Here is a 57671-nt window from a genome sequence, read left to right as displayed (position 1 = left end):
TGCGTTTGCAAAAGCACCCTCTCACGAAAGAGCAGGTTAGTGCCGTGCTTAAACAGTTTCCGGCTATGACGTTAAGTATTTTTAAAGGTATTTACCTTCATGCTTTGAAGTTGTTTTGCAAACGTGTGCCATTTATTGGCCACTCGGGCAAACAAGAGAATTCAACTAGGTGATGTGATGGAAAAAGTATCAAATTTAACACAAGCCCAAACGACCGGCTGGATGACAAAGCTTTATAAAAAACTGGTAATAGGTGCATTCAACAGTATCAATGTCGGTTGCATTACCCTAAAAGAGGGTAATCAAAAAGAGCAATTCGGTGACATTACAAGTGATTTACATGCAACCGTCACGGTAAATGATGCTGCTATGTATAAGTCATTTGCGTTATCTGGCAGTGTGGGTGCCGGAGAGGCTTATATTCTCGGCTATTGGGATTGTGACAACCTCACTAAACTTATTGAAATATTTGCCCTTAATCAAGATCAGCTAGATGCATTCGAGAAAAAATTCGCTTTCTTAAGTGGCATTGCGCACCGAGTTAATCACATTAAAAATAAAAACTCAGCAAGCGGTTCAAAAAAGAACATTGCGGCGCACTACGATTTAGGCAACGATTTATACAGTGCATTTTTAAGTGACGAAATGTTGTATTCATGTGCTGTTTACCCGTCAAAACAAGCTAGCCTTGAACAGGCCCAAGAGCACAAACTAGCATTGATTTGTGAGCAGGTTGATTTACAACCAGGTGATTCGGTGATTGAGATTGGCACAGGGTGGGGCGCATTTGCGATTTATGCAGCAACACATTTTGATTGCCATGTAACGACGACCACAATTTCTGATGAGCAACATGCCTATGTTGAACAAAAGGTTAAAGAGCTTAACCTTGAGCATAAAATCACGTTATTAAAGCAGGATTACCGCCTCTTAGAGGGCAAGTACGATAAGCTTGTATCAATTGAAATGATTGAAGCTGTCGGTCATGAGTATTTGCCTGGCTTTTTTGCAAAATGTCAGTCTTTATTAAAAGACAGTGGTGCAATGCTTATTCAAGCAATCACCATAGCTGATCAGCGTTACAGCCATTACCTTAAAAATTCCGATTTCATCCAGCAGTACATCTTCCCAGGTGGCTGTTTGCCTTGTTTAGACGAAATGAATAAGCAAATAAAGCAGCAAACAGACATGGTTGTGCATAGTGTAAAAGATATTGGTGTTCACTATGCAAGAACACTGGCTGATTGGCGCGAGCGCTTTGTCGCTAGCTGGCCTGAAATAGATAAAGTCAAATTTGACCAGCGATTCTATCGTTTATGGTTATTTTATTTAGCTTACTGTGAAGGTGCGTTTAGAACCCGTGCTATCAGTACCGTTCATTTAGTTGCCCGTAAACCTCGTTTTGGCCATTCTGGCGATGATATCGCGCTCGATTATTAATTTCGCTTTGTTTCAAGGGGTATGGTTTATGGCCTTACTCCTTGAGCATAACTCTCTGATACCCGCTTTAGGTGTTGTCGCTTTGATGATTTATCTATCAAAGCAACGCCAGCAAGATAGTTGGCTACTCTTATGTGGCTTGCCTCTCGCACTGGGCTATGAATGGCTTGCCAGCAGCTTAAATTTACTTGCCTTTAAAGTAAGCCCCTTTCCCTTATGGCTTGCTGTACTTTGGGCTGCACTGCTTTTAACCATTAATACTTCGATGCAATTCCTACAAAAGCTGCCTTGGTATATTGCATGGGGTGTTTGTGCGTTATTTGCTCCTGCTAGTTACTACGCTGGAATGCGCTTTGAAGTACTTAATACTGAGCTTGTTCTTTGGCAATTTTGGCTTGTTTATGGCTTAGGTTGGGCAAGTATGTTTATGGCTATAATCGCTATAAATAAGCGATTTTTAGCGGCTGAATGATCAGTTTTAAGTGGTTCACCGTAGTGTTTTATAACACAACTTTAAGGGTTACTTGATGAAACAATCACTTAATTTAAGTTTATTTGCTGCGTTATTGTTCTCTGCGGGCGTGTATGCAAATGGCTTTAAAACGGTGGGCCAAGCGAAAATGGAGTATCTGTTTTGGGATGTTTATAACGCCAAATTAGAGACCCCATCGGGTTCGTATCAGTTTGGCCAACACCCCAGCAAACTTACACTCACCTATTTGCGGGATTTCGATGCGAAAGATATCGTCAAAGCAACCAACGAGCAATGGCAACATTTAAAGCTTAATGACATGGTAGGTGCTTACGATAAACAATTATTAACTCTTTGGCCTGATATCAAAAAAAACGATTCGTTGTCGTTTCAAACCAACGAGCAAGGGATCGGTACTTTTTACTTTAATGATAAAAAGCTAGGTCGGATCGATGATAATAGATTCGCTGACAACTTCTTAGCAATTTGGCTAAGCGCCGACACGTCTGAACCATCACTTCGTAAACAGCTTATTGGAGGGAAACATGATTAAGCTCAAAGCACTCTTTATTTTCGCTATGGTACTGTTAATTACCAGCTGCTCTGCGCCTGATGTTGATTATTATCAAGGAACAGAGCCTAAGTTTGACTTTAAGCAGTTTTTTAGTGGTGAGCTCAAAGCCTACGGCGTTGTGCAAGACCACAAGGGTGAGTTAACACGTAAGCTGGTTGTTGACATGCAAGCATCTTGGAACGGCAATCAGGGAGTGATTGACGAGCAATTTGTTTATGATGATGGCGAAACGCAAACGCGTGTTTGGTACATTACCATTAATGATGATGGCAGTATCACAGGGACAGCATCAGATGTGATTGGCGAAGCAAAGGGTGAGAGCAATGGAAGCGTGTTCCATTGGACATATTCTGTCGAGCTTCCATATGATGGTAGTACTTTAGTGGTAAATTTCGATGATTGGATGTACTTGGTAACACAATCACGCTTGATAAACCGTACCGCTATTGATAAGTTTGGCTTTGAGGTCGGGGAAGTTACCTTGGTTATCGAGAAAATTGAATGATGGTTTAGCTATCATAAAATTTTGTGATGGAAGTTAAATTAAGTCTTTATTAATACTGATATCACTAACCTTGTGATTGATAGTTAAATAGTAGTCATTTTTGAATAAATTACGTAAAAATAGCAATTTGCTGTTGCTAACTTCTCAAAAATGCATAAAGATAGGTTTTGCGAAGGCAAAATAATAACGAATAGGAATCTAACAATGAATAAAGCTCAATTAGTTGAAAAAATTGCTACTGATGCAGAAATCTCAAAAGCGGCAGCAACTCGTGCACTAGATGCATTCACTGGCGCAGTTACTAGCTCTCTTAAAGAAGGTAACTCAGTAGCATTAGTTGGTTTCGGTACTTTCTCAGTAAAAGAGCGCGCAGCGCGTACTGGCCGTAACCCACAAACTGGTGCAGAAATCCAAATCGCAGCAGCAACTATCCCAAGCTTTAAAGCGGGTAAAGGTCTTAAAGACCAAGTTAATCCTTAACAGGGTAACTTACTAATTATTGAAAAAAGGGCTTAGAGCCCTTTTTTTGTATCTGGAGTTTTGTCGCGCTAGCGAAAAAGGCTTATGCCTTTAACGCTTTATCACCACGACCAATACCAACCGCACCTGAACGTACAACTTCAATAATGTCTGATTCATGACGCAGGGTATCAAGGAAGGATTCAATTTTTTCTGTGCTCGCTACAAGCTGTAATGTGTAACTGTGGCGACCCATATCTAAAATAGCACCTTGGAACACATCAGCAACACGCGTTACCGCTGCACGAGTGGTTTCATCTTGGGCGAAAACTTTAACCAATAATAGCTCACGCTCGATGTGCGCCATTTCGGTTAAGTCAATAATCTTTAGAACATCTACCAGTTTGTTAACTTGCTTAGTAATTTGCTCAACGATGCGATCATCACCCATGGTTGTAATGGTAATACGCGAAAGAGAATGATCGTCAGTTGTGCCAACAGTCAGACTATCGATGTTATAAGCGCGTTGTGAAAATAAGCCAACAATGCGCGATAGTGAACCAGGTTCGTTTTCTAATAAGATTGATAAAATACGGCGCATTATGCTTTTACTCCTTTACGTAACCACATATCATCTACAGCCCCTAGCTTAATTTGCATTGGGTAAACATGTTCTTTTTCATCAACACATATATCTAAAAATACCAGTCTGTCGTTAATAGACATGGCTTTTTCAATAGCAGGCTGTAATTCATCAATATGATCAACACGAATACCCACGTGGCCATAGCTTTCTACTAATTTTACAAAATCAGGAAGTGATTCCATGTAAGAAGATGAGTGACGTCCTGAGTACATCATATCCTGCCATTGACGTACCATGCCCAGTGAGCGGTTATTCAACGACACAACCTTTACTGCTAAATTGTATTGTAAGCATGTTGATAGCTCTTGAATGTTCATTTGGATTGAACCATCACCCGTTACACAGATAGACTCTTTTTCAGGGAAGGCAAGCTTAACGCCCATTGCCGCAGGTAAACCAAAGCCCATGGTGCCTAAGCCACCCGAATTAATCCATTGGCGAGGGTGTTTAAACGGATAATACTGAGCAGCAAACATTTGATGCTGACCTACATCAGAGCTAATGTAAGCATCTCCATTGGTTGCTTTGTAAATTGCCTCGATAACCGCTTGAGGTTTGATTTTATCGCCATCAGTGCTGTAGCTTAGGCATTTTTGTTCACGCCAGCTAATGATTTGACGCCACCAATCTTCTTGTGCTGAACGATCAATTGAAATAGGGCTCTTATCAATCGCTGTTTGTAACTGCTCAAGCACTGTTTGCAAGCAGCCAACAACCGGGATGTGCGCTTTAATTGTTTTAGAAATAGAGGTTGGGTCAACATCAACATGAACGATAGTGGCATTAGGGCAGAATTTTTTAACGTTATTTGTTACCCGATCATCGAATCGAGCGCCTAAAGCTAGAATAACATCAGCATTTGCCATGGCTTTATTTGCCTCAAGGCTACCATGCATACCTAACATACCAATAAAGTTGGGGTGAGTACCGCTGATACCACCTAGGCCCATTAACGTGTTAGTGATTGGTGCATTTAATGATTCAACCAAGTGAGTTAGTTGCTCAGAAGTATTTGATAGAATAATGCCGCCACCTGAGTAAATAACCAGTTTTTTAGCTTCTAAAATTGCGCTAACTGCTTTGCGAATTTGTTTTGAGTGGCCTTTAGTGTTCGGGTTATAAGTTCGAAGCTCAGTTGTTTTTGGAAATTCGAATGGGAACTTTAGCTCTGGATTAAGCATATCTTTAGGTAATTCAACCACAACCGGGCCAGGGCGGCCTGTGCTGGCTAAGTAGAATGCTTTAGCTAAGATTGTTGGAATATCTTTTGCGCTACGACAGTTATAGCTGTGCTTTACGATAGGGCGAGAACAACCAACAATATCAGTTTCTTGGAATGCATCATCACCAATTAAACCAGTAGGAACTTGGCCAGATAACACCACCATTGGGATAGAATCCATGTACGCTGTCGCGATACCTGTTACACAGTTTGTAGCGCCAGGGCCAGAAGTTGCTAGCACCACACCGACTTCACCGGTAGCCCGGGCATAACCATCAGCCATATGAGTAGCTGCTTGTTCGTGACGTACTAAGATATGTTCAATATCTTCTTGTTGAAATAACGCGTCATATAAATCAAGAACAGACCCGCCAGGGTAGCCAAAAATATACTTAACATTCAATTCTTTAAGTGCCCGAACAACTAGTTCGGATCCATTGTATTCAGTTGTACTCATCCTCATTCCTCTGTGTGTGCAAGCATAAATGCATAAAAAAACCCCCGCATAGGGCGGGGGTTTTTTAAAAAGCGTGCTTTCACCTTTTAATAGCCTCCCGCTGGGCTTGTAACTAAGACCAGTACGAGAACGTTGACGACTAAAAGGTGACGGCGAATATTCATTATCTTTTATTTTCTTTTAAAAAATGCACAGCCGACTAGATGGCTGCTGTTTAAAAAATGTTAGGAGTATTTTTAAGCGTTTTGGAAACTGATGTCAACCGCAAATGTGGCTTTTTGCATTAATTTTTCTGTATTTTTGTTTTTTGATATTTTCGTTGCATCTACATGCTTTATTATCATTATTTTGGGGTGTAACTATGCATTGAATTGTTCGTGTGGAAAATTATTAACTATACCAATAGATAATGCATTTACGTTACTGCCTTGCATAACTTAGCTACTATCTGAATAGGCTTTATTTTTTAATCAGACACCCACTTTAACACCTCGCTACCATAAGGCTTGGCTAATTTTTGAAAAGACAGCCAACTTAAATATTTAACCAGACACCCATCTTATTTTTAATAAGAATCAGCTAAAGATAGATGTGAATTATTCAGAACAAGTTGAATTGCTATAAGAATGGTGATTTTTTATTGTTATCAATTAAATTTCAGCCTTATGTGCTGAGTTAATTTTTTAGTTTTACACACTGGTCAGCGCTAGTCGCAGTAGTCGTTATGCCTCTAGAATTAAAAGGATTGGATTTGTAAAATTGACTTCTAGTGTCGAATGCGTAACTAAGTAAATAAGGCTAAGCTATTAGTTATAGAGCTTCTTCGTTTTCGTTTCATATGATTAGTATAAGCTGTGATTGCTTGTTCTTTACCTGCAGTATTTTTAAACGAGCGGGTAAAGGAAGTGGTGAGTGTGAGCCAGTTTTCAGTACAAATGTTTAACCTTTCAAGTATTGGTAATGCCTTTTCTGGGATTTTCCCTGGCTTATCTTCTCGTATTGACCGCCCAGTCCAATCAACAAGTTGCAGGTATGTTTTGAGCTCAAATGGTAGTCCCTTAGGCATATGTTTACGAGGTTTACCTGCAAAGCGCATAAGCGATTTCGGTTGCTTATTATTTTGAGCTGCATTAATTCTAGATTTAATACTGGTGTAGTCAGATTGCTCAGGTAAATCAGCCGCTTTTGCTCTAACAGGATTTAAATCTACATAAGCAAGGCATGCAGCAAGTGCTGCTTCATCAAGTAAAGCTTGTGATTTAAAGCGACCTTCCCAAAATCGACCTTTGCACTCATCTTCTTGATTCGCTTTTCGTGCAATACTTTCATTAAGCACGCGCATAAACCAACTAATGCTGCTGAGCCGTTCTCGATATAAATTTACTCTGGTATTAACCGCAGCGTGTTCAGGTTGTGTTAGCAATTCGCCATTTAAGAATCGTTGGCAAAGGAATGTACTTTTGAATAACTTGTGCCATCTAATAAGAATCGCTTTATTATTTAGGCGCTTTGCTTTTGCTATATCAATGTGAAGAACTAGATGTGTGTGATTACTCATAACTGCGTAGGCACAAATATCAATACAAAATATTCGCCCAAGTTGAAGTAGTTTCTTTTCAACCCAATCGCGCCGGTGTTCATACGAACGACCCGTTAGTGGGTCTTGCCCGCACAAATAAGCGCGACGAACGCAGCGTGAAATACAGTGATAGTAAGGTGTATTTGAAACACTAATTAAGTTTCTACGTGGGGTTGCCATGCTCTTCTCCTCCATGAGTTGAACAATTTAAGTTTAGTCATAATTTTGAGAAGTGAGAAATTTAAAGATGGGTGTCTAGCTTTATGTTGAGGTTTTACTAAAAAAATAAAAGTGGATGTCCAATTAAGTATTCAATTTAATAGAGGGTATAAAAAAGCCAGTCTTAGACTGGCTTTTGGAAGGAGGTGTTTAAGGGCTATTAGCTTATCATAAGCCTTAAACAAGAGTTCTCTTATAGACGCTCAATTACAGCTTGAGTGAAGTCTGTAGTACCGTGGCTGCCGCCTAGGTCGCGAGTTGTACGGTCGCCTGATTTGATAACATCAGCAACTGCGCTGCGGATGCGCTCTGCAGTGTCGCCCATACCTAGGTGCTCTAGCATTTGGATAGATGCTAAGATCACTGACGTTGGGTTTGCAAGGTTTTTACCTGCGATGTCTGGTGCGCTACCGTGTACAGCTTCGAAGATTGCTGCATCTTCACTGATGTTTGCGCCAGGAGCCATACCTAAACCACCAACAAGACCAGCACATAGGTCAGATAGGATGTCACCGAATAAGTTTGTAGTAACAATTACATCAAACTCATCAGGAGTCATAACTAGTTTCATACAAGTTGCATCAACAATCATTTCTGTTGATTCGATTTGTGGGTAACGCTCAGCTACTTCACGCGCAACTTTTAAGAATAAACCAGATGTTGATTTAAGGATGTTAGCTTTGTGTACAGCAGTTACTTTTTTACGGCCTTCACGTACCGCTAGTTCGTATGCAAAAGTAACGATTTTTTCTGCACCTTCACGGGTGATTTTTGACATTGCTTCTGCTTCGTTACCATCTTCAGAAACCACTTGGCCAAGACCTGAGTACATGCCTTGCGTGTTCTCACGAATAGTGATGATGTCGATGTCGTCGTAACGAGCTTGTGTACCTGCGAATGATTTAACAGGACGAACGTTAGCGTAAAGGCCAAACTTTTTACGTAAAGTTACGTTGATTGAGGTAAAACCTTCACCAACTGGCGTCGTTAAAGGACCTTTTAAAGTGATCTTGTTACGCGCGATTGTGTCGATTGTTTCTTGCGGAAGTAACTCACCAGTTTTTTCTAGGGCAGCAAGGCCAGCATCAACGAATTCATAATCAAAATCGCAACCTGCAGCTTTAAGGATCTCAAGTGCTGAATCAATAATGCTAGGACCAATGCCGTCGCCTTTGATCACTGTGATGGTTTGTTTAGCCATTTACTTTTCCTATTTATGAGTAGATAAACACGTAAACTTATCGCGAAATAGCATGCGATTTACTTGTTAGAGGGTTTACGTGGATGTGTTTGAAAATTTAAGCGGCTTTTATAGCAATTTATTCAGCTTTTTGCCAGTTTATCCTGTGAATACTGACTATAAACAGACTAAAGTTCATATTTATTTAACGATTTCGCACTTTTTAACAACACAATCTAAAAATTGTCTGCAAATTCACAGTTTTTCAGATATGCATAAAAATCTGCTTTTGATTGCCAACCAGCAGCCGATAAGCTGTCGAAAATAATCTGTTCTTGCCAACTACTAAATAGCGCTTTGGGTTGAAAAACATAATAAGTAAATAGCTTAATCGCGACCCAATGTTTTTCATTGATATCGAGTGTTTGCTTTTTATGTTGCTCACTACCAAGTAAATGCTGTGTCCAACTGTTATCGCCAATCAGTTGATTTAAATACGCCATTAGTGGCTCTTGATTTAAGTGACTAACTCCAAACAAACAGGCAAGCGGTGGACTTATTACTTGCTCTTCGGCCTGCTCAAATACAGTTTTACGAGAAATACTGGTTGCTTGATGTTCGCAAAGATAAAGAACATAGGCATATAAGGGCAAAGTAACTTGCTCAAATTGAATTGAATCGTTGTGCTTAAATAGCGCCTGAATAATGCGCACCATATTCTCAAGGCGCTTAGATATATGCTGAAAAAGCGGGTGTGATGTGGTTGCAACCAAGCGTTGAAATAATACTTTTTGGATAATAGCAGGGGCGTTATCGTATCCGACCATAGACAAACAATGGCGCAAGTCTTTAGCTCTTTGCTGCTCTTTATTGTAGGGTTTAGAAGCAACGGTAAGCTGGGTTATCAATTCAGGGTAGGGGCTTAAAAGCTTATTTAAGCCACGGTAGCTATATTCCTGCGATACTTTTAACGTGCTAATTAACTCTAAATAGTGCTGCCTACGCTGCTGATTTATTGGCTGTGGCTCAGCAAAGTTAATGTTTTCACTAAACCAAACTGTGTATAGCAAACGAGAGTCTTTACAATGCCTTTGTTTGTCAAAAATAGTTAAGCTTGCTTTAAAGCGATGCCAACGAATTTTTTCAGGGCGGCTGGCATCAACCAATATATGGCGGCCATGTTCATCTGTGGCTAAATAAATAAGTACTTGTTCGGCGTACTTTACTTCACTGGCCGGAATGTATGGGCCAATATGCGCAATCAGTGCTTTTATAGCATTTTGGGCAAATTCATTAGGGGTGCGTAAATAAATATCAGCTAAGGCTTTGTGCACACTAATGTGACCACCTGACTCGCGGTAAGTCGTATTCATGGCAATAATATTAGCCAAAGCAACTAAGGTTGTTGCGCCATCGTAAATCATAATTTTTGGCGCGCTTAATAGGGCTTGTTTATATTTATTTAATCGCGCTAATAAATGCTGAATAGAAAGCGTATGTGGGCCTGAGTCTTTTAGTAATTTTGCTGCTAATTGATGGCGACACTGCCAAAGCTTTTTATCTTGAGCCGTCAGGGTCTGTCCTGCCGCTAACTTATTACTTTGGGATTGAACGCAAAGGTAATTGGCTAAACAGCAACTAATAATTTGTTCGCTAATGGCTTGGTTGTAGTTAAGGCTGCGGCACAAAATGCAAGCGACAACACATTGGTTTACAACTAAGTTTGTGGTGTAACCATGGTTCGGTACATACAAGCTTAGTTGTGCTTGCATACCTTTTGGGCAGGCTTGATACAGCAGGTAATAACGCTCAGCTAGATTACTTAACAAAGGGAAAATTTGTGACCATTTTTGCTTTTGATGATAAAGCTTAAGTAGCTGGTGTGTACTATCAAATAAGCGTGCCAATTCCCGTGGCGTCACGTTTTCCATCATAAGCGGTTAAGTTTCTTGTTGATAGCTTTCATAGGCACTTGGCCCCCATAATACCAGCTGACCATTTTTAAATAGTAGGCCTGTGCACTCATCGATGGTGGTTATGCCATCAGATTTAACATGCTGAGTGCGGTAAAAAATAATCTGCCAAACATTGTCTTCGACTCGTTTAGCATAGGTTAGATCGGGGCTACCTAAATAATCAAGCACCGCATTCAGGTTTTCAGGCTTATCAATCGATAGTTTTGCGATATAGCGTTTATTAAAAGCTTCGCGGTCTTGCCAGATCATGGCTTGCGGATCATCTTTATAAAAAGTGATCACTAGGGTTGCTATCAGTGCATAAACACCTAACCCAAGTACCAGATATTGGAAAACCTTTTTGAACATGTGTAACTCTATAAAACTAACGCGAATTTTCAGTATACGCTCAGTTGGCAAACTGTGCTACGAGATTGCGACTAATTGAGCCTTAACTGCTTTAAACTAAAGCCTAAGTTAATATCGGTACGCAGCATAACAAGATTTTTTGATATTACGAACATGTCCATTTCTGAACTCAGCTTACGTTTTAGAGTCGGGTTTAGCTCATCATCGTTCATGGCCGCTTCTATCGACTCATAATCGTTGATTAATTGCTGCGCCGACTTATTACCTATCCCTTTAACGCCCGGAATATCATTGGTTTTATCACCTGCTAATGCCCAAAAATCAGCAAGCCGATGCTTTGGTACACCAAAGCGCTGCTTGATATCTTCAAGCTCAATATACTGTTTTTTAAAGTAATCAAAAATTGTAATTTGCTCAGATAAAAACGGCAAAAACCCTTTATCGGTAGAAACGATGGTAGAAGGCACATTATTAGTTGCGGCCTTGTAAGCAAGAGTAGCAATTATATCGTCGGCTTCATCATTATCAGGTGAAAACACCACAATGCCAGTGTCTTCAATTGCTTGTTTAAAGCGTGATAAGTTTTGCTTGAGGGTGTCAGGCATTGGTGAACGAGTGCTTTTGTAGGCCTCAAAGTAGTGATAACGCCAACTTCTTTCACCATCAAACACGGCAATCGCGTGAGTCGCATTCGTTTGCTGGCGTAACTTTTTACAAGCATGTGCCACTCGGGCACAGCTTGCTTTTATCATATGCTCTTCACTGTGATGACTCTGATTACTATCAACAGCATAGATGCGCCTAATAAGATTTAGCGCATCTATTAAAAGTAATTGGGTTGTCACATAGGCTCCTGTTAGGCTTTTATCTCATAGCAAGGAATATACTTACTGCCAGGCAATTTCATTCGGCCTTGCTCAACAAATGCTGCCAGTAGTTTGTCCATATCAGCCATAAGCGCAGGTTCACCACTTAGCACAAATCGGCCATGTTGTTTGATGGCTTGTAAGCCTTCGTCTTTAACATTACCAGCTACAATGCCTGAAAACGCACGGCGTAAATTAGCTGCGAGTTGCTGAGTTGGTTGATCTAAATGTAAATCTAAGCCCGACATATTAGCATGTGTTGGTGCAAACGGCTGTTGGAAATCATGATCGATTTTTAGCGTCCAGTTAAAGTAGTAAGCATCACCTTGGCTTTTACGGTATTCGCGTACTTCAGCCATCTTCGCTTTAAGCGTTTTACCAACTCGCTCTGGATCATCGATGATCACTTCAAACTTATCTAGCGCCGCTTTACCGAGTGTTTTCTCAACGAATTTACACAGCTCAATAAAGTAGTTTTCACTTTCTTTAGGGCCAGTAAGGATCACTGGTAAACATTGTTTTTCGTTATCTGGGTGTAGCAAAATACCTAAAAGGTATAACAGCTCTTCTGCGGTACCCGCCCCACCTGGGAAGATAATAATGCCATGGGCTGTACGAATAAAAGCCTCTAAACGCTTTTCGATATCAGGCAAAATCACCAGCTCATTTACAATCGGGTTAGGTGGCTCAGCGGCAATAATACTTGGCTCGGTTAAACCTAAGTAACGATTATTAGTAATACGTTGCTTGGCATGGCCAATGGTTGCGCCTTTCATCGGGCCTTTCATTGCACCAGGGCCACAGCCGGTACAAATGTTTAAGCCACGCAGGCCAAGCTCATAACCAACTTGCTTGGTGTATTTGTATTCCACTTCGTTAATGGAGTGGCCGCCCCAACAAACTATCATGCTTGGGTCACTATTTACTCTCAGTGCCCCTGCGTTTCGCAGCATATCGAATACCATATGAGTAATGGCTTTTTGCTCTGTTAAATCTTTTTCGTATTTTTGACAAATAAACAGAATATCGCGAATAACCGAGAAGATATGTTCATGAATACCGGTAATGATTTCGCCATCAACAAAGGCGGATTCGGGTGGGTTTTCAAGTTCGATCTTAATCCCGCGTTCGCGGCTTAATAAGCGAATATCAAAGTCTTCGTATTTATTGTAAATTTCTAAGCTTGAATCGGTGTGGCTGCCCACATTGAGAACAGCGAGCACACAGTTCCTAAATAATTTATAGCGCTCGCTGGTGGATGATTGTTCGAGTAGATCAACTTCTAGTTGCGATAGTAAATCCAGTACACCTGTAGGATTCAGTTGTTTTAACATAAGCACTCTCCCGGCTCGTCTATGAGCCTTTATCATTGTGTGTCAAAGACCTCACATACTAGATGAGGCCTTTATTTGCTAATGCAAACTTTATTTCGTCCCTCGTTCTTGGCTTTGTATAGTGCTTCATCTGCACGGTCAAAGGCAATCAGCGGGGTATCACCTTTTTTCAACTGGGTTGCACCAAGAGAAATGGTGATTTCTACTTGCTTATTTTTAAATTTAAACGGAATGCCTTGAATTGTTTTGCGCATTTTTTCAAGCGGCACAGTGGCATTTTCAATCGACATTCCACTCATTAGTAACACAAACTCTTCGCCGCCGTAACGGGCAATAAAGTCTGATTTACGAATTGATTTTTGTAATGCTTTAGCAATTACTTGCAGTGTTTTATCACCAGCACTGTGGCCATATTGGTCATTGATTGATTTAAAGTGGTCTACATCAATCACTACAAAGGTAATGTCTGATTCTTGCACATTAAATAAGTTAAATTCATGATTAAAGCGTTCATCAAACGCCGCACGGTTTGGCAACTTAGTTAGGCCATCGAGTAAGCTTTTAAAGCGTTGTTCATTTAGGCGCTGCTTATAGGTCGAAAGCTTGGTTTCTAAATGACTAATGCGGCTATTAATATCGTTAAAGCTGGCGAGTAAGTTTTCGCGTTCGGTTTGTTCTAGCTTTTCTTTCGCAATTAAATCATCACTTAATGATTTTAATTCTTCTTCTACTAGCTCTTTAAGCGAAGAAATAGACGTCGCTTGCTGCGTTTGTGTATGCAGGTTTTTAATCTTTGCTTCAATTTGTTTGTTAAGCGTGTCGTATTCAGCGCTCAGAGATTCTGAATGCTTACTAGTAGAAACAATTGAGTGATGTAAATCTTCGATTGTTTGATTTAATGAGATCAAAAAGCTTTGCGCTGATTGGCGCTCTTTGCTCATATTGCGCGTAACGATGCTGATAATATTCAGTGCAGAATCAAGCAGATCGTCAACACTATCATTATGGGTTATTTTACTTTTGATAGTCTTAATTTGCTCGGCACTTTCATCTTCGAGCACTAAGTCATTGGCAAGAGAAAGCAGCTGTGTGGCAAGCTCTGGTCTTATTTGCGCCTCAGCTGTATTTGTTGTTGCAAGCTTGGCTTGTAAGGCTTGATGATAAATTAAAATCAGCTTTGAAAGTAGTGGCACAAAGTCATGATTAGACTGAATATTATTTAATTCGTGATCGAGTAAGTAACGTAGCGAACGACGTGCATCATCAGGCAAGCCTCGTACTTTTTGCAGCTGCTTACCTGCATCTGTAACGCTTTCATTTAGCTCACGTTGCAGTGCCATTTGCTTGGTTTCTTGTTGTTTTAACAGGCCAAGCACATCATCGATAAAAGGGGTGAGTAATTCGAATTTAACCCCTTTTTTAAGGGCATTTCTAAATTTCGCTAAACGATTGTCTAGTTCAATGTCTAGTCCTTTACAGCTTAGCGATAGTTTCGCTGCAAACTGAGAAAGAACTTCAACTTGATGTTTGCGCGCATCTTCGACCACTGTTCGAGCGTCGATCGCTTGCTTTAACTTTTTATTAAGAACATCATGCTGTTGCTGCACCTAGTAATACCGCCATCAAAAATTCAAATTGCTATACGCTAAGTTTACAACAAATTAATACGAAATGTAGGTTCCAAGTCAAAAACTTAGCTATTTTGTCTATCAAACTTGTTGCAATGGCTGTTTATCGGTTTTTAATTCACATTTTTTCTCGCAATTGTTAGGCTATTTCACAATTTTGATAGTAATAAAAAGAGTTGTTATGAAAAAGTTTTTGGCAATGTCTATTTTGGCGGCCTGTTCTAGCAGTGTGTTTGCAGATGTAAACTACTCACTGTCTATCACTCAGCCAGAGCACCATTTAGGTAATGTTAGTGTTGAGTTTCCGCAAACTGCACAAGCACATTTAGATATTAAACTTCCAGCTTGGCGTACTGGCCGTTACGAAATTTTAAATCTTGCCAATGGCGTGCGCTTTTTCGAAGCAAAAGATGATGATGGTAAGGCTTTAAAGTGGGAAAAAATTGACCACAGCACTTGGCGTGTTCATCTAAACGAACCTACTCAAGTCAATGTAGATTACCAAGTTTACGCTAACGAGCTAGGTAAACGTGCTCGTCATATTGATGATAGCCATGCCTTCATTGATGCTTCTGGCTTTTTCATGTTCAGCGAATCATTCCGCCAAGACCCAGTTAAAGTTGAGCTAAATGTACCAAAAGAATGGCGCTCAGTATCGGGTATGGAAAATGCGGGTTCTAAACACAGCTTTAAAGCCGCTGATTACGATATCTTAGTTGATTCACCAATCGAAACAGGTATCAATGAGCTACACAAGTTCACTGTTGATGGTCGTGAATACGAACTCGTTATTTGGGGTGAAGGTAACTACGACGTAGACCAAATGCTAACTGACCTTAAGAAGTTGGTTACAACTGGCAACGTAATTTGGGATAGCTACCCGTATGAGCGTTATGTATTTATGGTACATGCTACGTCAGGAGCAGGCGGTGCAACAGAGCATTTAAACTCAACCATTATCCAGCGCCCACGTGACCGTTTTGGTTCTCGTAAAGATTACCTTGCGTTTATCAGCACCGCAGCTCATGAATTTATTCATACTTGGAACGTAAAAGCATACCGCCCTAAAGGTATTGCGCCGTATGACTACACCAATATTAACTACGCGAAAACATTATGGATTGCAGAGGGCTCAACCAGCTACTTTGAAGATCACTTAATGGTGCGTGCTGGCATTGAAACAACTGATGAGTTCTTCGGTACGTTAACGAAAACCGTTAATCGTCACTTACAAACACCGGGTCGCGAAGTACAAAGTGCAACCGAAACAAGCTTTGATAAGTGGATCAACCAAGGCGGCGACCACGCTCGCAACTACAGCACCAATATCTATTTAGAAGGTTCATTGATTTCAATGGCACTTGATATTGATTTGCTAGAAAAAAGCGATGGCAAAATCAGTTACCGCGACGTTCACCGCGCGCTTTACAACAAGCATCGTTTACCAGATGGTTTTACGCCAGATGATGTTAAAGCAATTTTAAAAGAGCTTACAGGTCGTGATTACAGCGCTTGGTGGCAAGCCAATGTGGATGAGCCTGCTGCTATCGACTTTGATGAGCTACTTGCAAAAGTAGGCTTAGGTTTAATTCGCCCTGAAGGCGCAAAATCAGTACCTAGTATTGATTCGTTTGCAAAAAACAGCGGTGAGTTATTAACCCTAACTCATGTTCGCCGTGGTGGCGCTGCATGGCAAGCGGGCTTAACGACTGATGACAAAATTGTTGCGTTTAACAAAAAGCATGTTGGTAAAGATTTAACAGCCAGCCTCGAAACGTTTAAAGCAGGCGACACAGTGACTGTTGATTTCATTAGACGCGATGCATTACAAAGCACAACGCTAACACTTAGCGAAGACTTTGATAAAGAGAAAAAGGTCAAAGCATTAAAAGATGCAACACCAGCTCAAATGGCATTGTTTAAAGCATGGATGGGTGTTGACCACCCAAATCAAGCTAAATAACAGCTAAGCAAAATAAATCGTTAATGATTTTTTATTGGTAAGAGAGGAGCTGCGGCTCCTTTTTTTTTGTTTGGTACTTGCTGCGCTTTTACAAACTGCTTTGTGTACTTTGTGTTTAGTAGTGCACTGTGAAGTTGCTGTTTTTTACGTCGCCAAAATGACTTTTTAACTTTGGTTGATCTATCCCGAATATCACTTTGTGCATTATCGGGTTGTGATACCGGGTAGGGCAGCAAAGAGTATCCATAAACACCGGTTTCCCACACATGCTGTAAATCGCAGTCAACGGGGCGGCCAAATGTCGCTGTGGCTTTTAACAGCGCTTTTGCACCTTCAAAACTAACAGCAGTTGCACAGCAGCCAGACATAAGCTTTTTATGAATGACTAAGTGTTGCTCATCAGCAAGGGGTTTTGTAAAGGCAATTTCCCGACTTCGGTCTTTATAAGCGGCCAATTTTATTAGCTGCCAAGGCTGTTTTAATGTATTAATGTTTTCAATTGCACTGTGAATAGAGCGGTCGAGAACAAAGTCATCTTCTAAAATAATGGCGTATTCTAATTGCCGATCGACAATGGTTTGCCATGCTTTTCTGTGACTCAGGTAACAGCCAATTTCACCTTTACTCAAGGGCTTATGGTATTTTTTTAGGTTTAAATCAGCACTATAGTGCTTGGTTATCTCTGTATCAGATAGCTCTCTACCATCAATTGCATCAAGGCGTTCAAATGCCAAATTTTGTGTATTTAGCTCATGGCTAACACGGTTTAATCGTTCAGTAGAGCTTGCTAAGTTAATTACAAAAATAGCGGTCATTATCGTTACCTGATGGTCAGTTTGGATCAGGCTAACAAGCTTTAATGACGCTTGGGTGTCAGAACTATTTCGCTTTTATGTCAGGGCGAGGAGTATTTAAAATCGCTTGTTTTTCTTGCTCGGATAAAATGATCCAATCAAAAATCTCATCATTACTGCGACCACAGCCTGTGCAATAACCATTTAGGCGATGACATTGACCGATGCAATCTGTTTTAAATTGGCTGGTTGGTTTTTTTGATTTTGTCATAGTGATGTGAAGGCTAATGTAGCCTTCATAAGTGTATTACTTACCTTCAATTGGCTTACCAATTTCAAGAGTGGTAGACCAAGGCTGTTTGCGTGATAGGGTTTTACCCGAATGAATTGAGATAACAGGGTTGTTTTCGTCAAGCACAAACGTGGTGCGTAATGATTCAGCTGACTCTTTTTGTGTTTGATGCCAATTATTACCCGCTAAACACGCTTGGGTAAAATTAACCGCACGGGTGTGATCAGCGACAGCTTGTTGCTGTTGCTCGTAGTTGCCTACACAGCGGTAGGTAACATTGTCTTTATCAAGCGCCGTGATTTGACAGTTATCGGCAATAAGGTTGTATTTTGCTGTCCATGTTTCCATGTATTTGGTATTTACACGGCTACGTTTTAAGCCTTCAAAGCGGTTGTCGTAAGCACCTAATAGGGCGTTGATTTTCTCGCAAGGGGTTAAGTTATCAATGGCCGTTTGTTGTTCAGTTGTTAGTCCTGTACAACCTGTTAATACAAGGCCAGTTAGTAAGGCGGCGAGTGGCTTTTTCATATCAGGCTATCCTTTTAAATAGCAGTTCCTTAAACGTTTCCTAAAGGATACCTAAGCCCTTGTAAAAATGCTAATAAAGATTGGTAATTAGAATTTAAAATGCCTTCGCAAAGGAAGGCATTTTAGTTGCTAATAACTGTAAACGCATGAGCTTACATCTTGGTTTTGCCTGCAATGTTGGTTACTTTTACTGAGCCAGAGCCATCACTTAGTAACTCAAAGTTTGCTGCAGTATCAACGCGAATGCTGCCTGAGCCGTCTGAAACGACAACATCACCCGAAATATCATTTAAGTCGATACCACCAGAACCATCGTGTACTTCAATATTGCCCTGTGCGTTGGCAACATCAATATTACCTGAGCCGTCATGAATTTTAATATCACGGCTGATATTACGTGCCTCTATGCTACCCGAACCATCATTGATTTCTAATGTGCCTGTAATGTCATTTGCGGTAATTGAACCAGAACCATCGTTGATTACAGTATTCGCAACTTTGCTAATGATAATTTCACCAGAGCCATCGTGTACATCAACATTAAATGAGCGAGGGATCGCAACGGTTAAATCAATGCGAGTTTGCTTATTGGTGTGGTAATCGCACTGGCCTGCACTAAGTGCTGCGTCATTGCCTTTGGCTTCAAGGTTTAAGCAATATTCATCATGAGGCTTTTCTTGATAAATCTCGGCTTTAACGGTTACTTCATCACTGTCACTACCAGTAATGTGTAAAAAACCAGAGCCCGCTTCTACTTTTAAAGCGCTTAATGAGGCTGCATCTAGCGTTAGGTTTTTTGTTTCTTGTAGTGGCATATCACCCCAAGCAAATGTTTGTGCTGATAATAAGCCTGCGGCAATTAGTGAGAGTGTTTTTACTGTACTTAACATGGTTCTTCCCTTTCATATGTGTGGTGTTATTAGCTTAGTCGCAGGTGCTGATAAAAAAGGTTTAAAGGCTTTAAAAACTTTTTTTACACAAATAGGCAAGAAAGCGCGAGCTTCAGGCATTTATGGTTTTTCGCGATGCTTTAGACTGAAATAGTAGACCAAAAACTAAGCAACCCAAGGAGAAACATATGAGTGATTCAGCGCAAACAAGCGATATGCAAGTAATTAAGTCAGGTTCTCAAGATCCAATCGCAGGGCCAGCAGAATGTTTCACAGGTAAAGTGCAAATCAGTACTTTATTTAATGCACCAGCACCTGCTCGCGTTGGTGTTGCTGTGGTGGAGTTTTCAAAAGGAGCTCGTACAAATTGGCATTCTCATCCACTCGGCCAAGTTTTATTAGTTACAGAAGGTCAAGGTTGGACACAGTGCGAGGGTGGTGAGAAAACAGTCATCAATCCAGGTGATTTAATTTGGTGTAACTGCGGAAAGCGTCACTGGCATGGTGCGACTGCTGATAGTGCAATGAAGCATGTAGCAGTTCAAGAAGCACTCGATGGTAAACCTGTTGACTGGTTCGAAGCTGTTTCAGATGAAGATTATTTAGCATAAGGTACATTGAAATGTGTGACAAACATGAAACGCAAGACTTATCACGTCGTAATTTTATTAAAACGAGTTCAGCTTTAGGTGCAGGCCTTTTATTAGGTGGCTTTGCGGCGCCTTCATTTGCAGCATCATCTGAGCAGCTTGCAAATGGCAATATAAAATCTCGTGGCTATGCGGCTTTTGATAATTCAGGCTTACTAAAACCATGGGAGTTCGAAAGACGCCCAGTTGGCGATAACGATATTCTAATCGAAATTAAATTCGCCAGTATTTGCCACTCAGATATTCATCAGATGAAAGGGCATTGGGGCGCACAGCAATACCCTCAAGTACCAGGTCATGAAATTGCAGGTATCGTAACAGCAGTCGGTAAGAATGTGACTAAGTTTAAAGTGGGCGACCGTGCTGGTGTAGGCTGTATGGTTGATAGCTGTCTTGACTGTAATAGCTGTAAAGATCAAGGCGAGCAATATTGCCCAGAAACGAAGTTCACTTATGGCTACCCTGATGAGCGCTCACCGACAGGTATAACACAAGGTGGTTACTCGAATAACATTGTTGTTCGCGATCATTTTGCAGTGCATATTCCTGAAAACATTAGTTTAGAGCATGCTGCTCCTTTATTATGTGCCGGCATTACAACGTATTCTCCGTTGCTTAAATTCAACTTGAAAAAAGGCGATAAAGTAGGTGTTGTTGGTATTGGTGGGCTTGGGCACTTAGCTGTTAAATTGGCTGTGTCGCAAGGTGCTGATGTCTATGCGTTCACTAGTTCTAAAGATAAAGTAGCCGATATTAAAGCCTTTGGCGCTAAAGTGGTTGTTGTTAACGGTGAAGACGCTTACAACGAGCATAAGTCGCAGCTTGATTATTTAATTAATACCTTGCCAGTGAAATATGATATCGCTAAATATGCTTCATTAGTAAAACCATTCGGCACGTACACTCAAGTGGGCATGCCAGAAGAGTTTTCATTAAATATGAATGCATTAGCATTGGCTGCAAGCCGCGTAAACTTTAATGCTTCGTTAATTGGTGATATGCAAGAAACGCAAGAAGTTGTTGATTACTGTGCTAAGAATAATATTCTGCCAGCAACCCAGTTAATCAAAGCCTCTGAAATCAATAATGCATGGCAAAGCGTGGTGGAGAAAAAAGCGCGCTATCGCTATGTAATTGATGCCTCGACATTTTAAATAATTTTTAGATTGAGTAAGCCAAACGCCATACCCAGTATGGCGTTTTTTGTTGTTCCTTTTTTATTCGGTGATTTATCGCTTAAAGAGCGAATACTGCCGTAAAAACATATCATTATTTTTTTCTTTTGCTAACTTAAACTCTTTGGCCCCTCAAGGAGTAATAATGAAAAAAATAACCTTACTAAGTACGTTGTTGTGCTCCAGCTTTTTTGTTTGTAGCGAAGAAACAGATACAACCTTGAACGCTTATGCCGCTGGGTACGTCGCCAATTTTACCTGTAGTGCCACGTTTAACGCTGGCAAAAGCAAAGATCAAATCGATATTGATGAACTTACCGGTATTTATCCTTTAATTGCAGATACTGTAAAAACACTAAAAGCGAACATTGATACTGAGCATAAACGAGTCATTGTTGATTACGATAAAGATAAGCAACGTATATCGGTGTGGCGGCCTCGTTTAGGCTGTGTTGATTTACCCGTAGGGGCAAGCCTTAAAGCTGCAACACTCGTGCAAGCACCGTTTAAAGAAAACTTAGCCTACCAAAAGGATGATGGTAAGCCTTGGCAAACGCTAAATGGTGTTAATAAAGCGACGGGCAATAAGGCGCTTGATGAGGTTATTGCACAAGCTTTTACTCGTCATTATGGTGAAGGCGCACGAACTTCAGCAATTTTAATAGCAAGCCCTGAGGCGATTCTAGCAGAGCAATATAAAGCAGGTTTTACCCCAGAAACCGCACAGCGTACTTGGTCTGTTGCAAAAAGTATTGGCGCGAGCATTATTGGTGTGGCGGTAGCGCAAAAGCGACTTGATGTTACTAAGCCTGCGGGGCTTGAAAGCTGGTCTCACCCGCTTGACCCACGCGGCGAAATTACCCTTGAAAACTTGCTTCATATGGCATCGGGCTTAGACAGTAATAAAGCGGGCAATCGTACGGATCGTGTCTATATGGGCGGAGGTTTAGTGTCTGACACAGCAACGCATACTGCGTTAGAAGTTAAGCCAGGTAGCCGTTGGAAATACGCTAATAACGACACCATGTTAGCGCTACGTACCTTACGAGAAACGTTTAACGATGAAGCGAGCTATTTACGTTATCCATATGACAATTTACTCGATAAAATCGGCATGCAGCACACGTTTTTAGAGTCAGATTGGCAAAGTGACTTTATTTTGTCATCGCAAGTGTGGACTACTTCGCGGGATCTTGCTCGCTTGGGGCTATTACACCTGAATAATGGCCGCTGGCAAGGTGAGCAAATATTACCAAAAGACTGGTTAAGTTATATTAGTAAACCAGCCCCTGCTCAACCCCCTGTAACGGCACCAGGATACGGCGCACAGTGGTGGCTTTATAACGAACGTTTTCCTGAGTTACCAAACGATACCATTGCAGCGCGAGGCAACCGTGGTCAATTTTTAGTGATTATTCCAAGCGAGCAGTTAGTGATTGTTAGGCGAGGGTATGACCTTGCGGGTCTTAAAGGCTTTAGTGAACATGACTTTACCCGTGATGTTTTAAAAGCACTGGGCAGATAAAGTCAGGCAATAAAAAAGCTGCTTTGTGGCGTACAGAAGCAGCTTTGCTAACTGGAGAGTTAGTATCTACTACAAGGGCTCTATAGTGACATCCGCTTGGCCTAAACTTTTAAAGAACTGACTATCGCCCGTTATTTTGCCAAGTTTTATCAGACCATTTGCATAACTTTGCTGCTTATAAAAGAGCGCAAGGTTACCCCAAGGTGCGTAATAAGTGATGTCTCCTGCGTTAGCATCGGTGCCAGCAGGTAAGCCTTGTAGATTTAATTTCTCTGGTAAAGTGGCAATTTTCTCAGCATTGGCAAAGTCTTCTACTTTTAGAGTCAGTGGTAGAAGTTGATAAAAATGCTTAGCGGCATTGTTACTTTCTAGAGTCGCTTGCATAGTTTTGCCGTTACTGGTGAACTTTATTTGCATTTCACTTACCATCTTTACTGCTTTTTTAAATATTGCTTATCTGTTACTGGCTCTAACCAATCAACAACCTTACCGTCTTTTGATTCTTGAATAGCTAAGTGCATCATGGCTGTTTTATCTGTAGCACCGTGCCAATGTTTAACATTAGCAGGAATATGTACAACGTCACCTGGTTTTATAACCTGAGGTTGTCCATGCCACTGATTAACCCAGCCCATACCTGATGTAACAATTAAGGTTTGGCCAACAGGGTGGGTGTGCCAGTTTGTGCGAGCGCCGGGCTCAAACGTTACCATGGCACCAGCGGCTTTCGCTTCGCCATGAGCTTGGAAACTAGGCTCGACGCGTACTTTGCCCGTGAAATACTTGTCGAGCCCAGTCATTGGGTACTGAGTGCCATTTTTTTGCACTGTGATTTGCGGTAATTCTAAACGTTGTGAAGAGGCGTTTTCTGCATGACTAAATGCACTCATCGTTAAGATAAGGGTACCGATAATATACTTCATACTTTTCTCCATGTGTTTGTAACCGAACGAATCTTCATTTTGGCTAAAAACTGTGCCTTTAAAAAGTACAATGCACGCAAGTTATTGCCTATTAGTCCGAGGCGGCAAATTTACCACTGGTCAATATTGTATAACCGAGCGTATAGTTAAGTATCTTGAATTTAATTGGGTTGGTTATGCATTCAGATTATGATGCTATTGCTAAAATGAGCGCTGCTTTAGCAGATAAGATTGCGCCGCTTATTGGCCAGCAAGAAACCGCTGATAGCGTGATTGAGGATTTGTTTTTTTATCGACAAACACAGGCCGCCACCTCTTGTTCAATGTGTGTGGTTGAACCAAGTATTGCACTGGTGCTACAAGGGGCTAAAAGCATGACCTTGGGCGAAGATGTGTTCAAGTATGACCCACACAAGTATTTGATTACTTCAATTGATTTGCCTGCAAAAATGCAAGTTCTTGAAGCAAAAGACGACGCACCTTATTTAGGCTTAGTGTTAAAGCTTGATTTGGCTATGTTAGGTGAACTGATTTCGCAAATACCGCTCGACAAATTAAACAAGCAATCACTCAATAAGGGAATGACCTTAGGTGAGATGACTGAGCCACTACTTAACGCTTTTACACGATTAGTTGATCTGGTTGATGATCCGGAGTCTATGCCAGTGCTTGCGCCATTAATTAAACGCGAAATTTTTTGGCGTGTACTTAACAGTGAGCATGGGGCAGAGCTTCGTCATATAGTGTCAACAGGTAGCCAAGGGCTGAGAATTGCTCGTAGTGTTAAGTGGTTAAAAGAAAACTATGATCAACCCTTGAGTGTAGAGGATTTAGCGGGTCTTGCGAAAATGAGTAAATCGACTTTCCACCATCATTTTCGAGATCTAACTTCAATGAGTCCGTTGCAATATCAAAAGCGTTTAAGGTTAATGGAAGCAAGAAGGTTGATGGTTGGCGAGAGTATGGATGCCTCAGGTGCTGCTTTTAAGGTTGGCTACGAAAGCCCTTCACAATTTTCTCGTGAGTATTCTCGGTTTTTTGGTTTATCACCAAAACGAGATGTAGAGGCGTTTTTAGCAACGGCTAAATAGCCGGCTACATATAATACCAATGGGCAATAATAGTTAATTAAGCGAATTGGTATAAAAAACGAATGGGCATATCCCTATGTCCCATTCGTTACCATGAAACGTTTTAGTTAAAGACTTGCTGTGAAAAATTCAGCAATTTTAGTGAATGGAATTAAACCCACATCATCATATAAATCAACATGACCTGCATTTGGTACAACCAATAATTGTTTAGGTTCAGCAGCTAAATCATAGGCTTGTTGGCTAAACTCAAATGAGTGAGCGTGTTCACCGGCAACAAACAGTAATGGACGTGGTGAAATAGTCTCAATATCGTTAAATGGATAAAAGTTCATAAAACGCACATTGCTGCTTAATGTTGGGTGAGTTGTTAAATCTGCTGATGAACGCTCTGGTGTATATTCACCACGCTCAGTGCGGTAAAAGTCATAAAACTCTTTTGCAATTGGGTGTGAGCTTTCATCAATGTGATGGGGGCAGCCGCCAGTGTATTGTACTTCGCCACCAAGGTACTCAACATTACGTTGCTCTGCAGCCTCATCGAGCATATCTTTACGCATATCAAGATCAATAGAGTTGCCTAAACCATTGCGCGTTGCGCCACCCATGTCATACATACTAACTGTTGCCACAGCTTTGATACGTGGGTCAATTTTTGCGGCACTAATGATGAAACCACCACTACCACATACACCTAAACCACCAATGCTTTCTTTGTTGACGTATGAACGGCTAGCAAGGTAATCGACACCGGCACTGAATGACTCTGCGTATAAATCAGGTAGTACAGTATTACGTGGTTCGCCGTCACTTTCGCCCCAGAAGCTAAGATCAACTGCCAAAGTTACAAAGCCTAGCTCTGCCAGTTTAGTTGCATATAAAGTAGCACTTTGCTCTTTTACCGCACCCATAGGATGACCAATTACAAGTGCTGGAAGATTCGCACCTTTTTCTGCATTTTTAGGTGTAAAAAGATTACCGACTACATTCATTTGTAATTGGTTTTTGAAAATTACTTTTTCAAAGTTAACAGCATCGCTTTGGTAAAAATTATCAGTTGAGGTTGTCATAACACTCTCCTATTTTTTGATTAACAGGGACTGCAATTTGTTTTCACAATGCAGCTTTGATGAGGTTATTGTCGGTTATTTGTGCAGTTTGGCGTTATATTAGAACAGTCGATTTATTGCCTAAAAGTGTCGAATGTATCTTTATTTGCTTAAAATGAACATTAGGTAGCCCAAGTATGAGCACCTAATGATTTTTTAGGGTGTTTTTATAGTGAAATAGCTGGCAATGGCTGCAAAAAATAAGATAGCTGCGCTAACAAAGAAGGTAATAGGGTAGTCATAAACATCGAATAATATGCCGCCGAATGTTGAGCCTAGCGCTATCGAAAATTGAATAATTGCTACCATCAATCCTCCTGCAACTTCAGCATCTTTTGGTAAAGCACGAGCTACCCAGCTCCACCAAGCAACAGGCGCTGCAGTTGCAATTAACCCCCATAATCCAAGTAATACGATGTTGATGTTAAAAAGAGATATTTGATTAGCTAAACAAAATGCTATTAAAGCCATAACCGTAGGGGCAGCTATTAAGGCAAACGCTAAACTGAGTTTTATGACCTTACTGATCAATAAGGTGCCAATAAAGCCTGCAAAACCAATAACAAATAACACCATAGAGACTTGTTGGCTGGTGGCTTGAAACGCTGACTCTAAAAAGGGCCTTACATAGGTAAATAAAGTAAATTGCCCCATAAATAGCAGCGCGACAGCTAGCATACCAAAACGGACGAGTGGCTTTTTAAATAACTTAAATGCAGAAAAAGGTCCTTTTGATTGCTGCTGAGCTGGCATGCTAGGCAAAGCCTGCCATTGCCAAAATACAGCAATAGCGATAAATGGCACTAAACACATAAACGCGCCTCGCCAGCCAAGAACACTGCCTAAATAACTGCCAAGTGGTGCTGCAATTATCATGGCAAGACCATTACCACCATTAAATACTGCCAGTGCTTTAGGCACTTTTTCCTCGGGAACTAAGCGCATTGCAGAAGCAGTTGAAAGTGACCAATAGCCACCAATGACTAAGCCGATTAACGCACGACCAAGCATATAAACAGCGTAACTATCAGCTACAGAGATTGTTAAAGTTGACAGTAGCATTATCAAGGTCAGAGCGACTAGTAAGGTCTTTCGATCACTTTTAGCAAATAAAGGACTCATGAATAGACTTGTGATCACCGCAAAAAAGCCCGATATTGCCAACCCCTGACCAACCATGCCTTGACTAATTGATAAATCTTCAGCCATAGGTGTTAATAAGCTTACAGGCATAAACTCGCAGGCTATTAAGGCGAAAATACATAATGTCATCGCAAAAACCCCACTCCAATTAGCTTGCTGCTCGATAGGGTGATCATCTTGATAGGTTGAGTAGTTTGTCATGCTAGTCCATACAGTTAAATGTGATGGAGTATTTTTTCAGACATAGGTTGAATAGACTAGCTAATGAATACTAATATGCTTTATTAGTAATACTTATTAATAGGCTGGTGGATGATCAAACAAAACCTCAATGAATTGAACTATTTTGTCATTGTGGCAAGAACCGGCAGCTTTACACGTGCTGCGGCCCAATTAGGTGTGACTCAGTCAGCTTTGAGTCAGGCTATTCGTTCTCTAGAAGCAAATTTAGATATTCGTTTGTTAACCAGAACAACTCGAAGCGTATCACCGACACTCGCCGGGGAGCGTTTACTCAATGCAATCGGGCATCGTTTTGATGATATTGAAAATGAGTTAGAAGCGTTAACTGAACTCAGAGACAAACCTGCGGGTACGGTAAAAATTACTTGTGGTGATTTTATCATTCAGAACACATTACTCCCAAAACTGGCCAATGTATTAAAGCAATACCCAGATATTAATATTGAGTTTAATGTTAACTATGGCTACACAGACATTGTTGCTCAGCGTATCGACGCTGGTGTTCGCCTTGGCGAAACTATAGATAAAGATATGATTGCAGTGCCTATTGGTAAAGAGCTCAATATGGCAGCGGTTGCAAGCCCTGAGTATTTTACTAAGCATCCAAAGCCTAACACGCCAAAGGATCTTACTGCACATAATTGTATCAACATTCGCTTTCCGACTCATGGCGGTTTATATGCGTGGGAGTTTGAAAAAGAGGGGGAGGAACTTAATGTGAATGTACGCGGTCAATTAATCTTTAATACCTCTCATCATATTGTTGAGGCTGCGTTAAAGGGGTTAGGTATTGCGTTTCTACCTGAAGAAGAGTTTGGTGAGCATATAAAAAATGGTAATTTAATTAAAGTGTTAGCTGATTGGTGTCCCGCATTTCCCGGTTATTATTTGTATTACCCGAGCCGAAGGCAACCTTCGCCTGCATTTAAAATTGTGTTAGAAGCGTTAAAACAGCAATAGAGTGCGGTATTTAGATACCACACTCTATATTTATTACTTATGGCGGCCTTGTAAACAGTTCACCACATCAGCCAATGATAGGCCTTGGCGCTGCAATAACACAGTTAAATGATACAGTAAGTCTGCCGATTCATTGGTTAATTCATCGTTATCATGTTTCATGGCTGCAAGGGCAACTTCAACACCTTCTTCACCCACTTTTTGGCAACTACGGCTTAAGTCTTTTGCAAACAAAGACGCAGTGTAGCTTTTGCTCGGGTCATCGTCTTTACGCGAAACAATCACTTGTTCAAGCTCAGCTAAAAACGACAAGCTAGGTTTAGCATCATCGCCAAAGCAGCTTTGTGTACCAAGGTGGCATGTTGGCCCAAGTGGGTTTGCCAGGACTAATAGTGAGTCGTAATCGCAGTCGGTGTGCACTGAGACTACTTCAAGGTAGTTTTCTGATGTTTCGCCTTTGGTCCATAAACGCTCTTTAGAGCGCGAGTAAAAGGTTACTTTTTGTTTGTCGAAAGTGGCAGCTAATGCGTCTTGATTCATAAAGCCTTGCATTAAAATCACCCCAGAGCGTGCATCTTGCACGATAGCTGGGATCAACTCGCTTTTGGCAAAGTCGACTTGAGAAAGAGTGTCTTTGGTTAATTGCATAGTCTTGCCGCTACATTATTATCGATTAAAAATTGTTTTAGTTCGCCAATATCAATGACGTTCTTGTGAAATACGCTGGCAGCGAGCGCGCCATCAACTTGGCTTTGTTGAAACACATCAACAAAGTCTTGCATCGTACCTGCGCCGCCCGATGCAATTAGTGGAATATCGCACAGTGCACGCATTTTTGATAGCTGAACATTGTCGTAGCCTTTACGCACGCCGTCTTGGTTCATGCAATTGAGCACGATTTCACCAGCACCTAGGTCTTGCACACGCTTAACCCATTCTTCGGTTTTATAGCGAGTACGGCTTGATGCATTTGGGTCGCCAGTCAGCTGGTACACTAAATACTCGCCAGTGGTTTCATCATAAAAGCTATCAATACCCACAACTACGCATTGTTTACCAAACTCATCGTGTAGTTCTTTGATAAGCTCTGGGCGAGCAATTGCAGGGCTGTTAATACTGATTTTATCTGCACCACGTTCTAAAACACGTGCTGCATCAGCAACAGATTTAATGCCGCCCGCTACACAAAATGGAATATCAATGTGGCGCGCAATGTTCTCTACCCAATTGACATCAAGAAGGCGTTTTTCGACGCTGGCACTGATTTCATAAAACACCAGTTCATCTGCACCGGCATCGCTGTAGGCTTTGGCAAGCGTTAGGATATCACCAACCACTTCATGGCCTTTAAATTTAACACCTTTAACGACTTGGCCGTCTTTAACATCTAAACAAGGGATTATGCGTTTTGATAACATGCTAACGCCTCCTCAACATTAAAGGCACCATCGAGCAATGATTTACCTAAGATAACACCGCCAACACCCAGTTTTTTCAGCTTTGCAATATCATCCAGTGAGCTTACACCGCCTGATGCTTGAACTTTAATCTCGCTGTTGTGGTTGGTTAAATCTTCATAAAGTGCAAACGAAGGGCCGGTCATGGTGCCGTCTTTGCTGATGTCAGTACACAGAAAATCAACCACACCAAGTGCCACGTAAAAATCAACAAGTTCGAACAAGCCAAACTCAGATTCACTTAACCAACCATGTGTTGCTGGTGCCCAGCCGTTGTCAGTTTTATTAACATCTAGTGCGATAACAAAGTGTTCACTGCCAAATTTTTCAATCCACGCCTTTACTTGCTCACGCTTTTCAACGGCCATTGAGCCAATCACGACTTGGTTAGCACCGGTTTCAAGCCAATCAGCAACATCTTGCTCAGAGCGAATACCACCGCCAACTTGATAAGGAACATTTAGCGCTTTGGTTGCAGCTTGAATATGCTGCCACTGTTTTTTATTTGGATCGCGCGCGCCTTCTAAATCAACTAGGTGCAGCTTACCTGCGCCGCTATTTGCGTACTCTTGTAAGCGTGCGCCAAGTTCGTAAGGGTAAAATTGTGCGGTATCATACTTACCTTGGTATAAGCGCACAATTTGGTTTTGTAATACATCGAGTGCTGGAATAATCACGTTTATTTCTCTTATTTTTTGCTGCGCTTACAGCTGCCAATCTAAAAAGTTTTGTAAAAGTCGTGTGCCTACTTTGGCGCTTCGCTCTGGGTGGAACTGCATGCCTGCGTAGTTATCTTTGGCAACAATTGCTGAAAAAGCTTGCCCGTATTCACCGCTAACTAGGGTGGCATCGTTTACTGTGTGCGCAAAGCTATGAACAAAGTACACTTGATCTTGTGCTGATAACCCTTTGGTGAGGGCATGCTCTTTTAATACACTTAGGTCGTTCCAGCCCATGTGCGGTGAAGTTAATGTGCCCACATCTAAGTGCTTAACAATACCTGGAATTTTGCCAAGGCAATCAACATTGCCTTCTTCTGTGCTGTCGCAAAGTAATTGCATGCCTAAACAAATGCCCATCAACGGGCGCTGATATTCATCAATTGCTTGCTGCCAACCACCGTCTTTTAAGCGTTTCATGGCAACAGAGGCATGGCCTACTCCTGGTAAAATAGCACGTTCAAAGCCTTTTAGTTGCTCAGGTGAGGTGATCACCTCAGGCGTTTTCCCTAAGCGTTCAAAGGCAAAACGAACTGAGTTAATGTTGGCGCAACCGGTATTAATTATGGCAATCATAAACACCCCTTAGAACTTGCTGTTTGTTGCGAAGCATCTTTTGCAATCGCAGCGCGAAGTGCTCTTGCAAACGCTTTAAAAAGGCCTTCAACTTGGTGGTGACAATTACCATCGCTAACCGACAAAATAAGGCTCATGGCGGCATTATCACTTAAGCTTTTAAAGAAGTGCTCAACCATTTGTACGTCTAAGTCGCCGACTTTTTCACGGCTAAAATCAGCATTTAATACAAACGAGGCACGGCCCGATAAGTCAATTTGCGCTTCTGCTTTACATTCATCCATAGGGAGTGCAAAACCATAGCGACCAATTTGCGTTTTTGTACCTAGCGCTTGTTTAAGGGCAAGGCCAAGTGCAATGCCGATATCTTCAACTAGGTGGTGCTCATCAATGTGTAAGTCGCCAGTGGCTTGAATATTAAGTCCGATATTGGCGTGTGTACGAATTTGGTCAAGCATGTGGTCGAAAAAGCCAAGGCCAGTGCTAATTTCGCCATTTTTTGTTTGGTCTAAATTAACTTGCACATCGATTTGCGTTTCTTTGGTATTGCGAGTGACACGGCCTTCACGGTTCGCGGTTGTCAGCTTAGTGACAATGGCATCCCAACTGCCATCATACAAAATACCTTCGCAGCATAAGTTATTAGCAAGTCCGATATCTGTTTGGCGGTCGCCAATCACAAATGAGCGTGCTAAATCGACTTTACCTGAGCGCATCAGCTCAGTAAGTAAACCAGTTTTTGGTTTACGGCAGTCACAATTTTGCTCATCAAAGTGAGGGCAGATCAGAACTTCATCAAATTTAATCCCTTGGCTGTTTAAGATATCCATCATCTTGTCTTGGGCAATATCAAAATCAGCTGTCGGGAAGCTATCAGTGCCTAAACCATCTTGGTTTGAAACCATCACAAGGCGGTAACCTGCCGCTTGAAGTTGTAATAGAGCAGGGATCACATTCGGCAAGAACACTAATTTTTCTAGGCTATCAACCTGTTTGTCGGTGATAGGCTCTTCGATAATCGTGCCATCGCGGTCAATAAATAAATACGGGTTGCTCATGATAATTCCTGTTCTACTGTTTTGCTGGTCAGTGATAAACCATCTAACCAAATTTTTACTTGTTCTAGTTCTTGCTCGTTACCGATAGAAATTCGTAACCAATCATTTTCACCATATAAGGTGAAGGCACGCATCACGAGTCCTTGCTCAAGTGCGATATTAAATGATTGTTTGTCTTTTAGTTTTAAGGTGACGAAGTTACCTTCACCGCTCAGTACTTTGATAACGGCAGGTGATTGCTCAAGCCAGCTTTTTAGTTTGCCTTTTAAGCTATTTAGAATAGTCACCTGACGGCGCATTGAAGCGATGTTGTCACTACTTAATGCATCTGCTGCAATGCTCGCCACCACCGTTGATACAGGGTAAGGCGCAATCACTTTACGAATAGGTGCAAGCAGCTCGCTGTTGGCTAGCGTGAAGCCTGTTCTTAAACCCGCAAGTGCAAATGCTTTTGATAAGGTTCTTAGTACCACAAGGTTACTAAACTCGTTGATTAGGCTTGCCGCTGTTTGTTCTGGGCAAAATTCTATATAAGCTTCATCAACCACTACAATCGCTTTACCCGCAAGTTGTTGGGTGATTTTTCTGATTTTGTCTAAGCTTGTCATGCTGCCGGTAGGGTTATTTGGGTTACAAATAAACACCAGCTTTGAATCAGCAACTGCAGTGACAATTTCATCAACCGTGCCTTTTAATAACAGCTCTTGAGTTAAACCGTTAATCGCAATGTTGTGGGTATCAGCAGTGACTTTGTACATGCCGTAAGTTGGCAAAAAGAGTGCGATGCTATCTTTAGCTGGGCTACAAAAAGTACGTACTAATAGCTCAATACCTTCATCAGCGCCACGAGTCATCAGTACTTGCTCTGGCTCTAAATTAGCATAGCAAGCGTAACGATTGATCACTTGCTGAGGCTGCGGATCTGGGTAGCGATTTAAATCAGCTAAATTGATATTTGGCGTACGAGAATAAGGGCTTTCATTGGCATTTAACCAGGTTGTGCCTGTCAGCTTTTCACTTTTCGCCGAACTGTAGGCTGTAAGCGCTGCAATGTTATCTGGCAACAGCGTTGTTATTTTTGAATTATCGCTCATTGTTCATAGCCTCAAGACGAATTGAAACAGCATTAGCGTGAGCATCAAGCCCCTCTGCTGCAGCTAAAGGTAAAATTGCTTTAGATAATTCACGTAAGCCATTTTTACTGATGGTTTGCACTGTGTAAGTTCTAAAGAAGTCCAGTAAGTTTAAGCTCGAATAGGTCGCACTGTAACCATACGTTGGTAGTACGTGGTTCGTACCCGATGCATAGTCTCCGGCAGACTCCGGAGTGTAATCACCTACAAATACTGAGCCGGCATTTTTCACTAAGCTTAAATAAGGCTGCGCATCAGCAAGCTGAAGAATAAGGTGCTCAGGGCCATATTCAGCAGACACTGCAAAGGCTTGCTCAACCGAGTCGACTAATATCAAGCTTGAGTTAGCAAGGGCTTGCTCGGCAGTGTCTTTACGACTCAACTTTGCTAGCTGCTCTGTTAATGCTTGCTGTGTTTTTTCAATAATGCGTTCGCTGTTACACAGTAAAATAACCTGTGAATCCGCACCGTGCTCTGCTTGCGATAATAAATCTGCCGCAATAAACTCTGGGTTTGCACGCTCATCAGCAATCACTAGCACTTCAGAAGGGCCAGCCGGCATATCAATCGCCATGCCCGGAATAGTTTGCGCAACAAGTTGTTTTGCCATGGTGACAAAGCTATTTCCTGGGCCAAAAATCTTGTTCACTTTAGGCACTGATTCTGTACCGTATGCCATTGCTGCAATGGCACCTGCGCCGCCACTTTCTACAATGGTTTTAATACCACATAGCTTTGCCGCATATAAAATGGCAGGGTTGATGGTTTCGTCGGCTTTTACAGGTGTAGTAAGCACAACGGTTTGTGCACCACTTAACTGTGCAAGCACCCCTTGCATAATCACTGACGATGGCAGTGGCGCACTGCCACCTGGCACGTAAATACCCACCGCTTCAATGGCTTGATATTTAAGTTCACACAATACGCCAGGTTGCGTTGTTAACTTAATGTCTTTAGGTAATTGTGCTTGGTGAAAGCGTTTTACATTGGCATAGGCCATTTCGATGGCGGCTTTTAATTCGTTTGATAATAACTGCTCAGCTTGATTAATTTCTTCAATTGGCACTAATAAGCGAGGTGTTTCGCGCTTATCAAACTCTTTTGCCATTTTTAATAACGCTGCGTCACCCTCAGTTTTAACTGCATTTAAGATGTCGATGCAAATTGCTTCAACCTCTTTACTTGCAGTAACAGCAGGGCGGGTAAGAACCGCCTGCTGTGCTTGTTGATTTTCCTCATTCCAGCGAAACATGGATAATTACTCCATCATTTTTTCAATTGGCATAACAAGAATTGAGTTGGCACCTAGTGCCTTTAACTGTTCCATTGTTTCCCAGAAAAGGGTTTCGCTGCTAACCATGTGTAGTGCTACATAATCGTCGCTACCAGCAAGTGATAGTAAAGTCGGTTGGCCTGTGCCAGGTAGTAAGTCGCATACTTCATCAAGCTTTGCTTTTGGTGCGTGTAGCATGATGTATTTACTTTCTTTTGCTTGGCGCACACCACGTAAACGCGGCATTAACGTGTTGATTAAATCAAGTTTACTTTGATCAGTAAGGTCTTTGTTTTGAATTAAACATGCATTTGATTCTAAGATGGTGTCGCCTTGCATTAAGCCATTAGCTTCTAAGGTTGCGCCAGTAGACACTAGGTCACAGATTGCATCAGCTAAACCAGCACGCGGAGCAACTTCAACAGAGCCCGTTAACATGACTGTGCTTGCATTAATGCCTTCACGTTTTAGGTACTGGCTTAAGATTTCTGGGTAGGTAGTGGCAATGCGTTTACCTTCAAACCAGCTTTTATCTTGTGGGCCAAGTTCTTGTGGCCATGCAAGTGCTAGGCGGCAGTAACCAAAATCAAGTTTAGAAAGTTTGTTTACTTCGAATGCCACGCCTTGGCGTTCGCGTTCGGCTTGAACTTCAACAAGTACGTTTTCACCAACGATACCTAGGTCACACACACCGTCCATTACTAGGCCCGGAATATCGTCATCTCGCACGCGTAGTACGTCAATTGGCATGTTGGTAGAGTGTGCGATTAAACGTTGTTCACGAAGATTTAATTTAACACCAAGTTGCTTTAGTAAATCTTGGCAGTCTTTTGATAAGCGGCCGCCTTTTTGGATGGCGATTCGTAAACGGTTGGTATTGCTCATTATTCATTTTCCTTTAATTCAAAAACTAAAACCCCGAGGGAACCTCAGGGCGAAAATAAATAATTTGGTTGATTACTCGCCAGAGGTTCCTTTTAGGAATAACCTCTCAGCGAAAAACCTGACAGGCTATTCCGGTGAATGATGGTGATGATGGATAGTTGTCAGATTGAAGCGCATAATTTTTCCTGTATTGCACTCGTTTGTATAAACCAGTGCGTAAATCTGTTTAAATAAGTTACGTATATAGATAAACATGCTTTGCTAATCTTTGGCAAGCATTTTTTTGCGAAATTAAAGTATATCTTATAACTGCCGATATATAATGGTTATATAGTAGGTACAGCAGGAGGTACAAATGGATATCATGATCCCCTTTTTAGGTCGAATTACGCGCTTGCAATTGGAAAGTAAAGGTGCGTTTCATATTGCGGGCGTAAAAGATGCGAACGTGCAGCGAATTGAGCTTGAAAAGCGCCAAAAACGTGAAATAGAACGCCGCAAAAAAGCCGCAGAAAATGGCGATAAAAACAGTAAAAATGCCATAGAAGAAGATGAAGAGGGTAATAAACACCTAGATACATGGGCTTAATACTCCATATAAGAATTTGTTTTTATGCAACTGAGTGTTTTTTTCTGCTAACGTTAAGAGACACTTGTGTTGTTACTTACAAGGCAATTCAATGGAACGACCTTTATTACCATTAAACGAGCAAGCTAGACTTGAAGAGCTTCGTTCGTTGAATGTTTTAGACTCTCAAAGTGAGCCTGCCTTTGACCGAATAACTCGCCTTGCCCAACAATTTTTCTCTGTACCCATTTGTGTTATTAGCTTAATTGACGAGCATAGACAGTGGTTTAAGTCATGTGTGGGGCTAGATGTGACAGAGACCGCAAGAGATATTTCATTTTGCGCCCATGCAATTTTATACAAAGACCCGCTAGTAGTTGAAAATGCCTTAAACGATAAGCGTTTTGAAGATAACCCACTGGTAATGGGAGATCCGAATATCCGTTTTTATGCGGGCTGCCCAATTACACTTAAATCAGGAAATAGAATTGGTACTTTGTGCCTTATCGATCATCAACCACGCAGTTTTAGCAAACAAGAAACTAAAGCGCTAATAGACTTTGCTGCAATCGTCGAGCGAGAGTTTGCAATTATGCAGTTAGCCACTACCGATGAGCTTACCTTATTGCCTAATCGTCGCGGCTTTATTGGCACTGCAGAGCATTACCTTGATTTATGTATTCGCCAGCACTTAAAAGCAAAATTAGTGTTTATTGATATAGATAATTTTAAAACAATTAACGATAAATTTGGTCATGCCGCTGGCGATAGAGTACTGAAAGATTTTGCAGGATTACTAGAGAACTGTTGTCGCAAAGCGGATTTACTTGCTCGTTTGAGCGGTGATGAGTTTGTGATTTTATTTACAGATTTAAATAGCAGTGAATGCGACACTATAATGCAGCGCTTGTTATTATCATTCAGTCACTTACCTAATAGCTTTAATAATCAAATTGAGCTTAGTTTCTCTTATGGCATTGCTGATTTTTCTGATCAGCAGCCTTGCTCGCTGACTAAATTGCTGTCTGTTGCAGACGCGCGAATGTATGCAGAAAAAGCACAAAAAAAGGCTCGATAAACGAGCCTTTAAAATAAAAAACAGTGCTTAATTTTTCGCTTCTGCTGATTGAATACTACTTTGGATCAGCGGCGAAATTGTTAAACCTTGTACGATAATCGAGAAAATCACTACCACGTAGGTGACAATAACAATTAGGTTGTGAAGATCTGAGCCTGCAATCATCACTTGATCGCGTGGGATAGCAGCTGCCATTGCTAGTGCTAAACCACCCCGTAAGCCACCCCAAGTGAGTATTTTCACCGAGTGCTTATCGTATTGGCGATACTTTTTAAAGAATACAAATGGCGCACCTACACTTATAAATCTCGCTAGCAACACCACAGGTACCATCAGTAAACCTAAGCCAATTTCTTCAAGAGTAATCGGCATAGTGACAATTAGCATACCGATAATCAAAAACAGCAAGGCATTTAAAAAGCTATCGGTGGCATGCCAAAAGTCTTTTACGTAGCGAGTATCTTCAGGCCCCGTACGCTCTGTTGCTTTTGAACGAGTAATATTGCCAAGTAAAATACCACTGGTGACCATAGCAAGCGCACCTGAGATTTCCCAAATATTCGCTGCTGCAAAGCCGGCTGTTGGAATGGTCAAGGTTAGTAGCAAACGAATGTTCACATCGCGGCTATTAATAATTAAAAAATGCCCGACTAACGCAATCACGAGACCAAACACGATACCGCCAATTGCATCAACTAAGAACAATTCAGCAACGTCAGTAAAGGTGGCTTCGGTGCCATAAAAGGCCACTGAAAATATCGTTGTGAAAATCACCAAACCAATACCATCATTAAACAAAGACTCACCTTCAACTTGCACAGAAATACCTTCTGGGGCTCGCATTTGTTTAATAATGGCTAAAACTGCAATCGGGTCAGTTGGGCTGATTAAAGCACCAAACAACAAGCAATAAATAAACGGTACTGGCCAGCCTACAAAAGCAAACAAATAATAGCTTAAGTAACCAACGATAACCGTTGAGGTAATGGTTGAAAATAATACTAATGCGGTAATTTCCCACCGTTGCTTACGAAGGGCTGCTAAGTTGATTTCCAGCGCACCTGCGAATAGCAAAAAGCCGAGCATGCCTTTTAATAGCAACTGATTAAAGTTGATACTAGAAACAATTTGGGTCATTTCGAGGGCGGTAGTATCGCCAAGCATTTTAACGGCAAGAATAAGTAGTAAAGAAATAACAACAGAGCCAGTTGTTATAGCAATCGTGGTTTGCATTTTGAGGATGAATTGGTTAGCAAAAGCAATAAAAATAGCTAATGCTGAAAGAAAACAAATGAGGTACCAAGCATTCATTGTTTGACCTTAAATATTTGTATAACAAGACGCAGAAAGCAGTCACTTTCTGGCCGCATATAGTACGCCTCTAAAATAGGTATGTCACAGTGTTTATGCGATTTTTATGACATTTTAGAGTAAAAATTCAAGGCGCTGATTGCATATGTATAATCGCTGTTAATAATGTCTCAAAAGAGACAAAATAAACCTGATAAAAGCGCAATAGTGATAACCTCAGTTAGGTCAATCAGCCTGTTTAAATTGAGCTGATTCTTGGCTGGTATTAATTGCCCTAATTGGATAAGGGATCACAATTCCTTCTTCTGCGTAACGTTGATGTAATGCTTTGATAAACGCAGATTTCACCCAAAAGCGATTAAAATACTCTTTTACTCTTAACATGACTGTAAAGTTGATACTTGATTGATCAAAGGTATGAAAGACCACAAAGGTCTCGTAATCATCAACGCCCCATTCATGGCTTTTTAATATCTGCCTAGCAACATCCAACGTAACCTGCTCAACTTTTTCAAGGTCTGAGCCATAATGAACACCCACTTCAACGGGGACGCTGAGCTCTTTTTCTGGGTAAAAATAGTTAATGATGCGCGATTTAGACAGCTGACTATTGGGGATCACTATCATGTTATTTGGCAACATTTTTACCCAGGTTGAGCGCCAACCAATTTTCTCAACAAAGCCTTGATCGCCACTTTCAAGCTCTATAAAGTCGCCGACCCGAATAGGTTTATCAATCACCAGCTGAACGCCAGAAAAGAAGTTTTCGAGTGTCGGTTGTAAAGCCAAAGCGACGGCAAGAGAGGTAATGCCCAAAGAGGCAATAATCGGAGTGATTGATATACCCAACGTGCCTAATAACACCAATAAGCCAACACACACAATTGCGCAGCGGATTAATCCTTTAATGATGCTATGACTATTGGAAACTACCACTGAGCGGGCACTGTAATAATCAATGGTACCAAATAAAAAATGATCTAAAAATAACACTAAGGCAAAAATACAAATGGCTTTAGCAGTGGCCGCAATAGGTAAGGGGTGCTCAGCCATAAAGCCGGTGGTGTTTAATAACTGACCAAAAATGATCACAAGCACCATCATTGTGCACAAGGTCAATGGTGTAGACAGTGAGTCAACCAGTAATGAGTCGAAAACAAAGTCGGTTCGTTGGGTCCATTTCTTTAAGCAATAGATGATTACAAACTTTAATAAAAACAAAGCTGTGGCGGCTAATACAGTACCACCAATGACGACCAGCCATGGCTCATTTAGCCATTCGTTTTGTATCAGATCAGTAATCATGCTTAGTCCTTAAATCCTAGATACTTGGCATTGCTGCAAGTTATGTACCCAGACTTTTTCTATGGATATCTAATCCTTTTAGCTGTGAATCACAAATAATAAGGTGAGCAAAATAAAAACAAATAAAAGGTACAAATGTTTAATAAATGTTATTATTTTGTATCAATAAATTTACACGGATAGTTTATCTGTTAACAATTAATAAACTTAAAATTTATTATCCTACTGTTAATTAAGGGCTTTTATTTTAGAGCTAATACTTTGTTTGTAAATTTTTTGTTTCATTTTCAATTTCGCTCCATTCAATCTAGGCTGGTCACTAATCGGGAACAGTGCAGTCCGGTTACTAGGAAAATATTAAATACATAACAATCTAACGGAGCGTAAACGTGAATTTATCTAAAATCACATTAGCAACTCTTGCTGCTTTTGCTTTGACTCAAGCAACAAGTGCAGTAGCTGCGAACAAGAAATACCTAAACGAACAAACAGGGATTAACCAAGCTTTGCAAACCAATGCGTCATCAGTATTGAGTGCAAATCCAAATCAGTTAGTTGGTTTAGGTGCAGGGAATGATTTAGTTGTATTAAAAGAAATCAAAACCAGTAACGGCAACACCACGCGCCGTTATCAGCAGATGTATCAAGGTCTACCAGTTATCGGCGATACGGTTAGCCTCACATTTGATGATAATGGTCAATTAAAACGTGCACATGGTGCAGCGGTGTATGATATCGCCGCCGACATCGACTCAGTGTCTCCGGCACTAAACAAGAAAAAAGCAATGGCGAAAGGCCTTGCGAACTCACCTGCTGCAATTAAATCGGTTGGGTTAAAAAAGCATAATGAACAGTCACGTTTAGCAATTTGGCTTGATGAAGACAGCGTTGCACACCTAGTGTATGAAGTATCTTATGTGACTTATGGTGATAACCCATCTCGTCCGTATCAAATTATTGATGCCAACAGCGGTGAAGTTTTATTTAGCTTCGATAACTTACAACATGCTAGTGCAACAGGCCCTGGTGGTAACTTAAAAACCGGTAAATACATCTACGGTACTGACTTTGATAGTCTAGATGTTACCCAATCTGGCAATACTTGTACGATGAATAACGCCAATGTAAGAACCATTAACTTAAATGGTAGTACAAGTGGTTCAACAGCGTATTCGTTTACATGTCCTGAAAATACCTTTAAAGAAATTAACGGTGCGTACTCGCCTTTAAATGATGCGCATTATTTCGGTAATGTAATTTTTAATATGTATAACGATTGGGTAGGCACTGCACCATTAACTTTCCAATTAAAAATGCGCGTTCATTACGGCAGTAATTACGAAAATGCGTTTTGGGATGGTAGTGCTATGACCTTTGGTGATGGTCAAAATACCTTCTATCCACTGGTAAGTCTTGACGTATCAGCACATGAAGTAAGCCACGGTTTTACCGAGCAAAACTCAGGTCTCGTTTATTCTGGTAAATCAGGTGGTTTGAATGAAGCGTTCTCTGATATGGCAGGTGAAGCGGCCGAGTTTTACATGAAAGGCTCAAATGACTGGTTAGTGGGTCAGGAAATCTTTAAAGGTAACGGTGCATTACGTTACATGAATAACCCAACCCAAGATGGCAGCTCAATTGATCATCAAAACAATTACTACTCTGGTATGGATGTACATTACAGCTCAGGTGTATTCAACAAGGCATTTTATAACCTTGCAACCACACCAGGTTGGGATACGCAAAAGGCGTTTGTTGTGATGGCGCGCGCTAACCAACTTTACTGGACTGCCAGCACAAACTGGGATTTAGCAGGTAACGGCGTGATGGATGCGGCGTGTGATTTAAGCTATGACCCAGCCGATGTTCAAGCAGCGCTTGCGGCGGTTGGTGTGACTTCAAGCTTAAGTGCGGGTAGTAGCTGTGGTACAACTGAGCCACCTCCGGGCGGTGATGAAGAGCTAACCAATGGCGTTGCACGCACTGGGATAAGTGGTGCGGCGAAAGAGCAAATGTTCTTTACTCTTGAAGTACCAGCAGACGCAACGAATTTACAATTCAATACAACAGGTGGAAGTGGTGATGCAGACCTTTACGTTATGTATGGCGCAAAACCAACACTGAGCAACTTTGATTGTAAAAGTACTTCATCTACTAGCACAGAAAGCTGCGCTATCAGTAATGTACAAGCGGGTACTTACTACGTAATGGTAGAAGCGTGGAATCAAATTTCTGGTGTATCACTTACAGGTAGCTTTGATTCGGGCAGCGGTGGTGGTGTAACACCAATAAACCGTACTGAGTCTAACTTAAGTGTTGGCACAAATAGCTGGACTCGTTTCACGCAAGAGCTAGATGCGGGTTATTCGTCACTGGATGTGACTATTTCTGGTGGCTCTGGTGATGCTGACTTGTATGTGAACTTTGGTTCTCAATCGACAACATCGAGCTATGATTGCCGCCCATATAAAAACGGCAATAGCGAAACCTGCACATTTACAAACCCACAAGCGGGTACTTGGTATATCGACCTTCGCGGCTATCGCGCTGCAAGTGGTGTAACACTCACCATTTCGGCTAACTAGCCACCCTTTTAGGGAGCTTCGGCTCCCTTTTTTATTTTCATTAAAATGCAAATCATAAAAGGATTGATTATGACAACCCGCCTAATACAGTGCCTAGTGGGCTTTGCCACACTGTCACTGAGCCAACTAAGTTATGCAGCGCAAGACGAAACAATTTGGGTCACTATTGATGCCCTGGCTGCAGAGCACTTTCAACAAGATACAGTAAGTAAACGTAAACAAAGCAGTAATTTTGCGATGCAAAAATCGGCTTTGAATCAAGTTAATTTTATGCGCGTTAACAAGCAGGATATCGCTGGTTTAAGTGAGTTTATGCACGATAACTATCATCGCTGCGGTGGTTTTGTAGCCCATGACTCATTAGCAGATGCCGAGCTCTATACTCAGCAATTAAATGCTGTATCTCAGACAGCTATGAATGCGAGCCTAGTAAACTACAGTATTGATAATGCCGCGACAGTTAACGCGCTAATATCATCGATTGATAGTAGTGAGCTGAGCGATACAGTTAATAGCATGATGAACTTTCATAACCGATATTATTCAGTGCAAAGTGGTATTGATGCAGCTGATTGGTTAAAGAGCCATTGGCAGCAAATAGCCAGTAGCCGCAGTGATATAAGCGTTGAGTATTTTAACCATAGTTTTTCGCAATCATCAGTTATTGTGACCATTCCTGGTGCAGAAAAAGCAGATGAAATCGTCGTTATTGGTGGTCATTTAGACTCAATCAATCAGTCTAATCCAAGTAATGGTCGTGCTCCTGGTGCAGATGATAATGCCTCTGGTATTGCAGTGCTCACACAAACCCTCAAAGCAATTGTGGAAAATAACTACCAACCTCAGCGAACCATTCAAATTATGGGGTTTGCCGCTGAAGAAGTGGGTCTTAGGGGCTCAAAAGATATTGCTCAGAGTTATAAAACTCAGGGTAAGAATGTTGTAGGTATGGTGCAGTTTGATATGACTGGCAATAACGGCAGCAGCACAGATATTGTGATGATGACCGATTACACAAACTCTTCGCAAAATCAGTATTTATCGCAGTTGCTCGATGCTTACCAGCCCACAGTGAGCTATGGCTTTGATCAATGTGGTTATGGCTGCTCAGATCATGCCTCTTGGTATCAACAAGGGTTTGCCGCCTCAATGCCATTTGAATCAACAATGAGTGATATTAACCCATTGATCCACACATCAAATGATGCCCAATTTGATGCGGCTCACGCGAGTAAATTTGCAAAATTGGCAGTGAGCTATGTTGCTGAAATGGCAAAGAACGCTGGTGATGTGGTAACTGAGCCGACTAATCAGCTTGAAAATGGCGTAGCTAAAACAGGTTTGTCGGGCGCAGCAAAAGAGCAGCTATTCTTTACGCTTGAGGTACCTGCAATGAGCAGTAACCTTGAGTTTGTAACCGAGGGCGGTTCGGGCGATGCCGATTTATACGTTAAATTTGGCAGTAAGCCGACCTTACAGGATTTTGATTGTAAAAGCACAACCTCTACAAGTAATGAAAGCTGTGTGATGTCGTCAGTTCAAACTGGCACGTATCATGTCATGGTTGAAGCGTGGAATGAGATTTCGAATGTGTCACTCACGGGAAGTTATAGCACCTCAGGTGGCGGCGAAAACGTTGACCGAACTGAGACAAACGTGAGTGTGGCTACCGGAAGTTGGCAGCGCTTTACTCAACAAATACCCGCAGGCCTCAGTAATTTAACAGTGACTATTTCTGGCGGTAGTGGCGATGCAGATTTGTATGTTAACTATGGCTCAGCGTCAACAAGTTCAAATTATCTTTGTCGGCCGTACAAAAATGGTAATGAAGAAAGTTGTCAATTTGATAACCCACAAGCTGGTACTTGGTACATAGATTTACAAGGTTATCGAGCTGTATCGGGCGTTACATTAACGATTCAAGGACAATGATTTAAACCCAATCATACTTTTAACCATGAGGAAGCAACGCTTCCTCATTTAGTCTTGCCCTTGGCAAGTCAGTTACGTAAAATCTGCCCATCACTTTTAATCTATTGGCGAAGTTTATCAAACAACTTTTCAGTGCCACTGGCCCCCTTGCACTTTCTCTTGATGGATATACTCCTCGGCAGCCACAAATTGACATGGCTGTTGCAGTTGACGATGCCTTAAAAAAACGTCACCAATTAGTGGTTGAGGCGGGCACAGGCACGGGTAAAACCTATGCTTACTTAGCGCCTGCGTTAAAATCAAAAGGCAAAACCATCATCTCAACGGGTTCAAAAGCACTACAAGAGCAGTTGTTTCACCGTGATTTACCCAACTTAGTCAAAGCACTGAGCGCCACTAAAAAAGTCGCCCTTTTGAAAGGACGCGCGAATTATTTGTGTACGTATCGTTTAAGTCAGCATGTTGCGCATGTTCCAACAGATGATCCTGATGTAATGCATCAACTCGCGATGGTGGCAAAGTTTGCCAGTGAAACCCGTTCAGGCGATTTAGCAGATTGTATTGGCATAGAAGAAGACGCCAAAGTACTGCCTTATGTTAGCTCAACCGCTGATAACTGTTTGGGTAAAGAGTGCCCCGATTTTCAAGATTGCTATATTCGTAAAGCCCGCTTAAATGCCATGGAAGCTGACGTGGTGGTGATCAACCATCATTTATTCTTTGCTGATATGGCTGTAAAAGACACAGGCTTTGCTGAATTAATGCCAACGGCAGACGCCTATATTTTTGATGAGGCTCATCAACTCAGTGAAATTGCCAGTGACTATTTTGGTGAAAGTGTTAGCACCAAAAAGCTGGTGGATTTAATTAATGACTTACGAGCAATTTACCGTGCCGATATCCCCGATATGCTGCAATTAGGTAAAACTCTCAACAAGTTAGAAACTAGCGTGGCAGATTTACGCTTGCAGTTTGGGGTTGATGGTAGCCGTGGTGATTGGCGTGAAAAGCTGGCTGATAAAGATATTTGTGCAGCACTGCACCGGGTCATTAGCGACCTCGACTTTTTATACCAAGTATTAAAGTTATGCTTAGACCGTAGCGAAAAAATAGAGCATCCGTTTGAGCGTACGCTGGCCTTTAAAGGTCAGTTAGAGCGGGTATTTGATACCGCACAAACGGGCTATAGTTATTGGTATGAAACCACTCGCCGATACCTAACGGTAAACATTACACCGCTTAATGTATCGGCTAAATTCGCACAAATGATGAAAGACACAGGAGCAGGCTTTGTGTTTACATCGGCGACTCTATCGGTCGATAACGAATTAGAACACTTTAACGCTAGCCTTGGTTTAAAACCAACGCAAAGCATGATTGTTGAAAGTCCGTTTGATTACCAACAACAAGCGCTACTTTGCTTACCGCGCTACTTACCTGAGTCTCATGCGAATAATATGCCTCATGCTATTATCAAGCTGACCCTTGAGTTGATTAAATCAGCAAAAGGTCGCTGCTTTGTGCTGTTTACTAGCTATCGTATGATGCATTTAGTGGCGGAAGGTTTAACCACACAAATGGATTATCCGGTTTATATGCAAGGGCAAATGTCTAAACGCATTATCCTTGAGAAGTTTACCCGTCACGGTAATGCCGTTTTACTCGGTACAGCCTCATTTTGGGAAGGCGTAGATGTTAGAGGCAGCACATTAAGTTGTGTTATCATTGATAAATTGCCGTTTGCCGCACCAGATGACCCATTATTGCAAGCAAAAATGCAAGATTGCCAGTTACAAGGCAAAGACCCATTTGCGCATATTCAATTACCCCAAGCGGTCATTGCATTAAAGCAGGGGGTAGGGCGACTTATTCGCGATAGTAAAGATAAAGGTGTGTTGGTTATTTGCGATAACCGCCTAGTAACACGCCATTACGGCCAAGTATTTTTAAAAAGTTTGCCACCCATGCGCCGCACGCGCGACTTAGCAATGGCAAACGCGTTTTTAGAACAGATCAATTAGAGTAACTTAGATGATTAAACACAATATTCTTGCCTTAGATGCATCAACTGAAGCTTTATCGCTGGTGCTACATTATCAAGGGCAAACATTTCATCATTTTGAAGAGTGCCCTCAGCAGCACAGCCAAAAGATTTTGCCTTTAATTGATGAGTTACTCGCAAAGGCGCAATGTAAACTAACCGATTTAGATGTAATTGGTTTTGGCCAAGGACCGGGTAGCTTTACGGGCGTGCGTATCAGTGTTGCGATTGCACAAGGTTTAGCTTATGCCGCACGCTTACCTTTGGTTGGCGTATCAACATTGCAGATGATGGCGCAACAAGCGTTTGAACAAGATCAAGCCAGCGATGTGTTTTCTGCCATTGATGCACGTATGGGTGAGATTTATTACGCTCATTATAAAGCTGATGATAATGGCTTAATGACGCTTGTTGATGAAGAGCAAGTCATTAAACCTGAGTTGCTAACGTTACCTGAAACAACGGCGGCAGCGGTGGGGACGGGTTGGCAGACCTATCCTGCACTTGTTACAGATCTGGCAAATGTAAGTTTAAATGAAAACATTTTACTGCCTGATGCGAAGTACATGCTGGCCTCGGTTGCCACTGCATTCGCTAACGGTGAAACGGTGACTGCAGCTAATGCGCAGCCTAAATATGTTCGTGATACAGTGACTTGGAAAAAGCTACCAGGCCGAGAATAACAGAAAGAATAACGGGACTTGCGTGCCCGTCAGTTATGGCACATAATTTAGTCATGTTTGATGTGGAATTACGAGTTTGACTTTACCTATTGGCTCAGGCTTTTATACCGGTGACATTCCCGGTCAATATAGCCGTAAAAATACCGTTACTGATAAGCCTAAAGCGATATCAGACCAAACGGCTGAGCAAAAATCGTCAACAGAGTATGTTAAATCAAGCCCTCAAGCTGTTGCTATTGCTGATGAATTTAAAGCTGAGTCGCAAAGCTATCAGCAAACAATTTATGATAAACCAAGCAACCCAAAAACCAGTCGCGCTATTTCAACCTATACGGAATTTGCTAACTTAGAGCGCCGCGCCGAAGTGCAAAGCCTTATTGGCGTTGATGTATATGCTTAGCTAATTGGTAAAACTGAATTCACAAAAAAAAGCCTAAACAAAATGTTTAGGCTTTTTTTATGCTTGGACTGTATTCAATATAAATTACTGTTTAATAAAATCAATCAGCTTGTCGGCAATCGCAGTATTGTTTTGCGAACCGTAGAAATCTTCAGCACGTTTACCATAGGCAAATACTTGTACATCAATAGCGGTGTGGCCGCCAGTAGTCCAACCTGTGAAGCTGGCATGATTGATGATATCTTTTACTGCAAGTAGCAACGCTTTCTCGCCCATTTTCTTAGCTTGGCTAAGCTTAATGCTGTTTGCATCAGTAAACTCGATATCAGAATACTTTTGCCATACTGCTTTTAAGTCATCGCTTTCAAGTAGATCTTTTGTGATAGTGCCAGCTGTTGCTTTAACACCTTTAACAATGTCAGTTTCCCACTTATATTGACCATGAGCACCGAGTGTTAAGCCTCCTGTTGAGTGATCGGCAGTGATAACAAGCAGGGTATCAGGGTTTTTATCTACATACGCTTTTGCTTGTTCAATCGATTTAGCAAAGTCATCCATTTCGCCCATTGCACATGCAATGTCGTTTGCATGACCACACCAGTCAATTTGGCTACCTTCGATCATCACAAAGAAACCTTTGTCATTTTGACCATTAAGTAAATCAAGTGCTTTAGTTGTCATTTGCGTAAGGCGCGTTGGATTTTCGTCAAGCGCAAACGGTAAACCAACTTCAGCAAATAAACCAAGAGCAGGAACTTGCTTTAAGTCATTCATTGCTGCAAAGTCATCGCTGTATTGATAGCCAGCCGCTTTAAACTCTTCTACAAGGTTACGGTCTTCACGAACGTAATATTTCGTGCCGCCACCTAGCATTAAATCAACCGGTAATTTACCTGCGATTTTGTTATCGATATAGTCGTTAGCAATCTCGTCGTAGTTACGGCGTGATTCGTTGTGTGAAGCAAAGCTTGCTGGTGTAGCGTGATTGATTTGCGAAGTAGCTACGAGTGCTGTTGTCATGCCACGCTCTTTAGCAACCTCAAGCATGGTTTTTACTGGTTTTTTATCAGTATCAACGGCAATTGCGCCATTATAACTTTTATGACCACTGCTCAGAGCTGTTGCACCTGCTGCGCTGTCTGTTACATAGGTATGATCGTCAGGGTAGGTATGTGCCATACCACGCAAAATAGTATCGAAAACAGTTGGGTCAACAACTTTAGTATTTGGATCATCTTTAAAGTAACGATATGCAGTTGTGTATGCCGGGCCCATACCATCACCAATCATATAAATGATGTTTTTTGGTGCTGATTCAGCCATTACTGAGCCTGCTGAGCATAATAATGCTAAAAGACTTAATTTTAATTTCATTGATGTAACCTTATTATTGTGCCCTTATTTATACTGCGAGGATTATTGTATACTAGCCAGACGATAAATAAACGCCTTTAAGTTGAAACGCTTAATAAATAGGAGTAATTGTGCAACCTTTTTCTTTTCAAACTGGCACTCAGGCAATGCATGGCCTAACCTTTGGTGATGGCGAAGAGGTTGTGATTGCCTTACATGGTTGGCTTGATAACGCACATAGTTACATACCTATGTTACAAAATGCGCAGCTAAATCAGCGTTGGTATTGCCTTGATTTTCCTGGCCATGGTTTATCTGATTGGCGAAGTAGTGACGCCCATTATTACTTTATTGACTACATTGATGACGTCTATAAGTTTATTGAGTCGCTTGATGTAACGAAAGTGCATTTAGTTGGCCATTCTATGGGCGCTATGGTCGCTGGCGTTTTTGCGAGCTGCTTCCCTGAAAAGGTGGCATCGGTAAACTTTATTGAGGGAATTGGCTGCGTTACAACCAACAGCAATGAAATGAGCGGCCAACTTCGTAAAGCGATATTAAATAGAGCGCGGGTAAACAGCAAAGGCCCTCGTGCATTTGACTCAATAGCGCACATTATTAGTGCAAGGCTTGCAAGTGGCGACCTTGAATACCCACAAGCAGAGCTTTTAATGACACGGAATAGTTACGAAAAAGCAGGTAAGTGGTATTTAACAACCGATCCTAAGCTTAAAAATCACTCAGGATTTCGCTTTGATGAGGCACAATGTATTGCAACCATCAAACAAATTAACGCACCATGTCAGCTTATCTTAGGGGATAAGGGTTACCCTTTCGTTAGGGATAACCTAGAGGCATATGGTAAATATTACAAGGAGTTAAAAATTCATGAGATACCTGGAGGTCACCATTGCCATATGCAAAGTCCTGCATTAACCTTAGAGCACATTCATGCATTTATTGGGCAGTATAAAGCAAGTTAATTGTATAATTGCACCAAATGTGGGATTATCTGCACCATTAGAGTATTTACTCCATTGAGAAACGGCCTTAGTTAGATTAAGGTTATTAAAAAATATAATTATAAACAGGAGCTAAGAGTGGAAAAAATCTGGCTTAAACGCTACCCAGAAGGTATGCCTGAAACAATCGACCCTGAGCATTATCACTCGCTACTCGACTTGTTTGAAAAAAGTTTTGCTGACTATAGTGACCTTCCAGCCTTTACCAACATGGGTAAAGTGTTGACCTATAGTGAGTTAGACAGTGCTACAAAACGTGTTGCGTCGTACATTCAAAATGATCTTGGTCTGAAAAAAGGCGATAAAGTAGCGGTGATGATGCCGAATCTACTGCAAACGCCTGTAACTATTTTAGGTATTCTTCGTGCAGGCTGTGTAGTGGTAAACGTAAATCCACTTTACACCGTGCGTGAACTAGAGCATCAGTTAAATGACTCAGAGTCATCAGCAATTTTCATTCTTGCTAACTTTGCCGATACCCTAGAAAAAGCATTACCAAAAACCAACGTTAAGCACATTGTGGTTACCCAAGTGGGTGATATGGTGGGCGGCCTTAAAAAGCACATCGTTAACTTTGTGGTTAAGCACGTTAAGAAAATGGTGCCTAGCTACTCATTGCCAAATGTAATCAAATTTGCCGATACACTTGCTGGTAACGAAGCAAGCTATAAAAAGCCAGATGTTGATTTAAACGACTTAGCATTCTTGCAATACACAGGCGGTACAACGGGTGTATCTAAAGGTGCAATGCTATCGCATGGCAACATGGTTGGTAACCTTGAACAAGTTTCAGGTTGTCTAGATAACGTTTTAGATCGCGGAAAAGAAGTGGTTATTACAGCACTGCCGCTTTATCACATCTTTGCTTTGACTGCGAACTGCCTAACATTTATGAAATACGGTGGTTTAAACGTACTTATTACAAACCCTCGTGATATGCCTGGCTTTGTAAAAGAGTTAGCACAACACAAATTTACTGCGGTAACAGGTGTAAATACGCTATTTAACGGTTTACTAAATACCCCAGGTTTTGCTGAACTTGATTTCTCAAGCCTAAAAATGTCACTTGGCGGTGGCATGGCGGTACAGCGTCCAGTTGCTGAAAAATGGCAAGCTGTAACAAAAACCAAATTAATGGAAGGTTATGGCCTAACTGAGTGTGCACCACTTGTAACTGTTAGCCCTTACGACCTTGAAGGTTATAACGGTTCAATTGGTTTACCTGCTCCTAGCACTGATATTAAGCTTATTCTTGAAAATGGTGAAGAAGCAGCGAAAGGTGAGCCAGGCGAGCTTTGGGTTAAAGGCCCACAAGTTATGCAAGGTTACTATAACCGCCCTGATGCAACAGCCGAGTGCTTAAAAGACGGTTGGTTTGCAACAGGTGATATTGCAACTTACGATGATGAAGGTTTCTTCTATATTGTTGATCGTAAGAAAGACATGATTATTGTATCTGGCTTCAACGTGTTCCCAAATGAGATCGAAGAAGTTGTTGCTATGCACGATGGCGTGCTTGAAGTAGCGGCAATCGGTATCCCTCATGAGGTCAGTGGCGAACAAGTTAAAGTTTTTGTCGTGAAAAAAGATCAATCTTTAACTGAAAAAGATATAATAAAGCACTGTCGTGATAATTTAACGAACTATAAGGTGCCTAAACTCGTTGAGTTTAGAGATGAACTACCAAAAACAAACGTTGGTAAGATTCTAAGAAGAGCCTTAAAGGACGAAGAAAAATAATTAAAGCCGGCATTAGCCGGCTTTTTTATGGTAAAGAAAGGGGTATAAGTGCAATATCAACTGATCGAAACTCAAAATCAATTAAATGATTTTGTAGAAAAAATAACAGGAAAACCGGTACTGGCAATTGATACCGAGTTTATGCGTCGTCGTACGCTTTACCCTGAAGTTGCACTTATTCAAGTATATGATGGTGAGCATTTAGCGTTAATCGACCCACTGGCTGAGTTGTCGCTTTTTGATTTTTGGCAAGTACTTAAAAACCCAGAGGTGTTAAAAGTATTGCATTCACCGTCAGAAGATATTGAAGTGTTTCAAAAATACGCTGGCTTTGTACCAACACCGCTGTTTGATACCCAATTTGCTCTACAAATACTAGGTCATGGAAACTGCATGGGCTTTGCCCACATGGTTAAAGAGTTACTTGATATCGAAATAGATAAAAGTGAATCGCGCACTAACTGGTTACAGCGACCGCTAACAGAAAAACAACTAGATTATGCCGCTGCCGATACGTATCACTTACTGCCTTGTTTTGAAATTATTAAAAAACAAATTGATGAAGCTGGCTTTTTTGACATCGTGATCAGCGAAAGCGAGTTAGTCGCGCAAAAACGTGCTTACCAACCACCAGCAGATCAGCTTTATAAAGATATTAAAAATGCTTGGCAATTACGACCGCACGACTTAGCAGTATTACGCGAACTTGCCGCATGGCGCCGTGAAAAGGCAGAGCGCAAAAACCTCGCGCTTAACTTCGTGGTAAAAGAGCATAACATGGTTGAAATTGCTAAGCGTAAGCCTGCAAGTCTAAATGCGTTACGCAGAGTACCGGGTGTTGAGCCAATGGAAGTGAACCGTTCGGGTGTTGAAATTTTAAAATGTATTGAGCGTGGTAAAGCCGTTCCTGATAGCGAACAACCTGCACAATTAAAACGTTTAATTGATTTTCCGGCATACAAAAAAGCGGCTAAAGATATTAAACAAAAAATTACCAAAGCTGCAAAAGAGCAGGGTATTCCTGAAGATGTATTGGCCTCTAAAAAACAGATTAACCAACTGATCAGCTGGAATTGGAAGCTCGATGCCGATGAGCGTAAAGCTGCATCAAAGCCAGATCTGTTTAACTCATGGCGCTATGAGTATGTGAAAGACGTACTTAAAGAGTGGCAAAACTAAGTAACTAACTTTTTAAAGGGCTTTTGTATGCTTTGTATTCGTACTAAAAGCCCTGAAACTTACTGCGTTTACGCGTAACCTCTAGCCAATGCAGTAAGTTATTATCATATCTTTTAAGTCGTTGTTTTTGTTTCGACGTTAAATAATAAAATGGCGCGAATATAAAGTAGCCATGACCAATGATTACCACACAATTAAAACCATATTTAGAGTATTGTTTAATTAGTTTAGTTTTGTTTGGTTCAATATGAACATTTCCAAACGCTGAGCTATAAAAAATACCGTGTCGACATATAGTCAGCTCATTTTTACTGCTCAATACCAATAAAATAATTATTAACGATGTAAGCATAAAAGCCAGCAAAAGCAGGTCATAAAGTGGATGCTTTTGGGATGTCGCTTTTAGAATAGACAATGTTAAGACGGCTAAAGTCACGAGGATCGCAAGTGTGCTTTTCTCTGAACTCTTCCTTAAATTCAATACTTTCATTCTCAGTCCCTGAGAGGCTTTTTTAATATAGTACTTCGCTACTTAGATAAAACAATCTGCCGAACAAATGAAAGTAAACGCTATTTTTAATGTTTTATTATTAATTTTTAATGCTGTGCTTTATTTAGCTTGTTGAAATTAAATAAGATGTTAAACGATGAAAGATATAAGAATAAATGTAAAATAGGTTGGTAGAATAAGTCACGTTATATATCTTCATTAAGGATTATGAGCCATTGAAAACTGCCAAGCTGTTCTTTGCACATATTTTTATTAAAATGATCGACGCGAGCATATTAATGTATTTAATTTTACATAAAAGATTTTAAAAAACTTGTGATAGCAATGCCTTAAGTAATTTGTTAAAACTATATCAAAGAGGTAAGCCACATAACAAACCGCTGTAGATCTGGGAGGAACATGCTGGGATTAAAGAATGTGAATCGTCCCCGCTTGTTAATATAGCCATCCTTTTTGTCCCTATGCTAGATGGGTGGTACATTTAAGGATATTCCCGCAATTAATTTTGACGTTGGTATTTTAAAATATAAACAGATGCATTGAACGGAAATTTAGGAGTGCTTTTGTGAAAGGGACTGCATTCATTCTTCTCATCGTAGCAGTTTTCGGTATTCTAAAACTCATTGCTCCGAAGATTGTGGAGTTTTTGCCTGAGTGGGTAAATGGACTTATATTTCTCATTGTATTTTTGGTTTTGTGTTTTCAATTTGGGCGATTTATCTTTAAACACCGAAGAAAGGACGATTAGCTGTTCGTTTTAAAGCGTATAACAAACAATTTAAGCCGTCGTTCGGTCGTTTTTACTGAATGTTTTTGACATCAATAGAATTAAGATATGGAAAACTATACACTAGCAGGCTTGGGGTTGCTAATAGTGTTCAATATTTTGATTAGTTTAGAAATTTATAAAAGAAATGATTTTGAAACTTTTCAAAAAGTAGCACAAATAGTTCTGGTTTGGTTACTCCCCGTCATAGGTGGAGCTGGAATCTTGATATTCTATAAAAGCATAGATAAACCAATTAGGAAACCAGAAAGCTTTGCAAAACGTACTGAAGGTAGTAGCTCTTGGCAAGATGAACCTTAATATAGAGCTATGAGTGAACGACTTTTTAAATCCAAGCCATGAGCTCACGTGTTTAAAGCGAGCTCATTCCTATAATAACCTTACAAACCAAGTAAAATTTTATCTAAATTTTGTTTCGATTTAGCAACGCTTTGTAGTGGGGTTAATCCAGTTGGGTATTCTTCTTGCTCAAGCACTAACCACTTGGTGTTGCCGTGCGACTCTAAAGTATCGATGATGGCAGGCCAATCAATATTGTTTTCGCCGATAATCGGGCTCATGTTGCTACCCTCAATCGTACGAACTTTAATGTGCGTAGCAAGCGTGCGGTTAGGGTACTTTTTAATAAAGTAGATTGGATCTTTAGCTGCGTAATTAACCCAGCCAATATCTAACTGCAATGGCATGGTATTGGGTGTGTTACTGGCAATATAATCCCAAAATGTAGCGTTATTAAATGCATTAAACTCTTTATTATGATTGTGAAAACCGATCTTCATATTAAAGCGAGTTGCATAATCACTAACTTTAGTGAGCTCTTTAACCAGTGACTTAACCCCTTCAGGATGCCATGCTCGCTCATCCCAAGGTACATAGAGTGTGGTAACACCAAGGGTTTTGTAAAACAGCAGTGTGCTATCAATAGTGCTTTCGGTGAGAGCATCAAAGCCGATGTGGGCACTACTGGCAACTAAACCTAATTCAGAGAGCTTTGCTTTTAAGGCCGCTGGGTTATTTGAGTATGGGCCAAAATCTCCGGCAAACTCAACGCCGTAAAATCCCATTTCGGCAAGTGATTTAAGCGTACCATTAAAGTCATTTTTTAAGGTGTCTTTGACTGACCACAATTGCACACTCACTGGCAGTTTTGCGAATAATTGACCACTAAATACAAGGCTAATAATGAGCAATAAAATGCGGGTTTTAAACATACTTAAATCCTAAAAAAAGCAGGGGAGTGACCCCCTGCACTGTGTTACAAATAACACAAGGGGGAAAGTTAATCGGTATAGGCGTACTCGCTTAAACCAAGCTCAGCTAAAACTTGATCTAAATGGGCTTTTGCTTCATCAGAAGGGCCAGGGTAATCACCTGCAATAGGCACATTACCGAGGTAACCAATGTCTTTACAGCCTTCAGGTGTACAGAAAAAGGCAGCAAGCACTAACTCTTTAAAGCGTAAAAAGGCTTTACCAATACGCTGAAATTGCGCAGGTGTTTGCTCGTTTAAAAACGCAATATCGTCTAAAATAGCGCGATGTTGCTTTTCATTAAGTGCAACAAATTGCTTTTTAAAGCGAAGCTGCGCTTCATCGTTAAGCCACGCTAATGAATTTAAAATTTTAATTCTATCGCGTTGTTGGCCTTCATAAGGCGCGCTCACCCATTCATTAATAACTGCCGGTACTTCTAGCTCACTGGCTGAAGGAATAGCGCCCTCGCGTGGCACAATGTAATCAGCTAATAGCGCTACTAACGTAAGCTCGTCTGCGGTTAAGGTTAGTGGCCAAGGTGATTCTGGTGGCATCACCAAATTAGGGTCTTGACCATAGCCTTTAGCGGTCACAGGCTTAATATCTAAATCAGGCCAATGCTCTTTTGCAGAGACTGCACCGTCATCTTCAAGTGCTTTTGTGCAACCTGCAGTTAAACCAACCGCTGAGCCTGCTGCTAATAAGCCAAGCCATTTTAAAGACTCTCGGCGGCTCATGTTAGAAACATAGTTATATGAGTCGTGTTCGTTACGATGATGCATAATTAAAGTACCCCGTTATCAATTTGTTGAGCAAGCCAAGTTGAATTACGCATTGCCAGTGTCATGATGGTGAGCGTACAGTTTTTATGAGGGTTAGAAGCAAATACGCCCGCATCCATTACAAATAGGTTATTACAATCCCATGTTTGACCCCATTGATTGGTGACTGAGTCTTTCTTTGAGCTGCCCATTCGTGTGGTGCCCACTTCGTGAATGATTTCGCCACCTTTTGAAATTGCTTTTTCAGCAGGCGGGAGTTCGCCAACGGTCGCCCCCATGTTTTCTAGAATTTGTTTCGCGGTTTTTAAACCATGTTCGATTTGCTTTAATTCTCTGTCAGACCACTTAAAGTGGAATTTTGATACTGGAATACCCCATTTGTCTTTAACGTTTTCGTCAATTTCCATGTAGGTATCTTTGTTCGGTAACATCTCGCCACGCAGCGCAAAGCCAACGTAAGAGCCATATGCTTCACGAATTTGTTGTTTAAGGGCAGGGCCATAACCTTGTTTATCACCCGACACCCCCGAGCCCGGCTGACCAAAGCCACTGCCAATTTCAAAGTGATAACCTCGTGGGAAATCTAATTCATTGTTAGCTTGTGCTTGATGACCCCACCAAGGAATAAATAAGTGGTTAGCGGTATGTCCATCTTCGTTATAACGTGGGCGACCTTTAAGTGCCGGAATTTGCGCACCTAACCATGCACCCGTCGAATCCATTAAGTTTCGACCTACTTGGCCACTTGAGTTAGCAAGGCCTTTCGGGTGCTTTTTATTCTTTGAGTTTAATAAAATACGTGCTGATTCACAGGCGCTGGCCGCTAAGATAACCACATCGGCATCAATAGCGTGTTCCGTTACTGTGTGTTTATCAACATAAGTGACGCCCGTGACTTTACCTTGCTCATCAACCTTAACTGATTTAACCATAGCATCGGTAATGACTTTTAAGTTTCCGGTGGCTTTTGCCATTGGCAGTAATGATGTCGTAGTTTGGAAAGCAGCACCAATTGAGCAACCAGAGCCACAAGGTGTTGCATAAAAACACGCCATGCGATCATCTTTCGGGCGAGTTAATACCGCGCGATGCATCGGCACTGCTTGAATGCCCATTTTCTTTGCAGAAGCGGCAATTAGAAGTTCAGGCACACGCGGTTTTGGTGGCGGCTGTAAAATACCCGGTGACGAATCTGGCATATCTTCATGGCCTGTATTAGTGCCACATACGCCAACAAGCTCTTCTGTTTTATCGTACCAAGGTGCTAAATCAGCGTATTCAAATGGCCAGTCGGCACCGTGACCATCACGGCTTTTACCTTTAAAATCGTGCTCACTAAAGCGTAATGAATAGCGGCCCCAGTGGTTTGTTCGACCACCTAACATACGGGCGCGCCACCAATAAAAGTCGCTCCCTTTGGCGCTAGTGTATGGCTCATCAGGTACTTGCCAGCCGCCATCAACGGTTGCATCGTAAAAGCCAAAGTTTTTGTCTTTGTTACCTGCACCCATAAGCGGGGCTTCGCTGTTACGACGAAACATTGGGCTTTCTGTTTTCGGGTCATAATTACGGCCCGCTTCAAGTAATAACACTTTGTGACCAAGTTTAGTTAGTGTATAAGCGGCCATTGCACCACCAGCACCAGAGCCAACAACCAATACCTTGTGTTTAAATTCAGACATCTTATAGCTCCTTGATTTTTATATTTTTAAACCACACTTTGTCACCGTGGTCTTGAAGCCCAATATGACCTTGCTCAGCCGTTGCAAAGTTTTTCCAAGTTGCAAACTTACTGCCTTTAACAAGGGTATTCCATGTTGTACTACCAATCACAATGCTGGTGGTGCTA

General features: G+C 41.3%; 56 protein-coding genes (2 of these 56 cut by a window edge). 23 read left to right on the top strand and 33 right to left on the bottom strand.

The annotated features are described in order from the left end of the window. The 6 genes from VRK28_RS03135 to VRK28_RS03110 all read left to right on the top strand — a co-directional run. Positions 1–173 carry the end of a DUF1365 domain-containing protein gene (locus VRK28_RS03135; protein WP_062565675.1) on the top strand. Its footprint begins 577 nt before the window's first position, so only the last 173 of its 750 coding nucleotides appear in the window; its start codon lies off the left edge, out of view; its stop codon occupies positions 171–173. A gap of 4 nt (positions 174–177) precedes the next feature. Beyond that, positions 178–1440 carry an SAM-dependent methyltransferase gene (locus tag VRK28_RS03130; RefSeq protein ID WP_248526473.1) on the top strand — a complete coding sequence of 421 codons (1263 nt, stop codon included), beginning with the start codon at positions 178–180 and terminating at the stop codon, positions 1438–1440. Next, the gene (locus tag VRK28_RS03125; protein WP_063528403.1) at positions 1418–1912 is read left to right on the top strand and encodes a DUF2878 family protein; all 495 of its coding nucleotides are present in this window, start codon (positions 1418–1420) and stop codon (positions 1910–1912) included. The genes VRK28_RS03130 and VRK28_RS03125 overlap by 23 nt, the downstream gene beginning before the upstream one ends. Before the next feature lie 55 nt (positions 1913–1967). Continuing rightward, entirely contained in the window at positions 1968–2465 is a 498-nt protein-coding gene (locus VRK28_RS03120; RefSeq protein ID WP_063528402.1) for a chalcone isomerase family protein, read from the top strand. Then, positions 2458–2991, top strand: a complete 534-nt coding sequence (locus VRK28_RS03115) for a DUF3833 domain-containing protein (protein WP_054562353.1) — start codon at positions 2458–2460, stop codon at positions 2989–2991. The genes VRK28_RS03120 and VRK28_RS03115 overlap by 8 nt, the downstream gene beginning before the upstream one ends. 204 nt (positions 2992–3195) lie before the next feature. After that, the gene (locus VRK28_RS03110; RefSeq protein WP_004586404.1) at positions 3196–3471 is read left to right on the top strand and encodes an HU family DNA-binding protein; all 276 of its coding nucleotides are present in this window, start codon (positions 3196–3198) and stop codon (positions 3469–3471) included. An 82-nt stretch (positions 3472–3553) separates the two neighbouring features. On the opposite strand, the gene ilvN is transcribed toward VRK28_RS03110, so the two are convergent. From ilvN to VRK28_RS03065, 9 genes are all read right to left on the bottom strand, one after another. Next, positions 3554–4051 carry an acetolactate synthase small subunit gene (ilvN, locus tag VRK28_RS03105; RefSeq protein WP_054551998.1) on the bottom strand — a complete coding sequence of 166 codons (498 nt, stop codon included), beginning with the start codon at positions 4049–4051 and terminating at the stop codon, positions 3554–3556. After that, complete coding sequence (locus VRK28_RS03100; RefSeq protein WP_175081577.1) at positions 4051–5775, bottom strand: acetolactate synthase 3 large subunit; 1725 nt, start codon at positions 5773–5775, stop codon at positions 4051–4053. The genes ilvN and VRK28_RS03100 overlap by 1 nt, the downstream gene beginning before the upstream one ends. Positions 5776–6559: 784 nt before the next feature. After that, positions 6560–7534 (bottom strand): transposase, encoded by a 975-nt coding sequence (locus VRK28_RS03095; RefSeq protein WP_062565670.1) that lies wholly within the window; start codon positions 7532–7534, stop codon positions 6560–6562. Between the two features lie 232 nt (positions 7535–7766). After that, a complete protein-coding gene (locus VRK28_RS03090; RefSeq protein ID WP_054563906.1) occupies positions 7767–8774 on the bottom strand; it encodes an isocitrate dehydrogenase in 1008 nt (335 codons plus the stop codon). A 215-nt stretch (positions 8775–8989) separates the two neighbouring features. Then, positions 8990–10675, bottom strand: a complete 1686-nt coding sequence (locus VRK28_RS03085; protein WP_332393254.1) for a hypothetical protein — start codon at positions 10673–10675, stop codon at positions 8990–8992. An 18-nt stretch (positions 10676–10693) separates the two neighbouring features. Further along, positions 10694–11077, bottom strand: a complete 384-nt coding sequence (locus VRK28_RS03080; protein ID WP_054563904.1) for a DUF3192 domain-containing protein — start codon at positions 11075–11077, stop codon at positions 10694–10696. A gap of 71 nt (positions 11078–11148) precedes the next feature. Then, complete coding sequence (gene xni / locus VRK28_RS03075) at positions 11149–11922, bottom strand: flap endonuclease Xni (RefSeq protein WP_062565668.1); 774 nt, start codon at positions 11920–11922, stop codon at positions 11149–11151. A gap of 11 nt (positions 11923–11933) precedes the next feature. Then, positions 11934–13277, bottom strand: a complete 1344-nt coding sequence (gene ppnN, locus VRK28_RS03070) for a nucleotide 5'-monophosphate nucleosidase PpnN (protein WP_062565667.1) — start codon at positions 13275–13277, stop codon at positions 11934–11936. 71 nt (positions 13278–13348) lie between these two features. Further along, positions 13349–14884 (bottom strand): diguanylate cyclase, encoded by a 1536-nt coding sequence (locus VRK28_RS03065; protein WP_332393250.1) that lies wholly within the window; start codon positions 14882–14884, stop codon positions 13349–13351. A 202-nt stretch (positions 14885–15086) separates the two neighbouring features. Here VRK28_RS03065 and VRK28_RS03060 point away from each other — a divergent pair, with 202 nt between their 5' ends. Beyond that, positions 15087–16868 (top strand): M61 family metallopeptidase, encoded by a 1782-nt coding sequence (locus VRK28_RS03060; protein ID WP_063529088.1) that lies wholly within the window; start codon positions 15087–15089, stop codon positions 16866–16868. A 20-nt stretch (positions 16869–16888) separates the two neighbouring features. Here VRK28_RS03060 and VRK28_RS03055 read toward each other — a convergent pair whose 3' ends face one another. The 4 genes from VRK28_RS03055 to VRK28_RS03040 all read right to left on the bottom strand — a co-directional run bounded on the left by VRK28_RS03055 (position 16889) and on the right by VRK28_RS03040 (position 19372). Then, positions 16889–17683: a glycosyltransferase family 25 protein gene (locus VRK28_RS03055; RefSeq protein WP_332393249.1), complete on the bottom strand. Its 795-nt coding sequence runs from the start codon at positions 17681–17683 to the stop codon at positions 16889–16891. Between the two features lie 64 nt (positions 17684–17747). Next, positions 17748–17933, bottom strand: a complete 186-nt coding sequence (locus VRK28_RS03050; protein WP_138600737.1) for a DUF1289 domain-containing protein — start codon at positions 17931–17933, stop codon at positions 17748–17750. A gap of 36 nt (positions 17934–17969) precedes the next feature. Next, on the bottom strand, positions 17970–18482 hold the full coding sequence (locus VRK28_RS03045; RefSeq protein ID WP_055021702.1) for a hypothetical protein: 513 nt from the start codon (positions 18480–18482) through the stop codon (positions 17970–17972). 152 nt (positions 18483–18634) lie between these two features. Then, entirely contained in the window at positions 18635–19372 is a 738-nt protein-coding gene (locus tag VRK28_RS03040) for a hypothetical protein (protein ID WP_332393245.1), read from the bottom strand. 188 nt (positions 19373–19560) lie between these two features. Here VRK28_RS03040 and VRK28_RS03035 point away from each other — a divergent pair, with 188 nt between their 5' ends. The 3 genes from VRK28_RS03035 (at position 19561) to VRK28_RS03025 (ending at position 22722) form a co-directional block, all read left to right on the top strand. Continuing rightward, positions 19561–19983, top strand: a complete 423-nt coding sequence (locus VRK28_RS03035) for a (R)-mandelonitrile lyase (RefSeq protein WP_054563895.1) — start codon at positions 19561–19563, stop codon at positions 19981–19983. Positions 19984–19994: 11 nt separating this feature from the next. After that, a complete protein-coding gene (locus VRK28_RS03030; RefSeq protein WP_332393242.1) occupies positions 19995–21176 on the top strand; it encodes an NAD(P)-dependent alcohol dehydrogenase in 1182 nt (393 codons plus the stop codon). A gap of 166 nt (positions 21177–21342) precedes the next feature. Beyond that, a complete protein-coding gene (locus VRK28_RS03025) occupies positions 21343–22722 on the top strand; it encodes a serine hydrolase domain-containing protein (protein ID WP_332393240.1) in 1380 nt (459 codons plus the stop codon). Between the two features lie 69 nt (positions 22723–22791). Here VRK28_RS03025 and VRK28_RS03020 read toward each other — a convergent pair whose 3' ends face one another. Together VRK28_RS03020 and VRK28_RS03015 are read right to left on the bottom strand one after the other, a co-directional pair. Beyond that, entirely contained in the window at positions 22792–23139 is a 348-nt protein-coding gene (locus tag VRK28_RS03020) for a cyclophilin-like fold protein (protein ID WP_062565934.1), read from the bottom strand. A gap of 14 nt (positions 23140–23153) precedes the next feature. Continuing rightward, positions 23154–23645: a (R)-mandelonitrile lyase gene (locus VRK28_RS03015; protein WP_105181850.1), complete on the bottom strand. Its 492-nt coding sequence runs from the start codon at positions 23643–23645 to the stop codon at positions 23154–23156. A 176-nt stretch (positions 23646–23821) separates the two neighbouring features. Here VRK28_RS03015 and VRK28_RS03010 point away from each other — a divergent pair, with 176 nt between their 5' ends. Continuing rightward, entirely contained in the window at positions 23822–24736 is a 915-nt protein-coding gene (locus VRK28_RS03010) for an AraC family transcriptional regulator (RefSeq protein ID WP_332393237.1), read from the top strand. A gap of 107 nt (positions 24737–24843) precedes the next feature. Here the strand turns inward: VRK28_RS03010 and VRK28_RS03005 are convergent, their stop codons facing one another. Together VRK28_RS03005 and VRK28_RS03000 are read right to left on the bottom strand one after the other, a co-directional pair. Beyond that, complete coding sequence (locus VRK28_RS03005; RefSeq protein WP_058584162.1) at positions 24844–25806, bottom strand: alpha/beta hydrolase; 963 nt, start codon at positions 25804–25806, stop codon at positions 24844–24846. 195 nt (positions 25807–26001) lie between these two features. Further along, positions 26002–27189, bottom strand: a complete 1188-nt coding sequence (locus tag VRK28_RS03000) for an MFS transporter (protein WP_063529095.1) — start codon at positions 27187–27189, stop codon at positions 26002–26004. A gap of 111 nt (positions 27190–27300) precedes the next feature. Between VRK28_RS03000 and VRK28_RS02995 the strand changes: the two genes are divergently transcribed. Beyond that, entirely contained in the window at positions 27301–28191 is an 891-nt protein-coding gene (locus VRK28_RS02995) for a LysR family transcriptional regulator (protein ID WP_175080647.1), read from the top strand. 33 nt (positions 28192–28224) lie between these two features. Here VRK28_RS02995 and hisIE read toward each other — a convergent pair whose 3' ends face one another. Genes hisIE through hisG form a run of 8 tightly spaced genes read right to left on the bottom strand, consistent with a single transcriptional unit; the run spans position 28225 to position 35292 of the window. Then, positions 28225–28839 carry a bifunctional phosphoribosyl-AMP cyclohydrolase/phosphoribosyl-ATP diphosphatase HisIE gene (gene hisIE / locus VRK28_RS02990; protein ID WP_062565657.1) on the bottom strand — a complete coding sequence of 205 codons (615 nt, stop codon included), beginning with the start codon at positions 28837–28839 and terminating at the stop codon, positions 28225–28227. Then, complete coding sequence (hisF, locus tag VRK28_RS02985) at positions 28830–29609, bottom strand: imidazole glycerol phosphate synthase subunit HisF (RefSeq protein WP_250660552.1); 780 nt, start codon at positions 29607–29609, stop codon at positions 28830–28832. The genes hisIE and hisF overlap by 10 nt, the downstream gene beginning before the upstream one ends. Then, positions 29591–30325, bottom strand: coding sequence for a 1-(5-phosphoribosyl)-5-[(5-phosphoribosylamino)methylideneamino] imidazole-4-carboxamide isomerase (locus VRK28_RS02980; protein WP_063529097.1), 735 nt, complete (start codon positions 30323–30325; stop codon positions 29591–29593). Before VRK28_RS02980 ends, hisF begins: the two co-directional genes overlap by 19 nt. Positions 30326–30352: 27 nt before the next feature. Continuing rightward, the gene (gene hisH, locus VRK28_RS02975) at positions 30353–30943 is read right to left on the bottom strand and encodes an imidazole glycerol phosphate synthase subunit HisH (RefSeq protein WP_062565654.1); all 591 of its coding nucleotides are present in this window, start codon (positions 30941–30943) and stop codon (positions 30353–30355) included. Then, positions 30940–32001 carry a bifunctional histidinol-phosphatase/imidazoleglycerol-phosphate dehydratase HisB gene (gene hisB / locus VRK28_RS02970; RefSeq protein WP_054563884.1) on the bottom strand — a complete coding sequence of 354 codons (1062 nt, stop codon included), beginning with the start codon at positions 31999–32001 and terminating at the stop codon, positions 30940–30942. The genes hisH and hisB overlap by 4 nt, the downstream gene beginning before the upstream one ends. Next, positions 31998–33095 (bottom strand): histidinol-phosphate transaminase, encoded by a 1098-nt coding sequence (gene hisC, locus VRK28_RS02965; protein ID WP_250660553.1) that lies wholly within the window; start codon positions 33093–33095, stop codon positions 31998–32000. Before hisC ends, hisB begins: the two co-directional genes overlap by 4 nt. After that, positions 33085–34386 carry a histidinol dehydrogenase gene (gene hisD / locus VRK28_RS02960; protein ID WP_332393234.1) on the bottom strand — a complete coding sequence of 434 codons (1302 nt, stop codon included), beginning with the start codon at positions 34384–34386 and terminating at the stop codon, positions 33085–33087. Before hisD ends, hisC begins: the two co-directional genes overlap by 11 nt. Before the next feature lie 6 nt (positions 34387–34392). After that, positions 34393–35292 (bottom strand): ATP phosphoribosyltransferase, encoded by a 900-nt coding sequence (gene hisG / locus VRK28_RS02955; protein WP_062565651.1) that lies wholly within the window; start codon positions 35290–35292, stop codon positions 34393–34395. A gap of 355 nt (positions 35293–35647) precedes the next feature. On the opposite strand from hisG, the gene VRK28_RS02950 reads away from it, so the two are divergent. Together VRK28_RS02950 and VRK28_RS02945 are read left to right on the top strand one after the other, a co-directional pair. Further along, on the top strand, positions 35648–35881 hold the full coding sequence (locus tag VRK28_RS02950) for a hypothetical protein (RefSeq protein ID WP_063529102.1): 234 nt from the start codon (positions 35648–35650) through the stop codon (positions 35879–35881). Between the two features lie 91 nt (positions 35882–35972). Then, entirely contained in the window at positions 35973–36938 is a 966-nt protein-coding gene (locus VRK28_RS02945) for a sensor domain-containing diguanylate cyclase (RefSeq protein WP_063529103.1), read from the top strand. 27 nt (positions 36939–36965) lie between these two features. On the opposite strand, the gene VRK28_RS02940 is transcribed toward VRK28_RS02945, so the two are convergent. Continuing rightward, complete coding sequence (locus VRK28_RS02940; RefSeq protein ID WP_062565648.1) at positions 36966–38249, bottom strand: cation:proton antiporter; 1284 nt, start codon at positions 38247–38249, stop codon at positions 36966–36968. 225 nt (positions 38250–38474) lie between these two features. Next, positions 38475–39554 (bottom strand): mechanosensitive ion channel family protein, encoded by a 1080-nt coding sequence (locus VRK28_RS02935; protein WP_082710909.1) that lies wholly within the window; start codon positions 39552–39554, stop codon positions 38475–38477. A 389-nt stretch (positions 39555–39943) separates the two neighbouring features. Here VRK28_RS02935 and VRK28_RS02930 point away from each other — a divergent pair, with 389 nt between their 5' ends. The 5 genes from VRK28_RS02930 to VRK28_RS02910 all read left to right on the top strand — a co-directional run bounded on the left by VRK28_RS02930 (position 39944) and on the right by VRK28_RS02910 (position 47195). Then, positions 39944–42139, top strand: a complete 2196-nt coding sequence (locus VRK28_RS02930) for a M4 family metallopeptidase (protein WP_062565647.1) — start codon at positions 39944–39946, stop codon at positions 42137–42139. A gap of 69 nt (positions 42140–42208) precedes the next feature. Continuing rightward, a complete protein-coding gene (locus VRK28_RS02925; protein WP_062565646.1) occupies positions 42209–44071 on the top strand; it encodes a M28 family metallopeptidase in 1863 nt (620 codons plus the stop codon). A 104-nt stretch (positions 44072–44175) separates the two neighbouring features. Then, positions 44176–46092, top strand: a complete 1917-nt coding sequence (locus tag VRK28_RS02920; RefSeq protein WP_054563876.1) for an ATP-dependent DNA helicase — start codon at positions 44176–44178, stop codon at positions 46090–46092. Positions 46093–46102: 10 nt separating this feature from the next. Beyond that, complete coding sequence (gene tsaB, locus VRK28_RS02915) at positions 46103–46795, top strand: tRNA (adenosine(37)-N6)-threonylcarbamoyltransferase complex dimerization subunit type 1 TsaB (RefSeq protein ID WP_062565645.1); 693 nt, start codon at positions 46103–46105, stop codon at positions 46793–46795. Between the two features lie 76 nt (positions 46796–46871). Continuing rightward, positions 46872–47195: a hypothetical protein gene (locus tag VRK28_RS02910; protein WP_062565644.1), complete on the top strand. Its 324-nt coding sequence runs from the start codon at positions 46872–46874 to the stop codon at positions 47193–47195. 84 nt (positions 47196–47279) lie between these two features. Here VRK28_RS02910 and VRK28_RS02905 read toward each other — a convergent pair whose 3' ends face one another. Next, complete coding sequence (locus tag VRK28_RS02905) at positions 47280–48569, bottom strand: alkaline phosphatase (RefSeq protein WP_062565643.1); 1290 nt, start codon at positions 48567–48569, stop codon at positions 47280–47282. Between the two features lie 110 nt (positions 48570–48679). Between VRK28_RS02905 and VRK28_RS02900 the strand changes: the two genes are divergently transcribed. The 3 genes from VRK28_RS02900 (at position 48680) to rnd (ending at position 52489) form a co-directional block, all read left to right on the top strand. After that, positions 48680–49531 (top strand): alpha/beta fold hydrolase, encoded by an 852-nt coding sequence (locus tag VRK28_RS02900; protein ID WP_253048739.1) that lies wholly within the window; start codon positions 48680–48682, stop codon positions 49529–49531. A 117-nt stretch (positions 49532–49648) separates the two neighbouring features. Then, positions 49649–51310, top strand: a complete 1662-nt coding sequence (fadD, locus tag VRK28_RS02895; protein ID WP_332393228.1) for a long-chain-fatty-acid--CoA ligase FadD — start codon at positions 49649–49651, stop codon at positions 51308–51310. A gap of 48 nt (positions 51311–51358) precedes the next feature. Then, the gene (rnd, locus tag VRK28_RS02890) at positions 51359–52489 is read left to right on the top strand and encodes a ribonuclease D (RefSeq protein WP_062565640.1); all 1131 of its coding nucleotides are present in this window, start codon (positions 51359–51361) and stop codon (positions 52487–52489) included. A gap of 43 nt (positions 52490–52532) precedes the next feature. Here the strand turns inward: rnd and VRK28_RS02885 are convergent, their stop codons facing one another. Further along, positions 52533–52979 carry a hypothetical protein gene (locus VRK28_RS02885; protein WP_062565639.1) on the bottom strand — a complete coding sequence of 149 codons (447 nt, stop codon included), beginning with the start codon at positions 52977–52979 and terminating at the stop codon, positions 52533–52535. 856 nt (positions 52980–53835) lie between these two features. Between VRK28_RS02885 and VRK28_RS02880 the strand changes: the two genes are divergently transcribed. Next, positions 53836–54087: a hypothetical protein gene (locus VRK28_RS02880; protein ID WP_062565637.1), complete on the top strand. Its 252-nt coding sequence runs from the start codon at positions 53836–53838 to the stop codon at positions 54085–54087. 80 nt (positions 54088–54167) lie between these two features. On the opposite strand, the gene VRK28_RS02875 is transcribed toward VRK28_RS02880, so the two are convergent. The 4 genes from VRK28_RS02875 to VRK28_RS02860 form a co-directional block, all read right to left on the bottom strand. Further along, a complete protein-coding gene (locus tag VRK28_RS02875) occupies positions 54168–54998 on the bottom strand; it encodes a sugar phosphate isomerase/epimerase family protein (RefSeq protein WP_253048737.1) in 831 nt (276 codons plus the stop codon). A gap of 68 nt (positions 54999–55066) precedes the next feature. Further along, positions 55067–55822, bottom strand: a complete 756-nt coding sequence (locus tag VRK28_RS02870; RefSeq protein WP_130167604.1) for a gluconate 2-dehydrogenase subunit 3 family protein — start codon at positions 55820–55822, stop codon at positions 55067–55069. 2 nt (positions 55823–55824) lie between these two features. Beyond that, a complete protein-coding gene (locus VRK28_RS02865; RefSeq protein WP_253048735.1) occupies positions 55825–57504 on the bottom strand; it encodes a GMC family oxidoreductase in 1680 nt (559 codons plus the stop codon). 1 nt (position 57505) lies between these two features. Continuing rightward, a protein-coding gene (locus VRK28_RS02860) for a 3-keto-disaccharide hydrolase (protein WP_253048733.1) crosses the window boundary here: on the bottom strand, positions 57506–57671 show its final stretch. It continues 527 nt past the right edge of the window; the window shows 166 of its 693 coding nt (coding positions 528–693); its start codon lies off the right edge, out of view; it ends in the stop codon at positions 57506–57508.

It is taken from the genome of Pseudoalteromonas sp. P80D2 (assembly GCF_036680945.1).
GTDB classification, from domain to species: Bacteria; Pseudomonadota; Gammaproteobacteria; order Enterobacterales; family Alteromonadaceae; genus Pseudoalteromonas; species Pseudoalteromonas shioyasakiensis.
Note: the sequence above shows the minus strand (reverse complement) of the source record. Positions and strands in the feature narration are given on the sequence as shown.

Excerpts from the sequence above, each read along its gene's own strand:
- VRK28_RS03130 (WP_248526473.1), top strand. The coding sequence starts at position 178 with ATGGAAAAAGTATCAAATTTAACACAAGCCCAAACGACCGGCTGGATG.
- VRK28_RS03125 (WP_063528403.1), top strand. The coding sequence starts at position 1,418 with ATGATATCGCGCTCGATTATTAATTTCGCTTTGTTTCAAGGGGTATGG.
- VRK28_RS03120 (WP_063528402.1), top strand. The coding sequence starts at position 1,968 with ATGAAACAATCACTTAATTTAAGTTTATTTGCTGCGTTATTGTTCTCT.
- VRK28_RS03115 (WP_054562353.1), top strand. The coding sequence starts at position 2,458 with ATGATTAAGCTCAAAGCACTCTTTATTTTCGCTATGGTACTGTTAATT.
- VRK28_RS03110 (WP_004586404.1), top strand. The coding sequence starts at position 3,196 with ATGAATAAAGCTCAATTAGTTGAAAAAATTGCTACTGATGCAGAAATC.
- ilvN (WP_054551998.1), bottom strand. The coding sequence starts at position 4,051 with ATGCGCCGTATTTTATCAATCTTATTAGAAAACGAACCTGGTTCACTA.
- VRK28_RS03100 (WP_175081577.1), bottom strand. The coding sequence starts at position 5,775 with ATGAGTACAACTGAATACAATGGATCCGAACTAGTTGTTCGGGCACTT.
- VRK28_RS03095 (WP_062565670.1), bottom strand. The coding sequence starts at position 7,534 with ATGGCAACCCCACGTAGAAACTTAATTAGTGTTTCAAATACACCTTAC.
- VRK28_RS03090 (WP_054563906.1), bottom strand. The coding sequence starts at position 8,774 with ATGGCTAAACAAACCATCACAGTGATCAAAGGCGACGGCATTGGTCCT.
- VRK28_RS03080 (WP_054563904.1), bottom strand. The coding sequence starts at position 11,077 with ATGTTCAAAAAGGTTTTCCAATATCTGGTACTTGGGTTAGGTGTTTAT.
- ppnN (WP_062565667.1), bottom strand. The coding sequence starts at position 13,277 with ATGTTAAAACAACTGAATCCTACAGGTGTACTGGATTTACTATCGCAA.
- VRK28_RS03060 (WP_063529088.1), top strand. The coding sequence starts at position 15,087 with ATGAAAAAGTTTTTGGCAATGTCTATTTTGGCGGCCTGTTCTAGCAGT.
- VRK28_RS03055 (WP_332393249.1), bottom strand. The coding sequence starts at position 17,683 with ATGACCGCTATTTTTGTAATTAACTTAGCAAGCTCTACTGAACGATTA.
- VRK28_RS03050 (WP_138600737.1), bottom strand. The coding sequence starts at position 17,933 with ATGACAAAATCAAAAAAACCAACCAGCCAATTTAAAACAGATTGCATC.
- VRK28_RS03045 (WP_055021702.1), bottom strand. The coding sequence starts at position 18,482 with ATGAAAAAGCCACTCGCCGCCTTACTAACTGGCCTTGTATTAACAGGT.
- VRK28_RS03040 (WP_332393245.1), bottom strand. The coding sequence starts at position 19,372 with ATGTTAAGTACAGTAAAAACACTCTCACTAATTGCCGCAGGCTTATTA.
- VRK28_RS03035 (WP_054563895.1), top strand. The coding sequence starts at position 19,561 with ATGAGTGATTCAGCGCAAACAAGCGATATGCAAGTAATTAAGTCAGGT.
- VRK28_RS03030 (WP_332393242.1), top strand. The coding sequence starts at position 19,995 with ATGTGTGACAAACATGAAACGCAAGACTTATCACGTCGTAATTTTATT.
- VRK28_RS03025 (WP_332393240.1), top strand. The coding sequence starts at position 21,343 with ATGAAAAAAATAACCTTACTAAGTACGTTGTTGTGCTCCAGCTTTTTT.
- VRK28_RS03020 (WP_062565934.1), bottom strand. The coding sequence starts at position 23,139 with ATGCAAATAAAGTTCACCAGTAACGGCAAAACTATGCAAGCGACTCTA.
- VRK28_RS03015 (WP_105181850.1), bottom strand. The coding sequence starts at position 23,645 with ATGAAGTATATTATCGGTACCCTTATCTTAACGATGAGTGCATTTAGT.
- VRK28_RS03010 (WP_332393237.1), top strand. The coding sequence starts at position 23,822 with ATGCATTCAGATTATGATGCTATTGCTAAAATGAGCGCTGCTTTAGCA.
- VRK28_RS03005 (WP_058584162.1), bottom strand. The coding sequence starts at position 25,806 with ATGACAACCTCAACTGATAATTTTTACCAAAGCGATGCTGTTAACTTT.
- VRK28_RS03000 (WP_063529095.1), bottom strand. The coding sequence starts at position 27,189 with ATGACAAACTACTCAACCTATCAAGATGATCACCCTATCGAGCAGCAA.
- VRK28_RS02995 (WP_175080647.1), top strand. The coding sequence starts at position 27,301 with ATGATCAAACAAAACCTCAATGAATTGAACTATTTTGTCATTGTGGCA.
- hisIE (WP_062565657.1), bottom strand. The coding sequence starts at position 28,839 with ATGCAATTAACCAAAGACACTCTTTCTCAAGTCGACTTTGCCAAAAGC.
- hisF (WP_250660552.1), bottom strand. The coding sequence starts at position 29,609 with ATGTTATCAAAACGCATAATCCCTTGTTTAGATGTTAAAGACGGCCAA.
- hisH (WP_062565654.1), bottom strand. The coding sequence starts at position 30,943 with ATGATTGCCATAATTAATACCGGTTGCGCCAACATTAACTCAGTTCGT.
- hisB (WP_054563884.1), bottom strand. The coding sequence starts at position 32,001 with ATGAGCAACCCGTATTTATTTATTGACCGCGATGGCACGATTATCGAA.
- hisC (WP_250660553.1), bottom strand. The coding sequence starts at position 33,095 with ATGAGCGATAATTCAAAAATAACAACGCTGTTGCCAGATAACATTGCA.
- hisD (WP_332393234.1), bottom strand. The coding sequence starts at position 34,386 with ATGTTTCGCTGGAATGAGGAAAATCAACAAGCACAGCAGGCGGTTCTT.
- hisG (WP_062565651.1), bottom strand. The coding sequence starts at position 35,292 with ATGAGCAATACCAACCGTTTACGAATCGCCATCCAAAAAGGCGGCCGC.
- VRK28_RS02950 (WP_063529102.1), top strand. The coding sequence starts at position 35,648 with ATGGATATCATGATCCCCTTTTTAGGTCGAATTACGCGCTTGCAATTG.
- VRK28_RS02945 (WP_063529103.1), top strand. The coding sequence starts at position 35,973 with ATGGAACGACCTTTATTACCATTAAACGAGCAAGCTAGACTTGAAGAG.
- VRK28_RS02940 (WP_062565648.1), bottom strand. The coding sequence starts at position 38,249 with ATGAATGCTTGGTACCTCATTTGTTTTCTTTCAGCATTAGCTATTTTT.
- VRK28_RS02935 (WP_082710909.1), bottom strand. The coding sequence starts at position 39,554 with ATGATTACTGATCTGATACAAAACGAATGGCTAAATGAGCCATGGCTG.
- VRK28_RS02925 (WP_062565646.1), top strand. The coding sequence starts at position 42,209 with ATGACAACCCGCCTAATACAGTGCCTAGTGGGCTTTGCCACACTGTCA.
- tsaB (WP_062565645.1), top strand. The coding sequence starts at position 46,103 with ATGATTAAACACAATATTCTTGCCTTAGATGCATCAACTGAAGCTTTA.
- VRK28_RS02905 (WP_062565643.1), bottom strand. The coding sequence starts at position 48,569 with ATGAAATTAAAATTAAGTCTTTTAGCATTATTATGCTCAGCAGGCTCA.
- VRK28_RS02885 (WP_062565639.1), bottom strand. The coding sequence starts at position 52,979 with ATGAAAGTATTGAATTTAAGGAAGAGTTCAGAGAAAAGCACACTTGCG.
- VRK28_RS02880 (WP_062565637.1), top strand. The coding sequence starts at position 53,836 with ATGGAAAACTATACACTAGCAGGCTTGGGGTTGCTAATAGTGTTCAAT.
- VRK28_RS02875 (WP_253048737.1), bottom strand. The coding sequence starts at position 54,998 with ATGTTTAAAACCCGCATTTTATTGCTCATTATTAGCCTTGTATTTAGT.
- VRK28_RS02870 (WP_130167604.1), bottom strand. The coding sequence starts at position 55,822 with ATGCATCATCGTAACGAACACGACTCATATAACTATGTTTCTAACATG.
- VRK28_RS02865 (WP_253048735.1), bottom strand. The coding sequence starts at position 57,504 with ATGTCTGAATTTAAACACAAGGTATTGGTTGTTGGCTCTGGTGCTGGT.